Source organism: Microbacterium sp. TWP3-1-2b2 (assembly GCF_049896145.1).
In the GTDB taxonomy this organism is placed as follows: Bacteria; Actinomycetota; Actinomycetes; order Actinomycetales; family Microbacteriaceae; genus Microbacterium.
Genome location: NZ_JAFCTS010000001.1, coordinates 2,285,487 through 2,343,157 on the forward strand (window position 1 = coordinate 2,285,487; position 57,671 = coordinate 2,343,157).

Genomic DNA, 57,671 nt, shown 5'->3' on the forward strand with positions numbered 1-57,671 from the left:
TCCGTGCGTTGACTCTAACCTGCCTGTGGAGGGACTCTTTTCGCCGCTGGGGAATCGCGGACGGGAGCTCGATGAGTGGGGCTCCTCGACTTGCCCGGGCGGATACACCGGGGGGTGCGTCATCCGCCCGGGCACCCTGTTGCGCATCCTGGGATCTCGACCCGGACGCTAGACTGGGGCTGCCCGCCTTCCCGCGACTTCCGGAGCCTTCAATGCCCACCATCGTCGTCGACGTCATGCCCAAGTCCGAACTGCTCGACCCGCAGGGGAAGGCCGTCTCCGGCGCTTTCGCACGCCTCGGCGTTGCCGGCTTCAGCGATGTGCGCATCGGCAAGCGCTTCGAGCTCACGGTCGACGGCGAGGTCACCGATGAGGTGCTCGCCGAGGTCAAGAAGCTCGCCGATGACGTGCTCTCCAACGCCGTCATCGAGGACGTCGTCGGTATCGAGGTCGTCCAGTGACCGTGCGCATCGGCGTCATCACCTGGCCTGGCTCGCTCGACGACCGCGACGCACAGCGTGCGATCCGCCTCGCCGGTGCCGAGCCCGTCGCCCTCTGGCACGGTTCCCACGACCTCGAGGGCGTCGACGCCCTGGTGCTGCCCGGCGGGTTCAGTTACGGCGACTATCTGCGCGCCGGAGCGATCGCGGCGCTGTCGCCGATCATGACCGAGGTGAAGGATGCTGCGGCATCGGGCATGCCGGTACTCGGAATCTGCAACGGCTTTCAGATGCTGGTCGAAGCGCATCTGCTGCCGGGCGGACTGATCCGCAACGACCACCAGCACTTCGTCCGCCGCGATCAGAAACTCACGGTCGAGAATGTCTCCACAGCCTGGACCAGCGATTTCACCGCCGGCCAGGAGATCGTTATCCCGCTGAAGAACGCAGACGGCGGCTACATCGCTTCGGAGGAGACGCTGGATCGCATCGAGGGCGAAGGCCTGGTCGCCTTCCGCTACGCGGGCGTGAACCCCAATGGGTCGCTGCGCGACATCGCCGGACTCAGGAACGAGGCCGGGAACGTCGTCGGCCTCATGCCGCACCCGGAGCATGCGACGGAAGCGGGCTTCGGACCGAACACCGCCGACGCCATGCGCTCCGGCACCGACGGCCTCGCGTTCTTCACGAGCGCCATCGCCGCCGTCAGCCGCGTCGCCGCGTAGTCACACCGGACGACTGCACGAGCTGAACACGCCTGCACGAGCGAACGGGCGAACCGGTCGTGCCGCTGTTCCCGAGTCGTGCAAGTGTGCCGACTTCGGGCGGTCGCGCACCGCGCGATCAGACGCCGAGCTCGGTCCTGATGCCGGTGAGGTGAGCGGCGAATGCCTCGTCGTGGATGAGGTCGCCCTCTGTGAGCACCGCGTACGGACGATCGAGGATGCCGTCGCCGGGGCGGACGTCCAGATGAGCCGTCTCGAATCCCTCCGCGTGAAGCTGGTCGGCCATCAGATAGTCGCTGCGTGAATCACCGACGCTGAGCCACTTGCTCGGCACCGGCCCCTGCGCACGGAAGTGCTCCAGCGCACGCTGCGCAGCATGATCCTTGTCGAGGCGGATCGATTCGATGTCGGTGGAGATCACCGTCGGATCGATGCGGAAGGGGACGGCGCCGTCGGAGTCGGCAACCGACTGTTCTTCGTAGCGCAACCCGACGCCCTGCCCGGTCAGCACGGCGAAGGCCTGATCCTGGAAAGCGCGCTGGGAGAGGCGATAATCCTCGGATCCGACATCCTTGCGCTGCTCCACCGAGATCATCGCGCGCTTGGTCTCGTCGAAGAACATGGTGTCGGCGAAGCGCCGTTCGACCAGATCGCGGATGGCATCGACAGTATCCGTGCTGAACGCGACCGTCTGATCGATCGTGGGCTCACCCATGCCGTCCGCATCGATCGTCGACCAGGCACCGCCCTTCTCGAAGACGCCGAACATGCGCGTCCCCGGGCGGAGCAGCGCTTCGCGCAGCCCGGCCTCCTGCAGAGCGGGGATGACCACCTCAGCGATGAACTCGTGCGAGCGTCCGGTGATGAACGCGATCGGAACCCCCGCCGCGACGAGATCCACGAGGTCGCGGGCGATCGAGTCGATCGCGATGGTGCGAGTGACGGGGCTGGCGACAGGGCCGTCGACGTCGAGCAGCAGACCGAGGTCAGGAAGATTCACACCCTCAGCCTAGGGATTCGATCGGTGCCCACACGCCATGCGGTGCTCAGATCCCGGCCGGCGGCCACACGCCGATGAGCACAGCCATGACGACGAGCGTGACCAGTTCGTGTGCGATGTTCATCGTGGTCAGTGCCGTCGGGCGTCCTTCGAAGGCATCGTGCGTGATGAATCGTGCCGCCGTGAATCCGGCCCAGAGCAGTATCGAGGTCACGACAGCCGCGACGAAGAACGACCCCTCGTAGAAGTGCCAGGCGATGGCGGATGCTCCGGCCAGCACCCATGCGGTGACGAAGCTGACGATCAGGGTGGTGACGATCGGCCACACTGCGCTCTTCGTGGAGCCGGTCATGTCGACGTTCGCCAGCTTCGCCCATCGCGTGCCGAACACCTTCGGGGTATACCAGACCGACCCGACGATCATGCTCGAGATCATGGCCAGCAGCACTGCCCAGTAGTTGATCTCCGGAATCATGGCTCCTCCTCCGCGCTCGAGCGACGGGCGTCGCTGTTGCCGTTGACGCTACTCCCCGAACCGTCCGTCCTCGATAGGCTCGACGTGTGAGTCTCTTCGTCACCGTCCCCACTGCCCGCCTGGCCGAGAACATCGGCGCGTTGCCTGAGGGGGTCGAGCTCGAGGTCTGGGACTTCCAGTCCCCTGCGCCGCGCGAGAGGATCGACCTCGTGGTTCCGCCGTACATGGGCGGATCGTCGGCGCTTTCGGCACTCGACGGCATCGAGGTGGGGCTCGTGCAGAGCCAGTCGATCGGCTACGACGGCGTCGCCGACACATTGCCGTCCGGCATCCCGTTCGCGAATGCGGCGAGCGTGCATGAGACCTCGACCGCCGAGATCACACTCGCTCTGACCCTTGCCGCGCAGCGGCAGCTTCCTCGGTTCGTGCTCGCCCAGCAGCACGGTGAATGGTCTCCGGTGTTCGCCGAGAGCCTCGCCGATCGACGTGTGCTTCTGGTCGGCTTCGGCGGCGTCGGCGAGGCGATCGCCGTCCGCCTGGAGCCCTTCGAGGTCGAGCTGACCGTCGTCGCCCGCACCGCCCGCCCCGTCTGGCATGAGCGGCTCGGACGCGTGCAGGTGCACGCCATCGACGAGCTCGCCGAGCTGCTCCCGAACGCCGAGGTCGTGATACTCGCACTGCCCGGCGGCGACGAGACCCGCCATCTGTTCGACGACGAGATGCTCGCCCTCCTGCCCGATGGCGCGCTGATCGTCAACGTCGGCCGCGGCACGCTCATCGACACCGATGCCCTGGTACGTCAGAACGGCCGCATCCGTGCCGCGCTCGATGTGATGGATCCCGAGCCCCTCCCGGCGGAGCATCCGCTCTGGCAGACCGAGGGCGTGCTCATCTCGCCGCATGTCGGCGGTGCCTCGACCGCGATGAACCCGCGCATCGCCAGGCTCATCCGAAACCAGATCGAGCGGATGCTCCGCGGGGATGCTCCCGTGAACGTCGTGATCGACGGCTGACCCAGCACAGATGCAGGGCCGTTTCACGGATGCAGGTCCATCCGTCGGCGAGTCGCCCTGCATCCGTACGATCGCCCTGCATCCGTGCTGGACGACACGACTCCGCACCGCCTCCGAACCGATTCGATCGTGCCCCTCGCGGGACTGTAAGCGCTTGCAGTAGGCTCGTCGCATGACAGAGCTTGAGCAGTTCGCAGCCCCCGGAGCAGAGTGGTGGCGCAGCGCAGTCATCTACCAGATCTACCCGCGCTCGTTCGCGGACGCGTCCGGTGACGGCATCGGAGACCTTCCGGGCATCACCAGCCGTCTCGATTCGCTGAAGGAACTCGGCGTCGATGCGATCTGGCTGAGCCCGTTCATGACCAGCCCGCAGAAGGATGCCGGTTACGACGTCGCCGACTACCGCGACGTCGACCCGATCTTCGGCACCCTCGCCGACTTCGACGAGATGATCGCGCAGGCGCACGCCCGTGGCATCCGCCTCATCGTCGATCTCGTCCCCAACCACTCCTCCGATCAGCACGTCTGGTTCCAGGAAGCACTGAAGGCCGCCCCCGGCAGCCCCGAACGCGCTCGGTACGTCTTCCGTGACGGCAAGGGCGAGAACGGCGAGATCCCGCCGAACAACTGGGAGAGCGTCTTCGGCGGTGGCATGTGGGAGCGCGTCACCGAAGCCGACGGCACCCCGGGCCAGTGGTACCTGCACATCTTCGACGCGAGCCAGCCCGACTTCGACTGGACGAACGAGGAGGTCAAGGAGGAGTTCCGCTCTGTGCTGCGTTTCTGGCTCGACCGCGGAGTCGACGGCTTCCGTGTCGACGTCGCGCACGGCATGGTCAAGGAGGCGGGTCTTCCCGACTACGCGCCTGTGGCGGATGCCGACTCGATGGGCGGCGGCGAGGACAGTGTGCCGTACTGGGGCCAGGACGGCGTGCACGACATCTACCGCGACTGGCACAAAGTGCTCGCCGAGTACGACGGCGACCGCGCCCTGTGCGGCGAGGCCTGGCTGCCGACGCTGAAGCAGACCGCTCTCTGGGTGCGCCCCGATGAGATGCACCAGACGTTCAACTTCCCGTACATGATGACCGCATGGGACGCCGAGCGCATCGGCGATGTCATCCGCGATTCGCTCGAGGAATTCGGCCGGGTCGGCGCCCCCAGCACCTGGGTGCTCTCGAACCACGACGTCGTCCGCCATGCTTCGCGGCTCGCGCTCACGGCGGACAACCCGCAGGGCGAGGGCATCGGACCGAAATCGGCGGGCAAGCCCGACCCGGTGGTCGGACTCTCCCGCGCACGCGCGGCAACCACCGTGATGCTCGCGCTTCCCGGTTCGTCGTACCTCTACCAGGGCGAGGAGCTCGGCCTCCCTGAGGCCATGGATATCCCCGACGAGTTCCGCCAGGACCCGACCTGGTACCGCACGAACGGCGAACGATACGGCCGCGACGGATGCCGTGTGCCGATCCCGTGGGAGGCGACAGCGCCGGCCTTCGGCTTCAACACCACGGGCGACGCGTGGCTGCCTCAGCCGGCTGAGTGGGCGTCGTTCGCCCGCGACACGGAAGAGGCGGATGCCACGTCTACGCTCAACCTGTACAAGCAGCTGCTCCGCCTGCGCCGTGAGCGTGCGCTCGGTGTGGGCTCGCTCGTCTGGGAAGACCTGGGCGACACGACCGTCGCCTTCCGCAGGGACGACCTCCACGTCGCCGTCAACATCGGCACCGAGCCGCTCGAGCTCGGCGATGATGTCACCTTCATCGTGCAGAGCCAGCCCTTCGACGGCACCGCGCTGCCGGTCGACGCGGCTGTCTGGTACACCAAGGGCTGACGCTCCGGTGCATGCGAAATGGTGAGCATCGATGAGGTCGCGCGACTGGCCGGCGTCTCCACGGCGACGGTCTCGCGCGCCCTCAGCGGTCGCGGCCACGTATCAGCGGCCGCGCGCGACCGGGTCCAAGACGCAGCGAAGAAGCTCGGCTACGTCGTGTCATCGCGTGCATCGTCGCTCGCCTCGGGGCGCACCAGGAACATCGGCGTCGTGGTGCCGTTCCTCGACCGCTGGTTCTTCAGCACGGTGCTCTCCGGAGTCTCCAGCGCCCTGATGCGCCAGGGCTACGACATCACCCTGTACAACATCACGGCTGACAAGGACGTACGGCGCAACGTGTTCGACACCGCGCTCAGACGCCAGCGCGTGGATGCCGTGATCGCGGTGTCGATCGAACTGGACGAGGCCGAGACGACCAGGCTCCTCGAGCTCGGACTGCCCGTGATCGCGATAGGCGGACCGAATCCGCAGCTCGACACACTAACTGTCGACGACGGCGCAGTCGCGCAGTTGGCGACGGAGCACCTTCTGAGTCTCGGTCACACCGATATCGCGCACATCGGCGCGAACCCCGAGTTCGACATCGACTTCCACATCCCCACCCAGCGTCGACTCGGCTTCGAGAAGGCGCTGGCGGATGCCGGAATCACGCCGAAGGCAGCATTCCTCGAGCCGGCGGACTTCACCGTCGAGGGCGGATACCGCGCCGCCAAGCAGTTGCTCGGCAGGCCAGGGCCCCGGCCGACGGCCATCTTCGCGGCATCCGATGAGATGGCGATCGGTGCGGTGCTCGCCGCACGCGATCTCGGATTCCGCGTGCCGGAGGATCTGTCGATCATCGGGATCGACGGCCACGAGCTGGGCGAGTTCTTCCAGCTCACGACGGTCGACCAGTTCCCACTCGGGCAGGGCGAGCGGGCGGCTTCCGCCGTGCTGGCGAAGCTCGAGGAAGCTCTGCCCGCCGCAGCCCCTGGTGCACTGCCCTACGAGCTCATCGTCCGCGGGACGACCGCGCGGGTGTGATCCAGACGGAGCACGTCGCCCAGCTGCGCTGACGAGCGCCCGTCGATTACAATGGGCAGCGGAGTGTCGGGAAGCCTGGTCGACGGCCCCGTCATCGACCAGAAAGGCGCTCATGTCGCCATCGCAGCCCCGGTTCCCCCGCGTCCGCAGCATCTTCCCCTCGGCATCCCGAGAGGAATCGATCCGCGTCGCCGAGATCCTGCGCAAAGAGACAGTCGGCGGCATCCTGTTGGTCGTCTTCGCAGCCATCGCACTGATCTGGGCCAACTCACCGTGGGCTGATTCCTACTTCGCCATCCGCGACTTCGAGGTCGGGTACGAGCCGTGGCACCTCAAGCTCTCGCTGGGCGCGTGGGCCGCAGACGGCCTGCTGGCGATCTTCTTCTTCCTGGTCGGCCTCGAGCTCAAACGCGAGTTCGTCGCTGGTGACCTCCGAAAGCCCAGTACCGCCATCGTGCCGGTGGTCGCGGCGGTCGGCGGGGTCGTCGTCCCCGCGCTCGTGTATGTGGCAGTGGTGGGTACGACGACCAGTGAGGCCCGTGGCTGGGCGATTCCGACCGCGACCGACATCGCCTTCGCGGTCGCGGTCCTCGCGCTCATCGGATCGCATCTGCCCAGCGCGCTGCGGATCTTCCTGCTGACGCTGGCCGTCGTCGACGACCTCATCGCGATCGGGATCATCGCGATCTTCTACACCGAGTCCATCGAGCTCGTGCCGCTGCTGCTCGCGCTGGTGACCATCGCGCTCTACGGTGCGATCGCACAGCGCTTCCGGCAGTTCTTCCATGTCCGCCCCGGTGCTGCCTGGTTGATCCTGCTGCCCATCGGATTCGCTGCCTGGGCGCTCATGCACGCCTCAGGGATCCACGCGACGATCGCCGGCGTTCTGCTCGGTTTCACGATCCCTGTGCTGCACAAGAAGGCGGCGCGATCGGAGGATTCCGGTCCGGGTCTGGCCGAGATCTTCGAGCACCGATTCCGTCCACTGTCCGCCGGGTTCGCTGTGCCGGTGTTCGCGTTCTTCTCCGCAGGCGTCGCGATCGGCGGCCCGGAGGGATTCGTCTCTGCGCTCACGGATCCGGTGCTGATCGGTATCGTCCTCGGTCTCGTCGTCGGCAAGCCTCTCGGCATCACGGCAGCGACCTGGCTCATCACCCGGATCCGCCGCATCAACCTCGATCCGTCCCTGCGCTGGATCGACATCGCCGGCGTCGGAATCCTGGCCGGCATCGGCTTCACCGTCTCGCTGTTGGTCGCCGAGCTGAGCTTCGCGGCAGGCAGCCCGCACTATGACCACAGCAAGGTGGCGATCCTGACGGCATCCGTCGTGGCCGCCCTGCTCGCCGCCGTGGTGCTCGGGCTCCGAAACCGGCGTTACCGCAAGGCCGTGGAGCGGGGGCCGGGGGCGCACGACAGCACAGTCGAACGCTGACCGCCACGGCTGCCGTGCATCAAGGCAGCGCGATGAGCCCCTGCGTCCCCGTCCTGGCCTTCTCGAACCGCTGCTGCACGTCGTCCCAGTTCACGATCTCCCAGAACGCCTTGACATAGTCAGCGCGCACATTCCGGTAGTCGAGGTAATACGCGTGCTCCCACACGTCCAACTGCAGCAGCGGCGTGACACCGAGCGGAGCGTTGCCCTGCTGGTCGAAGAGCTGGAAGATCACGGGTCGGGCACCGAGGCTGTCCCACGCGAGGACGGACCATCCCGATCCCTGCACGCCGAGCGCGGTGGCCGTGAAGTGCGCGCGGAAGGCGTCGATCGAGCCGAAGGAGTCTTCCAGCGAGGCGGCGAGTTCGCCCTCCGGAGCCCCTCCGCCGTTCGGCGACATGTTCTGCCAGAACACCGAGTGATTGATGTGGCCGCCCAGGTTGAAGGCGAGGTCCTTCTCGAGCTTGTTCACGTTCGCGAGGTCGCCGTTCTCGCGCGCTGCGGCGAGCTGCTCGAGCGCGGTGTTCGCGCCCGTGACGTAGGCCTGGTGGTGCTTGGAGTGATGCAGTTCCATGATCGTGGCGGAGATGTGCGGTTCGAGTGCCGCGTAGTCGTACGGCAGTTCAGGGAGGGTGTAGGGAGCGGGCATGTCAGTTCCTTTCAGAGTGGGTCGGCAGGGAGTGGAAGCGTCGGTCGAGATAGACCAGGGGGCGGCCGGACGGCCCGGCGACGACATCGAGCACCTCGGCGATCACCACGGTCGACGATCCGACCGGGATGGTGTGCAGTGCCCGGCATCGCAGCGCAGCTCTGGCGCTGGGCAGGTGCGGTTCGCCGGAGTCGAGCGCGATCCACCCCTGTTCGGGGGTGAACCGGTCGGCACCGCTGGTCGCGAAGCTCTGAGCGAGATCGGTGTGGTCTTCGTCGATGAGGTGCACGACGAATGTGTCGGCGTCGAGGAGCGCCCCAGCGCTGCCCGTCGCTCTGGTGACCGAGAACATGATCGCCGCGGGATCCACCGCGACGGAGGAGACACTGGATGCCGTGAGACCGACAGGTCCTGCCTGCGTCGCCGCGGTGATGATCGCGATACCCGCCGGGTGCGTGCGGAAAGCGGCCTTCAACCTGTCGCCCACCGCTGAAGGAGTCGGCGTCGCGGTCGCGATCATGTCGTCGCGGTCGACCAGCTTGGTGCGCTCGCGGCCGCGCTGTGCGCCGGCACTGCGTTCGGCGTCGTCGATCCTCAGCCAACCCGTCCAGTCGACGGCGTCGGTGAGGTGCGCGAGCGGGTCGCTCTCGTCGCCGATCCGATCAGAGGTCGCGAGGTCATCGACCAGGTGCTGCACGGTCTGCGCAGCATCCGACTTGGTCGAACCGATGAGTCCGATCGGTCCGCGCTTGATCCACCCTGTGGCGTACAGGCGCGGGATCGGCACACCGTCCGCATCGACGACGCGGCCCTCACGATGCGGCACGACGCCTGAGGCTTCATCGAAGGGCGCGCCGGGCACGGATGACGACCGATAGCCGATCGCCCGATAGACAGCCCCCACGTCGTGGCGAACGAGGTCGCCGGTGCCGATCATGCGACCCAGCGGGTCGGATGCTGTGCGCTCCATCTCGATGCCGGTGACGTCCTGTTCGCCCTCGATCCGCACAGGCCGCTGGCGAAAGTGCAGATGGATGCGGCGCGATGCGGTCAGCGAGGAGGGCGGCCGTTCAGCCCATCCCCGCAGCGTCCGAAGGATGATGCGGCGCTGGGAGAACTGCTCCAGCATCCGCTCGCCGTGCGCGTCCAGTTCCAGCTCGGCCGGGTCGACGATGACGTCGACGTCGCGCTGCTCCCCCAGCTCGCGCAGCTCGAGCGCCGAGAAGCGGACGTCTGCCGGGCCGCGACGGACGAAGAGATGGATGTCACGAACCGGGTTCGCAGCCAGCGCCTCGAGCACGTCGTCCGGAGTGTCGGTGCGGTCGAGGTCTGTTGCATGCTTGGCGAGGATGCGGGTGACGTCCAGTGCCACGTTGCCTGCTCCGAGCACGGCGACGGTCTCGGCCGCGAGCGGCCATGTCCGTGGCACGTCGGGGTGCGCGTCGTACCAGGCGACGAAGTCCGCGGCGCCGAAGGACCCGGGAAGATCAGCACCCGGCAGGTCGAGCGCCACGTCACGATCGGCACCGGTGGCGAGGATCACGCCGTCGTAGGCGGCCCGCAGTTCAGCGATCGTGGTGTCGACGCCGACCTCGACGTTCGCACGCAACCGGATCGCGGGGTGCTGCAGCACATCGTGCAGCGCATCGATGATCTTGCGGATGCGGGGATGATCGGGCGCGACGCCATAGCGCACCAGGCCGTAAGGCGCAGGGAGTTTCTCCAGCAGGTCGATGCGAGCGTCCGGAACGCGGGAGAGGAGGATGTCTGCCGCATAGATTCCGGCTGGTCCGGCGCCGATGATGGCCACGCGAGGAGCGGCGGTCATTCGGTTCCTCCCTGCGGAGGCAGCGCCGCGACCAGCGGGTGGTCGTACGCGATCACGCCGAGCTTGGCTGCGCCGCCTGGGGAGCCGATCTCGTCGAAGAACTCGACGTTGGCCTTGTAGTAATCAGCCCACTCCTCTGGCACGTCGTCCTCGTAGTAGATCGCCTCGACAGGGCAGACGGGCTCGCACGCACCGCAGTCCACGCATTCGTCGGGGTGGATGTACAGCGATCGCTCCCCTTCGTAGATGCAATCCACGGGGCACTCGTCGATGCAGGCGCGATCCTTGACATCGACGCACGGCAGCGCGATCACATACGTCATCGGGGCATCATCCTTCGAGTCATGTCACCCACGCTAAAACCTCAAGTACACTTGAGGTCAAATCGAGCACGGCGAGAGGAGCCGAGATGGCGACCGAAGATGCTCCGCATCACGCACCCGACGAGCAGCTCACCATCGGCGAGATGAGCAGGCGAACAGGTGTGGCCGTCTCCGCCCTGCACTTCTACGAGAAGCTCAACCTCATCGCATCCACGCGCACATCCGGCAACCAGCGCCGGTACCCGCGTCACATGCTCAGGCGCGTCTCCCTCATCACGGTCTCCAAGAGACTCGGCATCCCGTTGGCGGACGTGCAGGAGGCGTTCGCCGACGTGCCCCTCACGGACACGCCGAGCCACGAGGACTGGCAGCGCGCCTCACGTCGATGGAAACGCGACCTGGAGCGGCGGCGAGAGGGGATCGAGCGCCTGGAGAGGGAGCTGACGGGGTGCATCGGCTGCGGCTGCCTTTCGATGAAGGCGTGCGGTCTGCTCAACCCGGACGACGCGCTCGGAAGCCAGGGCTCTGGCCCGCTGCGACTGCAGGATCTGGACGACTCCGACCGCTGACCACTCAGCCCTCGCTGCCGAGCCTTCCGGTCAGTCTGCCGTGGAACAGGCCGCTGGCGTCGTTCAGCCCGAGCAGTTGCACGGTCTTGCCGTGCTGAACATATTTGGTCTCGATCGCATCCAGCGCTGCGACGGTCGATGCATCCCAGACGTGCGAGCGCGACATGTCGATCACGATGCGCTCGGGATCGGCTGCGTACTCGAATTGCGTCGTGAGGTCGTTGCTGCTGGCGAAGAACAGTTCACCGTCGACGACGTAGTGCGCTGTGTCATCCGACACGGTGCGGGTGACGGTGACGAAGTGCGCGACGCGACGGACGAACAGGACGGATGCCACGATCACCCCGGCCACGACGCCGATGGCGAGGTTGTGCGTGACGACCACCGCCAGCACGGTGACGAGCATGACGAAGGTCTCACTCTTCGGCATCCGCTTCAATGTCGACGGACGGATGCTGTGCCAGTCGAACGCCCCGATCGCGATCATGATCATCACCGCGACGAGCGCGGCCATCGGGATCGTCGCCACGAAGTCGCCGAACACGACGACCAGCAGGAAGAGGAAGACGCCGGCGAAGAACGTCGAGATGCGCGTGCGCGCTCCGGACTTCACGTTGATCATCGTCTGGCCGATCACCGCACAGCCGCCCATTCCCCCGAAGATGCCGGAGAGCATGTTCGCTACGCCCTGCGCCCAGGCTTCGCGGGTCTTGCGGGAGTGCGTGTCAGTGATCTCGTCGACAAGTTTCGCGGTCATCAGGGATTCGAGCAGCCCGACGACAGCGACGCCGAGCGCGAACGGCGCGATGATCGTGAACGTCTCCCAGGTGAGCGGGACGTTCGGGATGAACAGCTCGGGAAGGCTGCGTGGCAGCTCGCCCTGATCGCCCACGGTCGGCACGTTGATCGCGAACACGATCACGACGGCGGTGACGAGGACCACCGACACCAGCGGTGCCGGGATGACCTTGGTGATCTTCGGCATGAAGATCATGACGAGGATGCCGAGGGCGACGAGCGGGTACACCAGCCACGGCACGTCCCACAGGTGCGGCACCTGCGAACTGAAGACGAAGATGGCGAGGGCGTTGACGAACCCGGTCATGACGCTGCGGGGGATGAAGCGCATGAGCTTCGCGACGCCGAGCACCGCCAGCAGCACCTGGAAGACACCGGCGAGCAGCACGGTCGCGATGAAGTAGTCGATGCCGTACAGGGGCGCGACCGGCGCGATGACGAGGGCAACGGCGCCGGTGGCCGCGGTGATCATCGCCGGTCGCCCGCCGAGGAACGCGATCGCCACCGCCATGATGAACGAAGAGAACAGACCGACCTTGGGATCGACTCCGGCGATCACCGAGAAGGCGATGGCCTCGGGGATCAGTGCGAGCCCCACCACGAGCCCGGCGAGCACCTCACGGGTGAGCATCCGCGGAGACTTCAGCGCGGTGAGCACGGAGGGATTCGCGCGGTAGCGGGCACGCTCGTCGATGGCAGTCACGAGAGTCCACCCTATTCCTGTCGCCGAGGCCCCTCGAGAGAAGGAGAGGCGTCGACATCCTGGCCGATCGGCTGATGCTCCGTCATGGGCTGACCGGCGACGGTGGAGACATGACCACCTTCCCCCGCACGACAGCACAGCGCCAGGCGACCTCGACCCGTGCTGCCCGCCGCCGCGATGTGCTCATCGCCGCCGGCCTGCTCGCCCTCGCACTCATCCCCTCGGCTGCCGGAGCCTTCCGCATCAGCGAGATCGTCGCCGACGCACCGACGACTGAGGCGAATGCGCGCTTCATGACGATGCCGCTGCCCGTGATCCTGCACATCATCGCGGCGTTGGTGTACTCCGGGATCGGCGCATTCCAGTTCCTGCCGGGGTTGCGCGCGCGTCGCCCCGGCTGGCATCGATTCGCAGGACGCGTTCTGCTCGTGCCCGCCGGCGTCATCGTCGCCCTGAGCGGACTCTGGATGACGGCGTTCTACGACGTTCCACCGATCGACGGCATCGCATTGCAGGTGTCGCGCTACATCGTCGGCATCCTCATGCTCGCGTTCCTCGTGCTCGGGGTCCGAGCGGTGCTTCGCCGTGACATCGACGCGCACCGTGGCTGGATGATCCGGGCTTATGCCCTGGCCTTGGGCGCAGGGACCCAGGTGCTCACCTCGGCGCCGTTCGCGCTGGCGTTCGGCACGCCCGATGAGTTCTGGCGTCTCGTGCAGATGGATGCCGGTTGGCTGATCAACATCGTCGTGGCGGAGATCATCATCCGCCGCGGACGCCGACCGCAGTCATCGGTCGCGTAGCATGCGTGGCGTGGACACCATCAGCGGAGGCGATCCGCGCGCTCCGGCGCCGTGATGCGGTGCTCGCGATCGTTCTCATCGCCATGGCCGTCGTCGAGGGATCGGTTCGCACCGATCTGGTCTGGCCGTACGCGACAGTCGGTGTCACGATCTTCCTGCTCGCCGGCCTGCCATGGCGACGCCGTCATCCGTTGATCCTCGTGCTGGCCATGTCGGTCGTGACGACCGGGTTCGCGATCGTACAGGCCGCGACCGACGTCCCGTCAGAGGGACTGGCGGTCATGTTCGCCCTTCTGCTCGTACCGTACGCGCTTCTTCGCTGGGGGACGCGTGTCGAACGCATCGCCGGATCGGCAGCCCTCGCGATCGGCGTACTCGCCTCAGCCGCGCTCGCGCCCGGCACGGCCCAGGACCGCATCATCGGGGCGATCGCCGGTGTGCTGTTCGTCGGTACCGCGTGCCTGCTCGGCGCGCTGCGGCGCGAGCGGGCGAAGTCCCGGGACCGCGAGATCGAGATGGCCAGGACGCAGGAGCGGACGTCCCTCGCTCGCGATCTGCACGACACCGTCGCCCATCACGTCTCGGCGATCGCGATCAGGGCTCAGGTCGCGACGGCTCAAGGAGCCCACGGGGCCGAGACCGCCGAGTCCCTCGCGGTGATCGAGAAAGAGGCGAGTGCAGCGCTGGAGGAGATGCGTGCGATCGTCCGCACCCTGCGCGGGCCGGCCGAGTACTCCCCCACGCGCGGACTCGAGGATGTAGCGGCGCTTGCCACGTCCGGTCCGCCGCGAGTCACGGTGCGCATCGACGTGCCGTCCGAGCTGGCCGATCTCGTCGCCGTGACGCTCTACCGCGCCGCGCAGGAGGCCGTGACCAACGCACGACGACACGCGATCGGCGTGCGCGGCATCGACGTCGACATCAGGACTGACGGCAGCGACGTGATCCTCACGGTCATCGACGACGGGCGTTCTTCGCCGCTGGGCGACGGCTTCGGCCTGCGTGGGATGACGGAACGTCTGGCGCTGCTCGGCGGAGAACTGGATGCGGGCCCCCGCGACGGCGCCGGGTGGATGCTGCGTGCACGCGTCCCACGGAGCGTGACATGATCCGCGTGCTGATCGCCGACGACCAGGACTCGGTCCGAACCGGACTGCGACTGCTGATCGAGACGCTACCCGGCATCGAGGTGATCGGTGAGGCGCCCGACGGCGCGACCGCCGTGAGACTGGCCAGACGGCTGCGCCCCGATGTGGCGCTTCTGGACATCCGAATGCCCGGAATGGACGGCATCCGCGCCACCGAGCAACTCGCCGGGCCGGACGTGGAGGATCCGATCGCCGTCGTGATCATCACGACCTTCGACCTCGACGAGTACGTGCACGGCGCGCTGCGTGCCGGCGCGAAGGGCTTCCTCCTGAAGGACGCAGGCGGCACGCTGATCGGGGAGGCGATCCGCGCCGCTGCCGATGGCGAATCGCTCGTCTCCCCGCGTGTGACCACTCGACTGCTGTCCGCCTTCGCGACGCGTCGCCCCGCCGCTGCCCCGTCCGAGCCGCTCACTGCTCGCGAGGAAGAGGTCCTCGCCCTGTTGAGCGCCGGCCTGACGAACGATGAGATCGGCGGCCGGCTGTTCGTGTCACTGGGAACCGTGAAGGCGCACATCGGTGCGATCCTGACCAAACTCGGTCTTCGCAACCGCGTCGAGGCGGCGATGTGGGCCTACGACACCGGGCGGGCTCGGCGATGAAGGCGGTGGTCTGCACCACTTACGGCCCGCCGGAAGTACTGGCTGTCCGCGATGTGCCGGATCCCGAACCGCGCCCTGGTGAGGTGCGAATCCGTGTGGTCGCGACGACGGCCCATGAGGCGTGCACGTGCGCGACACGGACCTGCTCCGCATCACTCACGAAGATCTGCAGTACCTCGCCGACCCTTTGCGTGATCCCGACGCCCCCGGCGTCAGCCGACGGTGAATGGGGCGGCGAGGAGTGCCTCAGACCGAGAAGAAGGCCCCACCAACAGCTCGAACTCCCCTGACTCGACGACGCGATCACCCGCCGCATCCACGATCGTGCAGTCCGCGACGGGCAGCTCGATCCGCACACGTGCACTCTCGCCGGGAACCAGAGGGACCTGGTGGAAGGCCTTGAGCTCCTTGTCCGCCCAGCTCACGCTGGTCACCTGGTCGCGCACGTACACCTGGAGCGTCTCGATGGTCGGTCGATCGCCCGTGTTCGTCACGGTCACGTCAGCGACGACCGTGTCGGATGCGGCGAGCGCCGTCTGTGCCAGCTGAAGTTCGCTGTACTCGACGGTCGTGTACGAGCGCCCCTCGCCGAATGCCCATGCGGGCGACTGCGTGAGGTCGGCGTAGCGGTCGCCGTGCTGTCCGCGGATCTGGTTGTAGTACGTCGGCTGTTGCCCGGCGTGCCGTGCGAATGAGATCGGCAGGCGGCCGGTCGGCTCGATCGCGCCGGTCAGCAGCTCGGCGATCGCACGCCCGCCCTGCATGCCCGGATTCGCGACCCACAGCACCGCGGCAGCCTTCGAGACGGATGCCGGAAGCACCAGCGGCTTCGACGCCAGCAGCACCACGACCACTGGCGTGCCTGTTCCGATCACGGCGTCGAGGAGCGTGTTCTGGCCCCCGATCAGTTCGAGCGTCGCAGTCGAGCGACCCTCCCCGTACAGTCCCTGTGCATCACCGACGACCGCGACGCACACATCCGCGGCTTCAGCCGCAGCGACGGCCTCGGCGATCTGCGTGGCATCAGGCGCGCACGGCTTCACGACCGGAGGGCGCGGCTGCCCGTCCGGCCATGTCGCGCCAGCGGGATCCGGTTCGAGCGTCAGGATCTCCGCACCGCGGGCGTGCACGACCTCCCAGGGCGCGATCGCGCGCACGCCGTCGAGCACCGTCGTGATCATCTCGCGCGGCTGACCGTCCAGCCAGCCGGCCTGACCCGAGCCGCCGGCCCAGTCGCCGAGCTGCTCCTGCGCGTCATCGGCGAGCGGCCCGACGACGGCGATCCGTGCGGTCGCCGCAGAAGGGGTGGCGCCACCAGGCGCAGCCGGCGACACAGGCCCACCAGGCGCAACCGGCCACAAAGGAAGAGTGCCGTCATTCTCCAGCAGCACGAGCGAGCGCCGGGTGATCTCGAGATTGAGTTCCGCGTGCTCCGCGGTCCCGACGATCTGTTCGAGGCCGTCGACAGGCGTCCGCGGATTCTCGAACAGTCCCAGCTCGAACTTCAGCGCGAGTATCCGCTCGACAGCGGTGTCGAAGGCGTCTTCGGCGAGAAGACCCTGCGCGACAGCATCCAGAGCACCCTCGAAGAAGGTGGGCGTCGACATGATCATGTCGTTGCCGGCTTTCACAGCGGCTGCCGCGGCGTGTGTGACGTCGGGCTGCACGTGCTGTTCCCACACCATGCGCCCGACGTTGTCCCAGTCGGTGATGAGCGTTCCGGTGTACCCCCACTCGCCGCGCAGCACGTCGCTGAGCAGCCAGTCGTTGAGGGTGATCGGCACGCCGTCCATGCTCTGATAGCCGAGCATGAACGACCGGCAGCCCTCGCGGGCCACGCGCTCGAACGGCGGAAGGAACCACGACCGGAGCTTTCGCCGGGAGATGTCGGCCTCGCTGGCGTCACGCCCACCCTGGGTCTCGGAGTATCCGGCGAAGTGCTTCGCCGTGGCGAGGATCGCCGTGGGATCGTCCAGCCCATCGCCCTGATAACCGCGCACCATGGCCGACGCGAGCTCGCCGAGCAGGAACGGATCCTCGCCGAACGTCTCGTTCACGCGGCCCCAGCGCAGGTCACGGGCGATGCAGAGCACGGGCGAGAACGTCCAGTGGATGCCGGTCGCCGCCACCTCGACGGCCGTCGCGCGGGCGACCTTCTCCAGCAGCGACGCGTCCCAGGACGCGGCCATCCCCAACTGCGTCGGGTAGATCGTCGCGCCGGGCCAGAACGAGTGACCGTGGATGCAGTCCTCGCCGACGAGCAGCGGAATCTGCAGGCGCGTCTGCAGCGTCAGCTCACGGGCAGCGACGATCCGCTCCGGCGAGGTGTGCAGGATCGACCCGACCATCCGTCGCAGAACATGGTCTTCGAGGTCGTCACGGGCGTCGAGCTGCAGCATCTGCCCGATCTTCTCTTCGAGGGTCATCCGCTCGAGGAGGTCGGCGACGCGCGCCGATACCGGCAGCGCAGGATCCAGATACGGGAGAGTCAGTGTCTCGGAGGTCATCACTTCTTGTTCTCTGTGGCCGGACCGGCCACCTCGGTGGTGCGCACGGCCGTGACCGCGTCGTTCACGTTCAGCCCCTTCTTCTTCATCGCGCGGGCCCGCTCACCGGCGGAGCGCAGGCGCGGGTTGACGTACTCGTCGATGCCGAAGTTGATCAGCGACAGGGCGACGCCGATCGCGGCGATGCACAGCCCTGGCGGCAGGTACCACCACCACTGGTTCTGCCCGAAGGCGCCTTGCGCCGAGGCCCAGTTCAGGATCGTGCCCCAGTTGTAGGTGGTCACGGGGATCACGCCGATGTACGACAGCGTCGTCAGCCCGAGGATCGCAGCTGTCACCGTGCCGACGAAGCTCGCGGCGATCAGCGCCATCAGGTTCGGCAGCATCTCCACAGTGATGATGCGTCGCAGCGGCTCACCGTTCGCGCGTGCGGCCTGCACGAAATCGCGGTTGCGCAGTGACATGGTCTGCGCGCGGAGCACGCGCGCGCCCCACGCCCATCCGGTGATGCCCAGCACCGCCGCGATCAGCACCAGCGGCGGATCCTCGAACATCGCCGCGACGATGATGATCAGCGGAAGTCCGGGGATCACGAGGAAGACATTGGTCAGCGCGGACAGCGCTTCGCTCTTCCAACCGGACAGGTAACCCGCGATCACTCCGATCGTGATCGCGATCACTGTCGCGATCAGCGCGGCCAGGAACCCGACGACGATGACGCCGCGGGTGCCGTGGATGACCTGGCTCAGCACATCCTCTCCGATGTGCGTCGTGCCCAGCCAGTGCGCCGCTGATGGTGGCTGGAGGCGGGCGGAGTTGTCGATCTTCGTCGGGGAGAACGGCGCCAGCACGTCAGCGAAGATCGCGACCAGCACGAAGAATCCCAGAATCGCGAGGCCGGCGATCGACTTGCGGTTGCGGAACATCGCGAACGCCGAGACGATCTTCGCCCAGAAGCTCTGCCGCGGCCCGCCGGTGCCCGACCCGCTGGTGCGGATGAGGAACGTATCGGGGGTGCTGGCCTGGCGCCGGCCGGCGGTTGCGGTCTTCTCTGTTGTTGACATGGCTCAGGCCTCCGTCTGGCGTGTGCGCGGGTCGAGGAATGCGTAGGCGACATCCGCGAGGATGTTGGCGACCAGCACTGAGAGGGTGATCACGAGGAACACACCCTGCATCAGGGCGTAGTCCTTGGCGTTGGTGGCGTCCAGCAGCAGTTTGCCCACACCGGGATAGCTGAACACCATCTCCATCACGATCGTGCCGCCGACGATGAAGCCGATCGACAGCGCGAAGCTCTGGATCTGCGGCAGAACGGCGTTGCGAGCGGCGTACCGCCACAGCACGCGCTGGTTCGGCATGCCCTTCGCCTGCGCCACGGTGATGTAGTCCTCGTCGAGGACGGTGAGCATCATGTTGCGCATGCCGAGCATCCAGCCGCCCAGTGATGCGATGACGATCGTGACTGCGGGGAGTGTGCCGTGGTGGATGACCTGGCCGACGAACTCGAAGTTCCACCCCGGCACCATCCCGACTCCGTATGCCTTGCCGATGGGGAACCAGCCGAGGTTGACCGAGAAGACGGCGATCGCGAGCAGACCCAGCCAGAAGTAGGGGATCGTGCTGAGGAAGGTGGTGACCGGGATGAGCGCCTCGAGACGGCTCCCCCGTCGCCACCCGATGACGGCGCCGCCGATGGTGCCGATCGCGAACGACACGATGGTCGCGAATCCGACCAGCCCCACGGTCCATGGCAGCGCCTGCCCGACCACCTCTGTGACGGGGCGAAGGCCATGGAGCAGGGAGACGCCGAGATCCCCCTGCAGCAGCAGACCCCAGTAGTCGAGGTACTGCTGGAAGAGCGACTTGTCGGTGTCCAGCCCCAGAAGCGCACGCAGAGCATCTGCCGCCTCCGGCGACACGTTGCGGTTGCGCGCGAGGTACTGGCTGACCGCGTCGCCCTTCATCATCCGTGGGAGGAAGAAGTTGATGGTGAGTGCGGCCCACAGCGTGAAGAGGTAGAACGCGGCCCGGCCGCCGAGGAAGCGCCACGGGATGCGAGAGCGACCGGAGACGGCCTTCGTCGCCGTGGTGCCGATCTCGATCGCGTCGATCTCCGGCCGATCGTCGGTGACGGGCAGTTGTGGTTCAACGGCGGTCATCATTCGCCTCCGAGGTTGCGAGTCGTCGATGCGAAGTGCCGCTCAGGATCGGGGGATGCTGCGCGGAGCTCCTGCGTGTAGGGATCCTGTGGTCTGAGGATGACGTCGTCGGCAGGACCGTGCTCGACGATCCGCCCCTGGTTGAGAACCATGATCTCGTCGCTGAAATGACGGGCAGTGGCCAGATCGTGCGTGATGTACAGCACGCCGAGTCCCTCTTCGCGCTGCAGGTCGGAGAGAAGGTTCAGCACGCCGAGCCGGATGGAGACGTCGAGCATCGAGACCGGTTCGTCCGCGACGAGGATCGCGGGTCGCGAAGCCAGCGCCCTGGCGATCGCGACGCGCTGCCGCTGTCCGCCGGACAGTTCGTGCGGTCGACGATCGATCACGGCATCCGGGATCAACCGCACCCGCTCGAGGAGCCGGCGCACTTCCGCCTCGGTCTCCCCCTTCGGCACCACGGAGTCCAGACGCAGCGGGCGCTCGAGGTGGTAGCGGATCGAGTGGTACGGGTTCAGTGAGGCGAACGGGTCCTGGAAGACCATGCGCAGTTGCTGCCGATAGGTCCGCAGCCCTCGCCCTCGGCGCGGGATGGGCCTGTCATCGAGCAGCACCTCACCGCTGGTCGGCGTCTCCAGCTGCGTCAGGATCTTCGCGATCGTCGACTTGCCGCTGCCGGACTGACCGACCAGGCCGATCGTCTGCCCCGACCGCAGGATGAAGCTCACGTCGTCGAGAGCGGTGAGCTGACCGGCTCCGCGGACGTTGTAGGTCTTGGTGACGTGGCGCATCTCGAGGACGGTCATCGCACCACCACCCCCTTCTCGCCGGTGAGGCGTGGGAACGAAGACAGGAGCGTCTTGGTGTATTCGTCCTGCGGGGAATTCCAGATCCTCTCCGCCGTGTCGAGTTCGACGATCTCCCCCTCTCGCATGATCGCGATGCGATCACTGATCTCCAGCAGCAGAGGAAGGTCGTGCGTGATGAAGATCACCGAGAAGCCGAACTCCGCTCGCAACTGCGAGATCTGGCGGAGGATCTCGCGCTGCACGAGCACGTCCAGCGCCGTCGTCGGCTCGTCCATCACCATCAGCTGCGGTCGCAGGGCCAACGCCATCGCGATCATCACGCGCTGACGCATGCCCCCTGACAGCTCGTGCGGGAACGAGCGGGCGCGCTGCGCGCCGACCTTGACGATCTCGAGAAGTTCGTCGACGGCCTCACGCCGCTGCTTCGTCCTCATGCCCGGGCGGTGCACCTCGAACACGTCCTCGAGCTGTGCACCGATGGTGGCGACGGGGTTGAGCGCGTTCATGGCGCCCTGGAAGACCATCGAGACCTTGTCCCAACGGAACCTGCGCATCTGCTCCGGTTCAAGGGTGCCCACGTCGATGTGCTCGCCGTCGGCGTCATGGAAGACGACGGAGCCGCTCGTGATCACCGCGGGGGCCTTGAGCAGACGCTGCACGCCGTACGCGAGCGTGGTCTTGCCGCAGCCGCTCTCTCCGGCAAGGCCGAGGATCTCGCCTCGCTGCAATTCGAGGGTGACGTTCTTCACCGCCGCGACGGGCGGGTCGACGTCGTACACGACCGAGAAGTCGCGCACGGACAGCAGGGGGTCTGGCATGGGTATCGCTTTCGTGCGGGGACGGATGCTGGGCAGGATGCTGCTGAGCCCGTCGAAGTGTCCGGCACCTCGACGGGCTCAGCATCCGCTTTCTTACTTGGACGTCAGCTTCGTCAGAACCTGCACGATGCCCGGCTGGGTCGGGTCACCCGAGGCGTACTGGTCCTCCTCGGACGGCCACCCGACGTAGTTGCGGGTGTTGAACTCGCCCAGCAGCGGGTGCGCGCCGAGCGGGATCGCGGGCACGTTCTCGGCGAACGCCGTCTGCAGCACTGCCGACGCCGCCGCGCGGTCTTCATCGGACGATGCGTTGGCATAGGTGTTCAGCGCCTCGGTCACAGCGGGGTCCTCGAACCGGCCGAAGTTGAACTGCGCCTTGTCATCGACGATCCACTTCGGATCCATGGTCGACGTGTAGAGACCGTAGACGTTACCGGTGTCCTCGAGCCAGTGGATGATCGCCTGGAAAGTGCCCTCCTGGCGGGCGGCGTCCCAGCCACCCCAGTCGGGCTGGTCGACCTTGACCTCGATGCCCAGAGCCTCGTCGAGCTCTTCCGCGATCAGTGCCTGCTCGGTGTTCCAGTCGCTCCACCCGGCTGGTACCGAGATAGAGAACGACACTGCTTCGCCGTCGGGGTCGATGAGCTTGTCGCTCTCCCAGGTGTAGCTGGCGTCGGTGAGGATCTCCTTGGCCTTGTCGACGTCGACCTCGTAGGCCTGGTCCTTGTACTCGGGGAGGATCTCGTCTTCGAGAAGCGTGCCAAGGCCGGTGACGTTCCAGACCGGGTCGCTCGCGCCTTCACGGGCGATGTCGACGTATGCCTCGCGGTCGATCGTCCAGGCCAGGGCTTCGCGCAGCGCGGGGTTGTTGAACGGCTTGGTCTGCAGGTTGAAGAACAGAGTTCCGGCGCCTGCAGTGGGCGAGACGAGGAACTGGTTGTCCTCATCGGCGGAGAGGTAGCTCTCCTCGATCTGCGGAATGAACGCCTGGGCCCAGTCGGCCTCGCCCGATGCGAGCGCCGTCGTGAGGGCGGCGTTGTCGCCGTAGGAGACGTAGTGCAGCTCGGGAACGGCGAGTTCGCCGCCCCAGTAGTCCTCGTTCGCCGTCAACGTGACCGATTCTGTGGTCCAGCTCGAGAGCGTGTACGGTCCTGTGCCGACGGCGAGGCCGTCTTCGGTGAGAGGGTCGGTGTTGGGGTCTTCGATGTTCTCCCAGATGTGCTTCGGCACGATCGGGGTGTGCAGCACGCGCGACTGAGCGGTGTACTTCGAGTCGGCGAACTTCAGGGTGATCTTGTCGCCGTCGACTGTCGCGCCCTCGTACTTCAGTCCAGACGAGTCGGTGAGCTTGCCGTTGAGGAACTGATCGAACGTGAACACGATGTCATCGCCGGTGAACGGCTCGCCATCGCTCCAGTTGACGCCACTGCGCGGGACGACCGTGAGCTCGGTGTAGTCGTCGTTCCATTCGACCGACTCGGCCAGCCACGGGGTGGTGGCGAGGTCACCGGTCGGGTTCACGAGCGCGAGAGGCTCGAAGATGACCTTGGCGTAGCCGTACTTCGATGCGGAGGAGTCGCCGAGGTACGGGTTGTGCGACTCTGTGGTGATCGCGCCGTCGGGCTTGGCGATCGTGAGTGCGGCGGTCGATGCGCCGGAGTCTCCGCCGCCGTCATCTGCGGCGGGCGAGCATCCGGCGAGCACGCCGATGCTGAGGGTCGCGATCGCGCCGATCGCGATCAGAGATCTGCTGAGCTTCATTGCTTCTCCTAGGACACGGGTCATTGTGCAGGTGTGGCACGCGTCGGTGTGACGCTTTAGCTTACTCATGAGAAAGTAAACTGAGGCGAGGTTACCGACAAGTAAGTAAGCTTGCAAGTACGGGATACCAGACCGTTACACTCACCTCGAAGGGGGGATGCTGTGGCCATAGATGGTTCGACACGCACGCGCCCTGCCACCAGGCAGAAGCGCACTGACATCCTGGAAGCAGCGGTCGAGATCTTCGGCAACAAGGGATCGACCAACGGCACGCTCGCGGATGTCGCCGAGCAGGTCGGGATGACGCACGCCGGCGTGCTGCATCACTTCGGCTCGAAGCAGAAGCTGCTGCTCGAGGTGCTCGCCTACCGCGATCAGGCCGACGTCGCCGAGCTGGTCGAGAAGCACATCCCTGGCGGCCCCGAACTCTTCCTCCACCTGGTGCGCACGGCGTTCGCGAATGAGCGGCGCCCTGGCATCGTGCAGGCGTACACCGTGCTCTCGAATGAATCCGTGACCGATGACCACCCGGCACGTGACTTCTTCGAGGAGCGCTACACGACCCTTCGCCGCGAGGTGTCAGAGGCGTTTCACGCGCTGTGCGCGCAGGAGGGCGTGACCGAGCCCGACACGGTCGCCGCGGCATCCGCCAGCATCCTCGCCGTCATGGACGGCCTGCAGCTGCAATGGCTGCTGCATCCGGAGATCGTCGAGCTCGGCGAGTCCAGCGAATTCGCGATCCGCGCGATCGTGGGCGCGGTGCTGCAACCGCCGCCCGAACTCGGGAGTTACGTGCGCGAGGACTGACACTAGGCTCAGCCCATGAGCATCGACCTCGAAGCGCTGTACATCGACCTCCATCAGCACCCCGAACTCTCGTTCCAGGAGACGCGCACGGCGGGCATCGCCGCCCAGCACCTGCGCGATCTCGGACTCGAGGTCGAAGAGGGAATCGGCATCACCGGCGTCATCGGGGTTCTGCGCAACGGTCAGGGCCCGACCGTATGGGCGCGCGCCGACATGGACGCACTCCCGGTCGAAGAGCAGACCGGCCTGGCGTATGCGAGCACGACGACCGGCGTCGACCCGGCCGGCCACACGGTTCCTGTGATGCACGCGTGCGGGCACGACATGCATGTCACCGCGATGATCGGTGCCGTCGAACGGCTCGTCGCCGAGCAGGCGGAATGGTCAGGAACACTCGTGGTCATCATCCAGCCGGCCGAGGAGTACGGTGCGGGCGCCAGGGCGATGCTGGATGCCGGGATCCTCGACCGCTATCCGAAGCCCGACATCGTGCTCGGCCAGCATGTCACCCCCTTCGCCGCGGGTGTCATCGGCGTGCGCAGCGGCACTCAGATGGCGGCATCCGACGGCCTCACGGTCACCCTGCACGGCCGCGGCGGGCACGGTTCGAGGCCGCACACGACCGTCGACCCTGTGGTGATGGCGGCTGCCACCGTGATGCGCCTGCAGACGATCGCCTCTCGCGAGACCGACCCGCAGGACGTCGCCGTCGTCACCGTCGGCTCGATCCACGCCGGTCTGAAGAACAACATCATCCCCGCCGAGGCGACGCTCGAACTCAGCCTGCGCTACCCGAACGACGAGGCCCGTGCGAACGTGCTCGCGAGCGTGGAGCGGATCGTCCGGGCCGAGGCCCTGGCGTCGGGCGCGGAGCGAGAACCCGAGATCCGAACCGACCACACCCTGCCGCCCACCATCAATGACGAGGATGCCGTGGCGCGGGTCACGACCGCGTTTCAGCGCGCCCTCGGAGAAGCCAGCGTCATCGATCCGGGGATGATCACCGGCAGCGAGGACGTCTCATGGTTCGCGCGTGATGCCGGCGCACCTCTGGTCTTCTGGTTCTGGGGCGGTGTAGACCCCGCGACGTTCGCGGCGGCTGTCGCAGGCGGCACGGTCGCCCACGACATCCCCACCAACCACTCGCCGCTGTTCGCGCCGGAGATCCACCCCACGATCGAGGTCGGGGTCACCGCGATGGCGACGGCGGTCCGCGAGTTCCTGGACTGACGCGACCGCTCGGCCCGCGTCGAATGCTTCGACCGACGCGGGGCGGCGTGCATCGACCAGCGCGGCGCATTGGCCCGCATAACTCCGGAGAATCTGCCGTACCGACGCCCGGCACCGCCCGGATCATGCCGAACGGCGGAAAACCTCCGGAGTTGTGCCGGTCAGACCTCGACGATGCGCGGCGGGGGCGGCGGATCCAACTGACGCTGCGGCACGCCGTGCGCCTCGCGGTGCAGCCGCTCCATACGCGAGTCGAGCTCGGCGGCCGCGTCCGCCGCATCCGACAGGCTCTCGACGAGGTGCGATGGCACCTGGTTGGAGAACTTGTAATAGATCTTGTGCTCCAGGCTCGCCCAGAAGTCCATCGCTATGGTGCGGAACTGCACCTCGACCGGCACAAGGAGGGGCCCGGTCGACAGGAACACCGGCACCTCGATGATGACGTGCAAGCTCTTGTAGCCGTTGGGCTTCGGGGTCTTGATGTAGTCCTTCACCGCGCGAACAGTGACGTCGTCCTGCTGCGTGAGTAGGTCGAACAGCTGATACACGTCAGCGACGAAGCTGCACGTCACGCGGACTCCGGCGATGTCCGTGATCTCCTCACGGATGCGCTCGAAGTCGGGCTCCTCGATCCCCTTGCGGGCGATCTTCTCGACGATGCTGTCCGGCGTCTTGATCCGGCTCTTCACGTGCTCGATCGGGTTGTACGCGTGATCATGCAGGAACTCGTCCCGCAGGATCGAGATCTTCGTCTCGACCTCACGCATCCCGAATTCGTACTCGCGCAAGAACTTCTGGAATTCGTCACGGAGTTCCCGCGTCTGGCGAATGTCGTCTTCGCTGACCTGAATGGTCGTCATGGATTCGACGTTACGGGAGCGTGATCAGAACGCGCTGTGCGTTTCGCTGTGGGCGGATGCCGTCGGCGTGAGGATTCCGTATGGGCGTCGCCGACGGCCGTAGGGATTTCGTAAGGATCCCGTGAGGATGCCGCGGATCGGCGTAGTGTCACGCCTCGTGGCAGAAGAAACCCGAGCGCTACCGGACACCCCGCCGCTCGCCAAACGCATCCTCCTCGGCGACCCGCTCACCTCGAAGCAGGTCGACGATCAGTTGCTGCCCAAGCGGATGGCGCTGCCGATCTTCGCATCGGATGCACTGAGCTCGGTGGCCTACGCGCCGCAGGAGCTCGTGATGATCCTGCTGATCGGCGGACTCACCTTCCTGTCGTTCACGCCGCTGGTCGCCGCTGCGGTCATCGTGCTGCTGATCGTCGTCGTGCTCAGCTACCGGCAACTCATCAAGGCGTACCCGTCCGGCGGAGGCGACTACGAGGTCGCGTCGAAGAACCTCGGCGAGATCCCTGGCGTGGTGGTCGCGGCAGCCTTGCTGGTCGACTACGTGCTCACGGTCGCGGTTTCGGTGGCATCCGGAGTCGACAACATCATCTCCGCCGTACCCGGCTTGAACGCCTGGCGAGTCGAGTTGGCCGTCGGGTTCGTCGTCCTGATCATCATCGTCAACCTGCGGGGCGTCCGTGAGGCGTCGACCGTGTTCGCGATCCCGACCTACGTGTTCATCGCATCCGTCGGCTTCATGATCATCACCGGTCTCATCCAGACGTTCCTCGGCAACGCACCGGTGGCCTCGAGCGCCGAGTTCGCGGTGCACTCCGAAGATCTCAGCCAGGCCGCCGTCATCCTCTTGGTGCTGCGTGCGTTCTCCAGCGGATGCTCCGCCCTCACGGGCGTCGAGGCCGTCTCCAACGGTGTGCCCGCGTTCCGCATCCCTAAGGTGCGCAACGCGCAGGCGACGCTCGTACTGATGGGTTCCATCGCCATCTGCCTCTTCGCCGGTCTCACTGCGCTCGCCCTCATCACCGGCGTGCATTACGCCGAGAACCCCTGCGATCTCGTCGGCTTCGACTGCACGAACCCGCAACCGAGTCTGATGGCGCAGATCGCGGCGGCGACGTTCGGCGGCGGCAGCATCCTGTTCTTCATCGTGCAGGCGGCCACGGCCTGTGTACTGCTGCTCGCCGCGAACACCGCCTTCAACGGGTTCCCGCTGCTCGGCTCCGTCCTGGCTCGCGACGGCTACGCACCTAAGGCCCTGAACACGCGCGGCGACCGGCTGGTCTTCTCGAACGGGATGATCCTGCTGGGGATCGCTGCGATCGCCGTTCTCGTGGTGTTCCAGGCGCGGCTGACGACGCTCATCCAGCTTTACATCATCGGGGTCTTCGTGTCGTTCTCGCTCGGCCAGATCGGGATGGTGCGCCACTGGCGGCGGATATTGCGGACCACGCAGCCAGGGGAGGGCGACGCGGCGGTCACGGTCGACGATGCGGCAGCATCTGATCGACGGTCGGCGCGGATCGGCCTGATCATCAACTCGGCCGGCGCCACCCTGACGATCCTGGTGCTCCTCATCGTGACCATCACGAAGTTCACGCACGGGGCGTATCTGGTGTTCTTCGCCATCCCGATCCTCGCCTTCCTGATGATGGGTGTGAAGCGCTACTACCGCGATGTCGAACACGAGATCGCGATCGACGACACGACCCACTTCGGTGCGAGCGGAGACGTGGCCCTCGTGCTGGTCAGCAAGCTGCAGAAGCCGGTCATCAAGGCCATTGACTACGCGATCGCGGCGAAGCACGGAAAGACGCTCGCGGTGCACATCGCGGTCTCGGAGGACGACGCCGAGCGATTGCAACAGGAATGGGCGGAGCATCGCATCCCCATCCCGCTGATCATCGTCGAGTCGCCGTTCCGCTCGTTCGCGCAGCCGGTCGCTCAGTTCATCACGCAGTACCGCGAAAAGCACGGTTCTTCGGTGGTGACGGTCTATCTGCCGCAGTACATCGTGGGCCACTGGTGGGAGAGTTTCCTGCACAACCGCCGCGCGCGCCGCATGGCGAACCAGCTCATGCTCGTGCACGGAGTGTCGATCACGCTCGTGCCGTGGTTGCTGGATTCGTCCGAGCTGATCTACGGACGCCGCTCACGACCGATTCCCGGGCAGGAGCGCGCGGGCCGTCCGGTGCTCACCGCCACCACCGGCCGCCGGGCGCACCGGCCCGCCGGACCGCCGACGGACGACTGAGCGCGGTCTCGCCCGGATCCGCCACTTTCGGCCGACTCACCTCTTCGGCAGGCTCCACCCTTTTCGGCAGGCTCCACCCTTTTCAGCCGACTCAACCGGCTCGCCCGTCAGCCGGGGACGGGTTGTCGGCGGTGGGGGCTGCGGGTGCGGTGCCACCTCTGGTGGGGGTCCCACCAGGCGGGGCCGCGGACTTCGGGGATGCCACGGTTCATGCGGATCACCCATTCGGTCAGGTGCAGGGTGCGGTGATGGAACCAGCACAACAGCACCCCGTTGTCGGTGTGGGTGGGTCCACCGTCGGCGTGCTCTTTCACGTGGTGGACTTCGCACCAGGTCGCGGGGATCGTGCACCCGGGGATCACGCACCCGCCATCCCTCGCAGTGATGGCGCGGCGCTGCAGCGCGTTGAAGATGCGGGAACTGGTGCCGATCGACACGATCCGACCCCCGTCATCGAACAGGATCCGCTGGACACCGCCGGCGCACCCGGTCTGCAACGCCGCAGCGAGCGGGACGAGATCGCCGGTGTGCCCGATCTGCGCCCACCCATGCCCCGCCGCGAGGTCAGCGGCCGTCGCGACGACCGTGAGCGTCGGCGCCGCACCGCCCAGGTGCGGGAACAGGTCTGTTCTGGCCGCGGTGTTCAGGATCGCCGCGAGCGCGTCATGCAGCCTCTGCCCGCGGGTGCGGGTATCGACGAATACCGGACCGTCCTGGGCGCCTTCATCGGTGGAGGGCTCGAACCGCACGCCGCGGGGTGAGGGCTCGGCTTTCTCGTCCGGGTCATCCGCCCCGTTGACCTTCGGGTTCAACAGACTGTCGATCAACAAGCTCAGTTGGGCGGCCACCTCGGGCAGGAGGCTCCCCCGCACCGGCGCCGCACCATCCTTCACCTTCCCGATCGAGAAGAAGCGGCCCCGCATCGCCGCCTCGTCGGCCGGCTCCGCCCCATCAGGATCCAGATACGCGACCATCACCCGGGCGAGAGTGCCCAGATCCTCCGGCAACGGGGCCGGGCGCGGAGCCCCCTCATCCACCGAGTCACCGGAGTCCATCTCTCGAGCGAAATCGGCGAGCTGACGGTCCGCCTCCACACGGTCCTCATCACTGATCCGGCGTGCGGACTGCTCGATCGGATCCGTCGCCGCCAACAACCCCGCCACACCCAGACCACCATCGACCATCACTTCACGCAACGCCTGATACCGCGCCGGCAGGAACGCACCATCGGTGATCCCGACATCCCTCCGCACCAGACGTGCCGCCCTCACCAACCGGGCCGCAGCCCTCGTGTCGGTGCCGGTCAGCATCCGCACCAGATCCGCCGGCTTCGAGCACCCGTACCGGGTCGTCATCCGCTCATCCTTGAGCCCGGCAGAGCGGTCACCGACCTGCACCGCCGCCTCGACCTGCAGACCCTCCAACCGCCGCTGAATACGACCAGACACCACCAGCAGTTCCGCCACATCCGCGTCAGACAACCCCGGAACCCGCTCCGAACCGAACACGTCGCACGCCACAGAACCGAGGGTCTCCTCCAGATCCCGAAGCCGAGCAACGATGCTGTTCATACCCCCTATTCAACAAGGGGCCACCGACATTCCGACCCCGGTTTCACCCAGGTCAGAAGACATTTCCAAAGAACATCTCACGCACCGCACGAAGCCGCAGACGCGACAGTTCTCGACATCGAATCGCGAGTTCAGCCGCCGGCCGGGCCGCCGGAAGGCTCCGGATCCTGGAACATCGACGCTGCTCCTCCTACGCTGGCCTGATGACCGACGCGCAGCCTCGCGATCCCTGGCCGATCCGCACTCCCCGCCTCGAGATCCGTCGCTGCACCCCGGAGGATCTCGACGCCGTCTGGGAGTTCCGCCGCCTCCCCGACGTCAACCGCTGGCTGGGCCTCGCGCCGGCGACCCGCGACGCGTTCCGCGAGCGCTACCTCGATCCCGATCGCCTCGCCGCGACCTTCGTCATCGAGCTGCTGCCGGATTCCGGCACCGAGCCCGTGATCATCGGAGACCTGATGCTGCGCATCGAGGACGCGTGGGCGCAGGCAGAGGTCGCGGATGACGCCAAGGGAGTTCAGGCCGAGCTCGGCTGGGCACTGGATCCCGCGTACGTCGGACGCGGATACGCCACCGAAGCCGTCAGAGCCGCGATCGACGTCTGCTTCGGCACGCTGCGCCTTCACCGCGTGCATGCCGGATGCTTCGCCGACAACGAACCGTCGTGGCGGCTGATGGAGCGGATCGGGATGCGCCGCGAGGAGTTCAGTCGCAAGACCGCCCTGCACCGCTCGGGCGAGTGGATGGACGGGATGAACTACGGACTCCTCGCGGAAGAGTGGCAGACGGGCAGGCACGCCCTGCCGATGTGAGCATCCCGCATGCATCGACCCTGCGCCCGTAGGGAAAGCGTGAGGATCATGGTCGTGGTCCCCGCACCGGAGTTGTATCGACTCTCGTGCTGGACATCATCTACCTCGCGCTGACCTTCGCGCTCTTCGCCCTCGTCGCTCTGATCGCGAAGGGGGTGGAACGACTGTGATCGTCTTCGAGATCGCTGCAGTGGCTCTTGCCGTCGCCGCGATCGTCTACCTCGTCATCGCACTCGTCGCTCCGGAGAAGTTCTGATGGATGCCACGATCTGGTTCGGCATCCTCCAGGCCGCGACGCTCATCGTCGCGCTCGTGCTCCTCTACCGCCCGCTCGGCGACGGCATCGCGCGCGTCTACACCTCGACTCGCGACCTGCGTGCCGAGCGCGGTGTCTACCGACTGATCGGCGTCGACTCCGCGTCCGAGCAGACCTGGCGCGCCTACGCGCGCAGCGTGCTCGCCTTCTCTCTTGTCGGCTTCCTCCTCGTCTACGGGCTGCAGCGCCTGCAGGCCTTCCTGCCGCAGTCGCTCGGTCTCCCCGCCGTGCCGGAGGGCCTCGCGTTCAACACCGCGGCGTCGTTCGTGGCCAACACGAACTGGCAGTCGTACTCGCCCGAGCAGACCATGGGCTACGTCGTGCAGCTCGCCGGTCTCACCGTGCAGAACTTCGTCTCGGCGGCTGTCGGCCTGACGATCGCGATCGCGCTGATCCGCGGACTCTCCCGTCGTGGCTCCGCGACGATCGGCAACTTCTGGGTCGATCTCATCCGCGGACTCGGCCGCATCCTGCTGCCCATCGCCCTGATCGGGGCCGTCGCCCTCATCGCCGGCGGCGTCGTGCAGAACTTCGCCGGCTTCACCGAGGTGCAGACGATCTCGGGCGGCACGCAGTCGATCCCCGGCGGACCGGTGGCCTCGCAGGAGGCGATCAAACTGCTCGGCACGAACGGCGGCGGCTTCTTCAACGCGAACTCCGCCCACCCGTTCGAGAACCCGACGGCGTGGACGAGTCTGCTGGAGATCATCCTCGTGCTCGCGATCCCGTTCGCACTGCCCCGCACCTTCGGTCGCATGATCGGCGACCACCGCCAGGGCTATGCGATCGCCGCCGTCATGGGCACGATCTTCCTGCTCTCGACCTTCACCCTGTCCGCCCTCGAGCTGGCAGGCCGCGGCACCGCACCCGAACTCGCCGGCGCTGCGATGGAAGGCAAGGAACAGCGTTTCGGCATCCTCGGTTCCGCGTTGTTCGGCAGCGCGACGACCCTCACCTCCACCGGCGCGGTGAACTCCATGCACGACTCGTACACGGCGCTGGGCGGCATGATGCCGATGCTCAACATGATGCTCGGCGAAGTCGCCCCAGGCGGCGTCGGCTCCGGTCTCTACGGGATGCTCGTCCTCGCGATCATCGCGGTGTTCGTCGGCGGTCTGCTCATCGGGCGCACCCCGGAGTATCTCGGCAAACGGATCGGCCCGCGGGAGATCAAGCTCGCGAGCCTCTACATCCTGATAGTTCCGGCACTCGTGCTGGGCGGAACCGCCCTGAGCTTCGCAGTCCCAGGCATCCGAGAAGACGTCGAATCGACCAGCATCCTGAACCCCGGAGTGCACGGGATGAGTGAGGTGCTCTACGCGTTCACCTCGGCGGCCAACAACAACGGCTCCGCCTTCGCCGGCCTCACCGCCGACACCCCGTGGTTCAACACCGCGCTCGGAGTCGCGATGCTGCTCGGTCGTTTCATCCCGATCGTCCTGGTGCTTGCACTTGCCGGTTCGTTCGCGGCGCAGGAGCGCATCCCCGTGACATCAGGCGCGCTCCCCACCCACCGGCCGCAGTTCGTCGGTCTCCTCGTCGCCGTGACGGTCGTCGTCACCGCACTCACGTACTTCCCGGTGCTCACTCTGGGCCCGCTCGCCGAAGGACTCGTCTGACATGACACTCATCACCTCCGTCTCCGAACAGCAGGATGCCGCGGCATCCGCACCCGCGCAGTCGTCGAAGCCCCGCTCCTTCGGATGGGCGCAGCTCACCCAGGCCCTCCCCGGCGCCGTGCGCAGACTCAATCCGGCCAGCCTCGTCCGCAACCCGGTGATGCTGCTCGTCTGGGTCGGAGCGGCATTCACGACGGTTCTCGCGATCGCCGAGCCATTCCTCGGCGGCCCCGGCGAATCCGGCGGCACCGCAGTACCCGCACTGTTCACGTGGGGCATCGCGGTGTGGCTGTGGCTGACGGTGCTCTTCGCCAACGTCGCCGAGTCGATCGCCGAAGGACGGGGAAAGGCCCAGGCCGCCAGTCTGCGCGGGACCCGCACGAGCACGATGGCGCGTCGCGTGTCCGCCTACGATCAGGCGTCGGACCCTTCGACAGGCTCAGGGATCGGGTTCGTGGAAGACGCCGCGACCGAGCAGGTGTCATCGGCCGACCTGCGACGCGGTGACATCGTGATCATCGACGCCGGCGAGCTGATCCCCGGCGACGGCGACATCGTCTCCGGAATCGCGACGGTGGACGAATCGGCGATCACCGGCGAGAGCGCCCCGGTGATCCGAGAATCGGGAGGCGACCGCAGTGCCGTCACCGGCGGTACGCGGGTACTCTCGGACCGCATCGTCGTGCGCATCACGTCGAAGCCCGGCGAGACCTTCGTCGATCGGATGATCGCGCTCGTCGAAGGCGCCAGCCGCCAGCGCACCCCGAACGAGATCGCCCTGAACATCCTGCTCGCGAGCCTGTCGATCGTGTTCCTGATCGTCGTGCTGGCGCTCAACCCGATCGCCTCCTACGCGGCTTCCCCGGTGAGCATCCCCGTGCTGATCGCCCTGCTCGTGTGCCTCATCCCGACGACGATCGGCGCACTCCTCTCCGCGATCGGCATCGCCGGGATGGACCGACTCGTGCAGCGCAACGTCCTGGCGATGTCGGGTCGCGCCGTCGAGGCCGCCGGGGACGTGACGACCCTGCTCCTCGACAAGACAGGCACCATCACGTACGGCAACCGCCGAGCACACGAGGTGGTGCGGATGCCGGAGGTCGACCCAGACGAACTGCTGCGCACCGCCGCCCTCTCATCCCTCGCTGACCCGACCTCCGAGGGCGCGTCGATCGTCGAGCTGGCCGCTGCCCGCGGCATCCGGGTCACTGAGCCTGGCGACGCAGTCATCGTGCCGTTCACCGCGCAGACCAGGATGAGCGGACTCGATCTCCCGGACGGCACGCAGATCCGCAAGGGCGCAGGATCCGCCGTGCAGGCCTGGCTCGGCGCCAAGGACGATGCCGAGCTGACCTCACGCACCGAAGCGATCGCGCAGAGCGGCGGCACTCCCCTCGTCGTCGCAGTGAAGGATGCCGCAGGCGTCGGTCGCGTGCTCGGCGTCGTGCACTTGAAGGACATCGTCAAGGACGGCCTGCGGGAGCGATTCGATGAACTGCGCAGCATGGGCATCCGCACCGTCATGATCACCGGGGACAACCCGCTCACTGCGGCCGCCATCGCGAAAGAGGCCGGCGTCGACGACTTCCTGGCCGAAGCCACGCCGGAGGACAAGCTCGAACTCATCCGCCGCGAGCAGGAGGGCGGCCGCCTGGTCGCAATGACCGGCGATGGCACGAACGATGCCCCTGCCCTTGCGCAGGCCGATGTCGGCGTGGCGATGAACACCGGCACCTCGGCCGCGAAGGAGGCCGGCAACATGGTCGACCTCGACTCCGACCCGACCAAGCTCATCGACGTCGTGCGCATCGGCAAGCAGCTGCTCATCACCCGCGGGGCGCTCACGACGTTCTCGCTGGCGAACGACATCGCGAAGTACTTCGCGATCATCCCCGCCATGTTCATGGGCGTGTTCCCCGGACTCGCGGCGTTGAACATCATGCAGCTGCACTCCCCGGCATCCGCCGTGACGAGCGCGATCATCTTCAACGCAGTCGTCATCGTCTTCCTCATCCCACTCGCGCTGCGCGGCGTGAAGTACCGCCCGGCGAGCGCCTCGCAGATCCTGCAGCGCAACCTGCTCGTCTACGGCCTCGGCGGCGTCATCGCGCCGTTCATCGGCATCAAGCTCATCGACCTCGTCGTCAGCCTCATCCCCGGTTTCTGACCGGCACCCGATAGGAATCCACAGACATGTCCTCCACACGCACCGCAGTCCGCACCACCGGCGTCGCCGTCCGCGCGATGCTCGTGCTCACGCTGATCCTCGGCGTCGGCTACACCCTCCTCGTCACCGGCATCGGCCAGCTGGTCCTGCCGTGGCAGGCGAACGGATCGCCCGTCGGCGATGGGAAGGGAAGCGCCCTGATCGGCCAGTCCTTCACCGACGCAGACGGCGAGGCTCTGCCGGAGTACTTCCAGTCGCGCCCTTCGGCGGCAGGCGACGGATACGACGGCACCCGTTCCGGCGGAAGCAACCTGGGTCCGGAGAACCCCGAGCTGATCAGGGCGATCGACGAAAGAAAGTCGCAGATCGCCGAGCGGGAGGACGTCTCGCTCTCGGAGGTCCCGCCCGACGCTGTCACGGCATCCGCTTCCGGTCTCGACCCGCACATCAGCATCGCGTACGCCCTACTCCAGGTACCGCGGGTCGCCGACGCGCGCGGACTGTCGGAGGCGGAGGTCCGCAGCGCCCTGGAGTCTAGGATTCAAGGGCGGAACCTGGGCTTCCTCGGCGAGGAGCGCGTCAACGTCGTGGAGCTCAACCTCGCACTCGATGACCGGGAGGGCTGATGCACGCTGAGCGGATGCCGCGGCGCGGTCGGCTACGCGTACTCCTCGGCGCCGCCCCCGGCGTCGGCAAGACCTTCGAGATGCTCGCCGAGGGCCGTCGACTTCAGGATGAGGGTCGCGACGTCGTCATCGCGATCGTCGAGACCCACGAACGAGCGGCCACCCTGGCCCAGACGGTGGGACTGCCCGAGGTGCCACGGCGCGTCGACCGGCACCGGGGAGTCGCGCTCACCGAGCTCGACCTCGAAGCCGTCCTGGTGCGCGCACCGGAGATCGCTCTCGTCGACGAACTCGCGCACACCAACATCCCCGGCTCAGAGCATCACAAGCGCTGGGAGGACGTCCAGGTCCTCCTCGACGCCGGCATCGATGTCATCACCACCGTGAACGTGCAGCACGTCGAATCGCTCAACGCCGTCGTCGAGAAGATCACCGGCGTCGCCCAGCAGGAGACCATTCCGGATGCCGTGGTGCGTGCGGCGGACGAGATCGAGGTCATCGACCTCGCCCCTCAGTCGTTGCGCGACCGTCTGGCCGCGGGACTCGTGTATCCCGCCGAGCGCGTCGACGCCGCCCTGTCGAACTACTTCCGGCTCGGCAATCTCACGGCACTCCGGGAACTCGCACTGCTCTGGCTCGCCGACGAGGTCGACAGCGCCCTGCGCAGCTATCGGGCGGAGCAGGGCATCGAGGGGGCCTGGCAGGCCAGGGAGCGCGTCGTCGTCGCCCTCACCGGCGGGGCGGAGGGCGAGACGCTGCTGCGACGCGGTGCACGGATCGCGGCACGCTCGGCGGGAGGCGAACTGCTCGGAGTGCACGTCTCAACGCAGGACGGCCTGCGGACAGAGGCCCCTGGTGCACTGACCGCTCAGCGCGCTCTGGTGGAGTCGCTCGGCGGCAGCTACCACCAGGTCATCGGTGATGACGTGCCCGAGACCCTGGTCGAGTTCGCGCAATCCGTCGACGCCACGCAGCTCGTGATCGGCGTGAGCCGCCGAGGGCGTCTGGCCGCGATGCTCACCGGGCCTGGAATCGGCGCCGAGGTCATCAGGCGCTCAGGCGACATCGATGTGCACATCGTCACACACGCCCATGCCGGCGGTCGCGCCGCTCTGCCGCGGATGACCGGTGGAGCGCTCGGATGGCGTCGTCAGGTGCTCGGCTTCGTCGTGGCACTCGTCGGCGGTCCGCTGCTGTCGTGGCTGCTGTTCACGCTGCGCAGCCCCGAGTCGATCACCTCGGAGGTCCTGTCGTATCAGCTGCTCGTGGTCGTGGTCGCGCTCATCGGCGGGCTGCGCCCCGCGCTCTTCGCCGCTGTACTCTCCGGAGTCACGCTGGACTTCCTCTTCGTCGCGCCGCTGTACACCGTGACCGTCGCGCATCCGCTCCACGCGATCGCCCTCGCGCTCTACGTCATCATCGCGATCCTGGTCAGCCTGATCGTCGACCAGGCCGCTCGCCGCGCACGCTCCGCTCAACGCGCGACTGCCGAGGCCGAACTGCTCGCGTCCATCGCCGGCAACGTGCTGCGCGGTGACAGCGCTGCACTCGCCCTCGTCACGCGCACCAGAGAGGCCTTCGCCCTGAGCGGCGTGCGCCTGGTCGCCCCTGACGGCGAGATCATCGCGAGAGACGGCGAACCGCTGCGCGACGGCCGCGCGACCACGATCCCTGTCGGCCGCGGGGCGGACGGCGAGCCCAGAGCCTTCCTCGAGCTGCACGGTGGTCCCCTCGACACCCCGTCGCGCAGACTGCTGGATGTGATCGTCGCGCAGCTGTCGGCTGCGATCGAGCACACCGATCTCAGCGCGACGGCTCGAGAGGCCGAGGCACTCGCCGAGACGGATCAGGTCCGCAGCGCCCTGCTGTCCGCCCTCAGTCACGATCTCCGCCGCCCGCTGGCCGCCGCCGTAGCCGCGATCGGCGGACTCCGAGGAACCCATCGCCTCTCGGCATCCGATCGCGATGAGCTGCTCGCCACAGCAGACGAGAGCCTGGCTGCTCTGTCGACGCTCGTCACCGATCTTCTGGACGTGAGCAGGGTCGAAGCCGGTGTGCTGGCCGTGTCCTCGACGCGGGTGGACGCGTCCGCCGGCATCCTGGCCGCCCTCGACGAACTCTCGCTCGGTCCCTCTGCCGTCGAGCTCGCACTCGACCCTGCACTGCCCCCGCTGCAGGCCGATCCGGTGCTGCTGCAACGCGTGCTCGTCAACCTGCTGACCAACGCGTTCCGGCATTCGCCGGCGGACCAGCGCGTGATCGTGTCGACGAGTCGACTGGGAGACCGGGCCGAGGTGCGCATCGTCGACCGGGGAGCCGGACTTCCTCCCGAACGACAGAGCAGCATCTTCCAGCCCTTCCAGCGGTACGGGGACACTGACAACACCACCGGCCTTGGGCTCGGCCTCGCCCTCTCGAAGGGGTTCACGGAAGGGATGGGCGGTAGCCTGACACCGGAGGACACCCCCGGTGGCGGCCTCACCATGGTCATCTCCCTGCCCCTGGCTGCGGGATCGTCAGATATCGAGGAGGCGGAGTGAAGCTCCTCATCGCCGACGACGACCCGCAGATGGTACGAGCCCTGCGCATCACCCTCGCCGCGCACGGTTACGAGGTCGTGGCCGCAGCGGACGGCGCCGCAGCGATCGCCGCAGCCGCGCAGACGCATCCGGACATCATCCTGCTCGACCTCGGGATGCCGCGACTCGACGGTATCGAGGTGATCCACGCCCTCCGCGGCTGGACGAGCGCACCCATCATCGTCGTTTCCGGCCGCACCGGCTCCGCGGACAAGGTCGAGGCGCTCGACGCCGGCGCCGATGATTTCGTCACGAAGCCGTTCCAGGTCGACGAGCTGCTCGCTCGGCTGCGCGCCCTGTCCCGCCGCGCGACACCGACGACGGGGGAGTCGACCGTGCGCTTCGGCGACGTCGTGATCGATCTGGCAGCGAAGGCGGTGACCCGCTCAGGTAGTCGGGTGCACCTGACGCCGACCGAGTGGCGAATGCTCGAGCACCTCGCGCGCAATCCCGGCGCCCTCGTCACCCGCCAGGATCTGCTGAAGGGGATCTGGGGCAGCGAACAGGTCTCGGACTCGGGCTACCTGCGCCTGTACATGTCGCAGCTGCGCAAGAAGCTCGAGGCATCCCCTGCAGCCCCGGAGCACCTGTTGACCGAATCAGGGATGGGCTACCGGCTGGTGCTCTGACTCAGGTGTCGCGTGAGCGCCAGAGCAGCCAGACGAAGTACGGAGCACCCAGCAGAGCGACGACGAGCCCCGCGGGCAGCTGCTCGGGGGCGATGATGGTGCGACCGATCGTGTCAGCCATCCCCACCAGCAGCGCCCCCAGCAGCACCGCGACCGGGATCACACGGCTGTGTCGAGCCCCGACCAGCGCGCGCGCCGCGTGCGGGGCGACGAGTCCGACGAAGCCGATCACTCCGACCGCCGTCACACTGAGCGCCGCGAGCACCGCCGCGGCGACGAGCATGATCATGCGGGTACGCTCCACGCCGATGCCGATGAGTCGAGGGGTGTCCTCGTCCAGGGCGAGCACGTCGGCCTCGCGGCGCACGGCGAACGCCAGTGGCAGCGCGATGACCAGCACGATGGCGACCGGGATGACCTGTTCCCAGATGCGCCCATATGTCGTGCCGGAGAGCCAGGTGTAGATCTTCGGGGTGTCCCATGGGTTGGCGCGCAGCAGCAGGAACGTTGTCAGCGCCGAGGCTCCGTACGAGATTCCGATGCCGATGAGGATGAAGCGGTCGGCGTTCAGGCCGCCGCGCCAGGCGAGCAGGTACACGAGTGCGAACGCGAGCAGCGCTCCGACGACCGCCGCCGCGATCATTCCTGCGGTGGAGGCGACCGCGCTGGTCACGACGATCACGGCACCGAGGCCGGCACCGCCGGTCACTCCGAGGATGCCTGGATCGGCGAGCGGATTGCGGCTGACTGCCTGGATCAGTGTTCCGGCGAGCGCGAGCGCTGCGCCTGCGCACAGGGCAGCGGCGACTCGCGGGGCACGCTCGGAGAGGGCGAAGGCGATCTGCGGCGGAGCCTGACCCTGCAGCCACAGCATCACGTCCCCGGTCAGCAGCGCGGTGTGCCCGAGCAGCAGCCCGACCAGGCTGACGGCGAGTACGCCCGATCCCACGATCACGATCACGACCCGGAATCGAGCAGCACTGCGCACGCCGAAGCGCACCTTCGGCGGCTCGCGTGTGGGGCCGGCGTCGCGGAGGCGACGCGCCATCAGCACGAGGACGAGCGCGCCCAGCAGCGTGGTGGCGACACCAGTCGGGATGCTGATCGCCTGCTCCGCCCCGAGGATCGCGCGCAGGACGGCATCCGAGACGATGACGACGAGAGCGCCGAGAAGACCGGATGCCGGCAGGAGGAAGACGTGTCGGCTGAGGCCGGGAACGACGCGGGTGAGCAATCGGGCGAGCGCGGGGGCGCACAGCCCGACGAAGCCGAGTGGTCCGGCGAGCGTCACGGAGACGGCGGTCAGCGCGACGGCGAAGAGGATGCCGATGGCCCGTGTCGAGCGGATCGGGATGCCGAGGGACGAGGCGGTGTCATCGCCGAGTGCGAGCACGTCGAATCGCCTGGCGAGCAGCAGCGATGCCGCCAGGACGAGCACGACGACCGGGGCCGCCTGCAGGAAGGCGTTCAGATTCAGCTGCGTCAGCGACCCGTTGCCCCACGCCAGCAGTCCCTTGGTCTCTTCTGAGAAGAGGATGAGCAGCGTGGACGACCCCGCCTGGAAGGCCATCGCCAGCGCCGAACCCGCGAGCACGAGCCGTGTGGTCGACGACGCCGCGCCGCCGGCGAGGCCCAGAACGATCACGGCACCGACCAGACCGCCGATGAAGGCCACCGTCCCCGACGCCCAGATCGGCAACGCGATGCCGAACGCGGCGATCACGGTGACGGCCAGATAAGAGCCGGCGGTCACGCCGAGCGTATCCGGCGAGGCGAGCGCGTTGCGTGACAGCGACTGCAGCAGTGTGCCGGCGACGCCGAGAGCGATGCCTACCGTGACGCCGGCGGCGAGGCGAGGAATCCTCGACCCCCACATCACCGTCTCGTCGGCGAAGATCGCGCCGCTGGTGCCCTGCGTGAGGTGCCACAGCGACGCGAGCACGAGCAGCACTGCGAGGGCGACGAGTGCCCCCACTGCGCCGAGGCGCGCGGCACGCGAAACGGAAGCGGCCGACGCCTCCGTCGGAGTGCCGCGCGTCTCGGTGAGCGTCACTGGTTCAGTGCCGCGACGTACGCATCGATGATCTGCTGCGCCGAGCGCGGACCGCCGAACGTCCAGATGCCCGCCGGGAAGCTGTAGATCCGCTCTTCCGCGACGGCAGGGACGGTCTTCCAGATGCTGTTGCCGTCTAGCGCCGCGAGGAACTCGTCAGAGTCGTCGCCCACGGTGCCGGTGTGCAGCAGAGTCGCGTCTCCTACAGCCAGCATGCCCTCGATGTCGGTCTGCCCGAGGCCGTACGCCGCGTCGACCTCACCCGTCCATGCGTTCGTGAGACCGAGCTCCTCGCCCAGCTCGCCGATCAGCGACCCCTGCCCGAATGGACGCAGCGCCACGTTGCCGCCGTCGATCCAGCCGTCGAAGAACACGAAGTCGGTGGTGGGAAGGTCGGCGTCCGCCAGCGTGCCCTTGGCGTCCGCGAGGTGGGCGTCGAACTCGGCCGTGACGAGGTCGGCGCGCTCCTCACGACCGGTGGCCTCCGCGATCAGGTCGAAGGTGGCGAGCATCTTCGCGATCGGATCTGCGGCGTCAGCGCCGATGGTGGCGATCACAGGCACGTCGTAGGCCTCGAGTTGGGAGATGATCTCGTCATCAGGGCCCGTTGCCTCGACGATCACCAGGTCGGGGTTCGTGGCGAACAGCGCGTCCAGGTTCGGCTCTTGCCTCGTGCCGACATCGACCACGCCTTCCGGCAGTGCCTCTGCAGTGTCCCAGGTCGTGTAGCCCTCGACATCGGCCACGGCGACGGGTGTGACGCACAGCGTCAGGGTGTCCTCGATCTGCTGCCACTCGAGCACGGCGACGCGTTCGGCCGGCTTGTCGAGCTCCACGGTGCGGCCGAAGTCGTCGGTGAGCGTGACGGGATCGGTGGAGGTGGCGGTCTCATCCGCGGCGCAATCCTCGCTCGCGACGGATTCGGGGGCTGCGCTGTCCTGCGGGGCGACTTCAGTGGTGCCGCACCCCGCGAGAACCAGGGCCAGGATGCCGGCGGTCGCGAGCGCGCTGATCGGGGTCTTCTTCATGCTTCCTCTGTTCACTCGTCCTGCGTTCAGGACATCGATGCGCCGACGAGTCGCCGCTGTTGGTGCCGTCCGCGCGGGAGCACGCGGACATGGCCTGTCTCATCGTCGACGACGGTGTCGATGTGCAGCCCGTAGACCCCGGAGAGGTTCTCCGAGGTGAGTACGTCGGCGGGGAGGCCGCTGGCGCGGACACGACCCTGGTGCAGCAGGATCACCTCGTCGGCGACGGATGCGGCATGGCCGAGGTCATGGAGGACGACCCCGAGGGCAGTGCCCCGATCGGCGAGATCGCGGACCAGATCGAGGGTCTCGATCTGGTATCGCAGGTCGAGGTGATTGGTCGGCTCATCCAGGAGCAGGATGCCGGTGTCCTGAGCGAGACACGTCGCCAGCCACACGCGCTGCAGTTCCCCACCGGAGAGCTCATCCACGGCGCGGTGGGACATCTCCCCAAGGCCCGTGAGCGCCAGTGCGCCGTCGATGGCCGCACGATCGGCATCACTCACACCGGAGAACCGCCCACGGTGCGGATGCCGACCGAAAGCGACGACGTCTCGGATCTCGAGACCGGACGGATGCGGCCGCGACTGCGAGAGCATCGCGACCGTGCGAGCGAACTCGCGTGCGGAGAGTGCTCGGAGCTCAGTGGCGCCGACGTGGACGGTTCCGGAATCGACCGGATGAAGCCGAGCGAGTGAGCGCAGCACGGTCGACTTACCGCTGCCGTTCGGACCGATCAGGGCAGTGACCGCACCGGGACGAAGCTGAAGGGAGACATCGTGCACGACACGATCCCTGCGGTAGCCGAGGGCGAGGTTGTCGCCGCGGAGTACGCCTTCGGACGCGATGTGGTGGTCGGAGCTCACGTTAGGAGAGCCTAACCTATATCTCCGATCTTCGTGATCTGTTACGCCGTTCAGCGCCTCGCTATCACCAGCGCCGCTTCCGTTCGTGTCGCGACCCCGAGCTTGCGCAGGATCGCCGAGACATGCACGCTCGCCGTCTTCGCACTGATGAAGAGCCGCTCACCGATCTGCTTGTTGCTGAGCCCCTCCGCCACGAGTTCCAGCACCTGACGCTCTCGAGTGGTGAGCTCGAGGTCGTCGCCCGTCTGCCCGTCTGCACTGATGCCGCTCGCCCGACCGAACTCGGCGATGCTCGTCTGAAGCCGAGCGTGTCCGATCGTCGCAGCCACTTTCGCGGCCTCCGCCAGCACGGCGTGAGCTTCTCCCCGCTCGCCGGACGCGACGAGCATCCGCGCCAGTTCCAGACGGGTGACGCCGCGCATGATCGCGGGGACGTCATGCTTCTCGGAGGCGTCGACCGCCGCGCGCAGCGCCTCACGCGAGGGGGTGAGCATCGCGTCGAGCATCGTCGCCCAATCGTCGGCGCGCGCTTCGTCCGGCAGTTCGGCCCACAGTCGGCGGATCGCAGCCACGGCCGCATCGGTGCTCTGACCGGCGGCGCGCACCTCGGCGACGAGCCAGCCCGACTCGAGCAGCAGCCGATACGCGTGCAGCAGCACGAAACCCTGGTCTTCGGTCATGGCCACGACGGCGCCCAGAGCATCAGACCATTGCCCGCGAGCGACAGCGAGTGCCACCTCGTTCTCGATGATCCGGTACCACGCCTGCCGCTCGAGTTCGCCGGTGCGGTGCAGCGAGGGCATCCACTCCTCGCGCAGGCGCTCGGCCTCGTCGACCTCGCCCTGCCACGCGAGGACGCGGATCCGGGTGAGCACGACGTACTGATCGTTGAGCACCTGAGGCTTACCGATCGGCACCACGGACAATCGCGCCTTCGCACCTTCGAGGTCGCCGAGTGTGAGCAGCGGGTCGACCATGTTCTGCACCATGAGGGTGCCCGATGCACGTTCGACGCCCAGCTCTCTCGCCTTCGCCACCCCGGCCTCAGCCACCTCGAATGCCTCATGGTGACGCCCGAGCAGCGCGAGGATGTCCGAGTAGTTGACCTGATAGCGCAGTTCGGCGCCGCCGTTGCTCAGTGCCGCGAACCGCTCTGCCTCGCGATAGTCCGCGAAGGCCTGGTCGAGCCGGCCCAGGTACGCCCAGCACGTACCGCGGAGATTGTGCGCCACGGAGATCTCATACGGATCATCGGCCTGCTGCGCGATCTCAAGCGCCCGCGTCGCTGTGATGATCGCCTCGCGCGGCATCGACGCGAGCATGTGCTTGCCGGCGATCTGGTTGAGAAGAGTCGCATGCAGACGGTCGTCGTCGACCGCCGCGTCGACGATCTCCAGGGCCTGCACGTAGAGCTCTTTCGAGCCCGGCAGTCCGAGATTGCTGCGGTACTGCGCCTTGTCGCGCAGCAGCCGTGCGTGCTCGGCCGGGTCGACGTCGGCCCCTGCGTCCACGAGGTCGAGTGCACGCTCGGCCACGGACAGCGCACGCTCCGCCTCACCCGCGTTGCGCAGGATCGAGCCGATCTGCCGCATCAGGTGCACGTGCGCCGAGCCGACGACCGTCTCCGCATCCGGCACCTGTTCCCACAGCTCAAGGGCGAGTTCTCCGAAGCGGGCTGCGCTCGCGAAGGCGAACCGGGACTTGGCCTCCTGCATCGCGGCGATCGAGGCGGTCAGTGCGCGATCCGGTACCTGGGCGAGTCTCCAATGGTGCGCGAGCGAGGACCGATCGCAGCGATCGAGAAGCGCCGCACGTGCTTCGAGCACCTCGGCGTATGCGCGATGAAGTCGTGCGCGCTCCCCTGGCAGCAGATCGTCATGCACCGCCTCGCGCAGCAGAGCGTGCCGGAAGGCGTACTGATCGTCATCGACCGAGAGCATGCCGCCCTGCACCGCCGCTCGGATGGCGTCGTCGAAGCGGTCGTCGGGGAGCCGAGCGAGTTCGGCGAGCAGTGTGTGCGACAGCATCCCCTCGGCACCTGACGCGACGCGGACGACGTGCCGCGCATCGTCGTCGAGCTGATCGAACCGCACGAGCAGCATGTCGCGCAGCGAGTCGGGAAGCGGCCCGGCCGCGCAGCATGCGACCTCTTCGATGAAGAACGGCACGCCCTCGACCCGTTCCATCAGTCGCTCCAGAGCGGACTCGGTGAGCGCGTCGCCGGCGATCTGTCGGACCAGTTGCCGCGTGGCGTTCGCATCCAGGCGATGCAGGGGGAGTCGCTCGATGAGGCGCGCGCGCGACGTCTCGGCGATGAATCGGCTCACGGCGTCGCCGCGCCGCACGTCATCGCTGCGGCAGGTGATGACCACGAGCACGCGACCGGACTGCAGGGTGCGCAGCAGGAACGAGAGCATGCCCAAGGTGGAGTCGTCGGTCCAGTGCACGTCTTCGATCACGATGACCTGCGGCGCACGCTCTGCAGCTGCCTCGATCAAGGTGATGACCGCGCCGCGCAGCGCGTCGGGGCTCGTGAGCTCTCGCTGCGGCGCGCCGTCGCCGAGTTCGGGGACGAGCATGCGCAGCGCCTCCGCACCGACGCCGACCGCGGCCCGCGCTTCGGCCACGCCTGTCCGTCCGACGATCGAGCGAAGGATGCTGATGAGCGGGCCGTATGCGGAGCGAGCGGTTCCGAGGTCGAGGCAGCGGCCGACGTGGACGTCGGCACTGGCCGCCACATCGCCCAAGAACTCCCGCAGCAGACGCGTCTTGCCGATGCCGGCCTCACCCTCGATGAGTACCGCAGAAGGTTCGCCGCCTGATGCCCGCTCGAAGGCTCGCCGCAACTCGTCGAGGTCGGCGTCGCGACCCACCATCGCCGTGCTGTCCGTGGGAACCGTCACCACATCATGGTGCCACGCGCGACGGACATCAGGGGCGGCGATCGCGGTCGCACGCGCGCTCACCGCGATCAAGTTCATCGCGCGTGCGCCGGCCGTGCAGGCTGTTCGCTGATGACGCGTTGGCTGTCGGCGGGCGTGCTCGATGCCGCGACATCCGCTCGTCGAGCCCCGAACCACTTGCGTATCCAGGAAACGAGGGGACGCTCGCGCATCACCACCCTCGATGGGTTCTCGGCGATGATGCGCCGCAGCTCATTGGCGCGATCCACTCGCTCCCGCTCGGCGACGATGGCGTCGTATGTGATGGCCGGGTGCTCGAACATGCTGCTGACTCCTCTGCTGCGCTTCGACCTGATGCGCTGAGTCAACACTTCGCTCTAAGGCACCCCGCTCACATCGGGCAGATGCCCTATTTCCGACGGGCGCCGACCTCAGACGGTCGCGGCGATGAGAACCTCCGCCGCCCCGCGTGCCTGCACCGCGACGAGAGGATCGGCGGAGATCGCGGCCGTGCTCTGAGCACCCTCGGCGAGAATCGACAACTGCGCCGCAAGGACAGCAGGTGCTCCGGTCTCGGCGACGAGCTGCGCCATGTACTCCTGGAACGACTCTTTGTGCTCACGCACGATCTGGGCGACCTCTGGCACGGTGCCGCCGAGTTCACCGAACGCATTGATGAATGCGCAACCGCGGAAGTCGTCGGTACTGAACCAGCTCTGAAGGAAGTCGTAAACGGCGAGCAATCTCGCTCTTGGGTCGTCACCTGCGGCCGTCACCGCGCCGGTGAGCATGCTCTCCCACTCGTCGTGCTTGCGCTCGAGAACCGCCTTGATGATGTCGTTCTTCGAAGGGAACAGTGCGTAGACGCGCTTCAGCGACACACCGGCCGCCGCGCGCAGCTCGTCCATGCCGACAGCCGCGTACCCCTTGGCGTAGTAGAGCTCCTCGGCCGCGTCGAGGATGCGCTCTCGTGAATTCTCCGAATACATAAGTCCATGGTACTTGACAAGAGAACGATCGTTCTCTACATTTGTGATCAACGGCGGAGAACGACCGTTCTCCACTCCCTTCCAGAAAGGCAGAACCATGGGGTACATCAACGTCGGCACCGAGAACTCCGCTCCTGTAGAGCTCTACTACGAAGACCAGGGCGCCGGCCAGCCGGTCGTCCTCATCCACGGCTACCCGCTCGACGGACACAGCTGGGAACGGCAGACGCGCGAGCTGCTCGCGAACGGCTACCGCGTCATCACATACGACCGCCGTGGTTTCGGCCAGTCATCTAAGGTCGCCACCGGGTACGACTACGACACCTTCGCCGCCGACCTGAACACCGTGCTCGAGACGCTCGACCTGCGTGACGTCGTGCTGGTCGGCTTCTCTATGGGCACGGGCGAACTCGCCCGCTACGTGTCTCGCTACGGGCACGAGCGGGTCGCGAAGCTCGCCTTCCTCGCATCGCTCGAGCCGTTCCTCGTGCAGCGCGATGACAACCCGGAGGGTGTGCCGCAGGAGGTCTTCGACGGGATCGAGGCCGCAGCGAAGGGCGACCGGTTCGCCTGGTACACGGACTTCTACAAGAACTTCTACAACCTCGATGAGAACCTCGGCTCGCGCATCAGCCAGCAGGCGGTCGACGGTAGCTGGAACGTCGCGATCAGCAGCGCGCCGGTCGCGGCCTACGCCGTGGTCTCGTCATGGATCGAGGACTTCCGCGGCGACGTCGAAGCGGTCCGCGCGGCCGGCAAGCCGACGCTGATCCTGCACGGCACCGCGGACAACATCCTTCCGATCGACGCCACCGCACGCCGCTTCCACCAGGCCGTGCCCGACGCCGAGTACGTCGAGGTCGAAGGCGCACCGCACGGACTGCTCTGGACGCACGCCGACGAGGTCAACGCCGCACTGAAGGAGTTCCTGGGCAAGTAGGGACGCAGACAGGAGCGGGGACGGGTGCCACGGCATCCGTCCCCGCTCCTGTCTGGTCACCTCACGGCGTCATGCGGTCGGTGCGCGCTCCGCGCCCGACACCGTTCACCGTCAGCAGCGTTCCCGTGTCGGTGAACTCCTGCAGGATCTCGTTCTGCCGCTCGGATCCGTCGCGGTGGGTGAGCAGGCTCACGACGACCGCCACGAGCATCGCGCAGATGAAGGCAGGCAGCAATTCGTACATCTGCGGCCATACGGCCTTCCAGACGAAGACCCCGGCGGCGCCGACGAACATTCCGGCCAGCGCACCCCAGTTGGTGAGCTTGCGCCAGAACAGGCTGAGCAGGATCAACGGGCCGAACGCCGCACCGAACCCCGCCCATGCGAAGGACACGAGTCCGAGAATCGTGTCGTTCGGGACGAGCGCCAGCAGCGCGGCGATGATCCCGACGCCGAGCACCGTGAGTCGTCCGAGAAGCACAAGCAACTTGGGCGACGGCTCCTTCTTCACGACCCGGAAGAGGTCTTCGACGAGCGCCGACGATGCCACGATCAACTGGCTCGATATCGTGCTCATGATCGCGGCCAGCACCGCTGCGAGGACGAGACCGGCGACGAACGGATGCAGCAGTGTCTGAGCCATCACCAGCACGACGGTCTCGGGGTTGGCGAGGTCGATGCCATTGGCTGCCATGTACGCCACTCCGACGAAACCGGAGAACACCGCGCCGACCAAGGAGATGATCATCCACGTCATGCCGATTCGGCGAGCGGACTTCGCCTCGCCCGGGTTGCGCAGTGCCATGAACCGCACGATGATGTGCGGCTGGCCGAAGTAGCCCAGACCCCAGGCGAGCGATGAGACTATCGCGAGGATCGCGCCACCGGTCAGTGCGGTTCCGCCGATGAGCGACAGGTGGTTCGGCGCGAGGTCGTCGACGTATGCGCCGAGCTCTCCGAAGCCGCCGACGGCGATGACGGCCGCGACCGGAATGACCACCAGCGCGATCACCATCATCAGACCCTGCACGACATCGGTGAACGATGCGCCGAGGAATCCGCCGAAGAGCGTATAGAGCAGGGTCACGCCTCCGACCAGAGCGACGCCGAGCAGATAGTCGGAGTTGAAGGAGGTCTCGAAGAAGAAGCCACCGGCGACCATGCCGCTGGAGATGTACAGCGTGAAGAAGACAAGGATCACGACGCCGGCGAGAGTGCGCAGCAGACGGGACGGGTCACGCAGTCTGTTCTCGAAGAAGCTCGGCACCGTGATCGAGTTGCGCGACACCTGCGTGTACGCGCGCAGGCGCGGCGCGACGAGAAGCCAGTTCAGGTACGCCCCGATCGTGAGGCCGACGGCGATCCATGCTTCGATGAGTCCGGACAGGTAGATCGCGCCGGGCAGCCCCATCACCAACCACCCGGACATGTCTGATGCTCCGGCGCTGAGCGCCGCCACCCAGGCCGGAAGATCGCGGCCGCCGAGCATGTAGTCCTCGTGGTCGGTCGTCCGGCGGAACGCCAGATAGCCGATGACGAGCATGGCTGCGAAGTACAGCCCCAGCGCGATGAAGATGAATATCTGGTCGGACATCGTCGTCCCTTCCCTGCAGATCAGTGCAGTGGTCGTACCTCGATCCTCTCAGGGACGGATGCCGGTGACCAGGCCTTGGCGCGTCCTACCACTCGACGCGTGACAAGGTAGAGGCTCGGCACGGTCGTCAGGGGAACGCATGATGGGCAAGAGATCGCGGGACGAAGAGCTCATTCCCCGTACATTCTGGTGGGTGTTGCTCGGACTGGGGCTCATCGCATCAGTGACGGGATTGTCCTTGGCTGTCATCTACGGCGCTGTCGTCATCGAGGATGCGCCGGGGGGTGTTGCCCTTCCTTTCGTCGATGAATACCCGACGGTCGTCGAGATGCTGCTGCCCTCGATGGCAGCATTCTTCATTGGGGGATGCCTGACGTTCGTGGGTGAGCTGCTGCGACGAGGAACGATTTTCAAGGGGAAGAACACGAATGTCGCGATCTTCCGACCGCTGAAGCTTCCGATCCATCTCGCGTGGGTTCTCGGCGCTGCGGCCGCGTGGGCGACGGTGATGTTCGCAGTATTGCCCTGGGCTGTGAAAAGCGCACCCCAGGGCCCGGGCTGGTCAAGTCTCGACGCCGACTCGGACGCGACTTTCGTGATCGGCGTCTACGGTGGGCTGGCCGCTCTTCTCACCGGCGCCCTCCTCGGGTCGCTGTTCAAGAAAGCCTGGTATCTGGCAGCTGTCCGCCGCCTCGGCACCCCGGCGACGACATCCCTCTTCTGGTGGAACTTCTCCGCCTTCTGGCGTGCGGACGTCTGGCTGGTCGCACTCGGAGGCATGTTTCTCGGACTATCGCCGCTCGCGATGACCTTCGGCAGTGCTGTCAGTATCACCGCGACGGTCGGCGGGGGCAGCGTCCTCATCGCACTCGGTCTGTGCACCTGCACGCAGTACCGCAGGTCTGGCATGCCGCTGGGAACGGGTTCCTCTCTGAGCGGCGAGTACAAGACTCTGCTCTCCTCATGATCCTGTCGACCCAGCGCGATCATGCGGTCTCGGCCCCGCGCTCAGCCGTGCAGCAGTGAGCCGCGCGCGGACGGACGGGCGATCTCCGGTGTCAGCACCGCGAGCACGCGCACCAGCGTCGTGAGCCAGAGCAGTCCGAGACCGATCACGATCGCCTCGAGCACCGTGAGCGAGTACAGGTCGAAGACATCGGCCAGTACGAAGGCGATGATGAGCAGCAGCGCGACGCCCACCGTCGTCATCAACAGAGGTTGTGGCGGCCCAGGCATCACTGTCGTCGTGAGCACTCCGGCCGCGACGAACAGCACGAGAGTCGAGACGGCGGCGATGTTGTGCACCACCACGATGTTCTCCTGCGGGAACAGCCCGACTCCAGCGAGCGCTGCGCCGGTCGCCACCCAGAGCACCACCACCCACGCGATCCGACCCAGCGCACCATCGCCGAGGATTCGGTGCAGATCACGACCGATGTACGTGCCGACGGTGCCGGTGAGGATGCCCGCGACGACGAGCGTGCCGTTGAACGCCCATGCCCCGCTTCCGATGCCCAGTTGTGAGAAGTTCGTCTCCCACCACTGCGGGTCTGCGGCGGTGAGCATCGCGAACAGTGTGCCGATCACGAGATAGGTGAACAGAAGGGTCGCGAGATCCGCCGTACGCAGCCCGATGCCGGCGCCGAACGCGAGCCTGCCGGAGACCGCGCTCGCGACCCCGGTGACGATACCGCCGCCCAGTGCCGGCAGCTCTACCCCTTGCAGTCCGACGCCGAGCACTTCGCTCGCCAGCAGCACGCCCAGTGCAGACACTCCCGCGAACGCGATGGTCAGTGCCACCGCCGATGATGCGGAGATGATCCGCTGCCAGTGCGGCATCGCCGCGTGCTCGCCGCGGCGGTGCAGGAAGGTGCTGACGACGAAGGAGGCGGCGGCGATCACACCAGCGACCATCGCCGCCGGGATCCCGACGGAGCCGTCACCGGCGATCGGCCGCGGATTGCCCCACAGCACCGCTGTGCCGGCACCGGCACCGAGGAGGAAGCAGCTGACCGTGGCCCAGATCGCTCGCGTTTCGCGCCTCATCTGCAGCTCCTGGTCCATGTCCCCCATCGAACCATGACCCGCCGACGCAGAGAGCTCAGCCGCGCATGGCGACGCCGCGTCGCCAGTAGCCCATGAAGGCGACCTGCGAGCGGTCGATGCCGAGGTCCTTCACCAGGTGCCGGCGCAACGTCGTGACGACTCCGCTCTCGCCCGCGATCCAGAAGTACCGGTCTGCTCCGTCCGGCGAAGAGGCGACCTCCTCGCCGCTGCCCGAGTAGTCCGGGGTCTCCCAGACCATCTCCTCACCGTCGGCATCCTGCACGACGATCTCGGTGTGGCCCGTGTCGCCGAGGCAGTCGAGCACCGTGGGGATGAGGCGCAGCCCGTGTGCGGCATCGCCGCGCGGCAGCCAGTGCACCTCGACGCCTTCCGGAGCGTCGATCGGCAGGATGTCTTCAGCCGTCGGAACCTCGATGAAAGCGAGACCGCGCAGGTCACGCGGAGCGTCTTCCAGGATGCGGGCGATCGCCGGTGCTGCGGTCTCATCGCCGACCAGCATCACAGAAGAGGCGGAACCGGGCGCGTACTCGATGCCGCTGCGGTCCTCTCGGCCGCGGCGCGGCCCGACCATCCAGAGCTCGTCGCCCACGGTCGCCGCGCTCGCCCACAGGGAGGCGGGTCCGGTGAGACCCGGTGCGAGATGCAGCACGAAGTCCACGACGACTTCGGTCGAGGACGCGTCGACCGACTCAGCGGCCGGGAGCACGCGAAGCTCGCGCACCGAATAGGTGCGCATCGACCCGCGTTCCTCCTCGGGAACGGCGAGATAGGCGCCCCACCAGTCGTCGTTGTCACGGTCGAGATCGGGGAGGATGCCGGATGCCGGCGGGAAGACCAGTTTGATGCGTGCGTCGTAGACATCTCCTGGGGTGCCGAACTCTTCGAAGTCGATGCCACCGAATGTGACGCGCACGAAGTTCGGCGACACGCGGTCGACGGCGCGCACCTCGGCGCGGGCAAGGACGTACGCGGGACGGACGCGGGTGGTGGTGTCAGCGGACATGATGCCTTCCGATCGGTGTCACCATCGGCTTCCCGGAAACCGGGTCGGTGGTGATCTGGTTCGCCATGCCGAAGACCTCTTCGACCAGCGTGTGAGTGAGGATGTCGTCCGGTGCACCGAGGGCGTGCACCTTTCCGCTGCGCATCGCGACGAGTTCGTCGGAGTAGCGGGCGGCGAGATTGAGGTCGTGCAGCACCATGACGATCGTCGTGCCGCGCGAGACGCTGAGGTCGGTGAGCAGATCGAGCACCTCGACCTGATGGGCGACATCGAGGAATGTGGTCGGCTCGTCGAGCAGCAGGATGTCGGTCTCCTGCGCGAGCGCCATCGCGATCCACACGCGCTGACGCTGCCCGCCGGAGAGTTCGTCGACGCTGCGGTCGGCGAGGTCCGTGATCCCTGTCGCGGCGAGCGCATCGGCGACGACCTCGTAATCGTGTGAAGTCCAGCGAGCGAGCACCTTCTGATGCGGATGCCGCCCCCGCCCGACCAGGTCGGCCACGGCGATACCCTCCGGAGCGATCGGCGACTGCGGCAGCAGGCCGAGAACGCGGGCGACCTCCTTGGTGGGCCTGGAGTGCACCGACTGACCGTCGAGGACGATCTGACCGGATGCCGGTGACAGCAACCGCGCGAGGGAGCGCAGCAGCGTCGACTTGCCGCATCCGTTCGCTCCGACGATCGACGTGATCTTCCCCGGTGCGACCACGAGGTCGAGCCCCTCGATGACGGTGCGGTCACCGTAGGAGAGGGTGACCGCCTCCGCTGTCAGTGTGTGTGCCTCAGTCACAGAGAGCCTCCGGAGCGGTTGGTGCGGATGAGCAGGTAGATCAGGTACGGGGCGCCGAGCACGCCGGTGATGACGCCGACCGGGTAGCGCGCATCGAACGCGAACTGACCGATCAGGTCGCCGCCGAGCACGAGAACGGCCCCGACGAAGGCGGATGGCAGCAGCAGGTTCGCGCCGGGGCCGGTGATGCGGGCGGCGATGGGCCCGGCCATGAACGCCACGAACGCGATCGGGCCGGTGCCGGCCGTCGCGAACGCGAGCAGCGCGACCGCGCCGATGATGAACATCAGCCGCGTCACCGTCACGCGCACACCGAGGCCGGAGGCCGAGTCGTCGCCGAGTTGCAGCATCCCGAGCGCCTTCGCCTGGCTGAACAGGAAGGGCACAATGGCGACACTGGCGATCGCGAGGGGGATGACGTCATCCCACGCGGCATTGTTCAGGCTTCCGGTGATCCAGCGCATCGCCATCTGGATGTCCCAGTCCGCCGCGCGCGAGAGCACATAGGACACGACGCTCTGCAGCATCGCGGCGACTCCGATGCCGATCAGGATCAGGCGGATGCCGGAGAAGCCGCCCTTGTTCGAGAGCAGGTAGATCGCGATCGCGGTGATCAGCGCTCCGCCGAGTGCCATCGCCGAGACGGCGGGCCCGCTCAGCCCGAGCGCGACGATGCCGACGACAGCAGCGGCACTCGCGCCCTCTGTGATGCCGATGATGTCCGGCGAGGCCAGCGGATTGCGCAGCAACGTCTGGAACGTGACTCCGGCGATCCCGAACGCGAAGCCGGCGAGGATCGCGAGTGCGGTGCGCGGAAGGCGCAGTTCGCCGACGGTGAAGGATGCCCCCGGTACGGTCTCACCCAGCATCACGCGGATGATCTCACCCGGCGTGTAGAACGAGTTGCCGAACATCAGGGCGACCGCGGCGAGCGCGAACAGCAGCACGCCGAGCACGATCGTGGCCACGGCGTGACGACGGTGGCGTGCGCGACGGCCGGCCATGATCGCCGCCGGACCCTTCGTCTGCAGAATCGTCACAGTTCACGCACCTTCTGGCGGCGGACGATCCAGATGAAGAACGGGGCGCCGATGACGGCGGTGATGATGCCGACCTGGATCTCCTCCGAAGACGGCGCGATCACGCGGCCGATGATGTCGCTCGCGAGCAGCAGTGCCGCCCCTCCGAGTGCGGAGAAGGGCAGCAGCCAGCGGTGGTCAGTGCCGATCAGCATCCGGCACATGTGAGGGATGACGAGACCGACGAAGCCGATCGGGCCGGCGATCGCCGTCGCCGCACCCGCAAGGATCACGGCGCCGAGCGCCGAGATCAGTCGTGTGCGGAACACGCGCTCACCGAGACCGGCCGCCATGTCATCGCCGAGGGCGAGGGAGTTCATGCCCCGCGCGCACATGAAGCAGATGAGCGCACCGAGTGCGAGCACGGGAGCGGTGATCGCGATGCGCGGCCACTCCGCACCTCCGACGCCGCCGACCTGCCAGGACTGGTACGTCTGCAGCAGGTCGACGCGGGGCAGCATGATCGCGCTGATCAGTGAGCCGAGAGCGGCCGAGGTGGCGGCTCCGGCGAGCGCGAGTTTGAGCGGGGTCGCGCCGCCGCGGCCGAGGGAGCCGACCGTGTACACGAAGACGGCAGCGATCGCCGCGCCGAGGATGGCGAGCAGCATGTACCCGTACGCGCTCGAGATGCCGAAGAACGCGATCCCGAAGACGACGGCGAGCGATGCGCCGTTCGTGACTCCGAGGATGCCGGGGTCGGCGATGGGGTTTCGGGTCACAGCCTGCATGGCCGCGCCGGAGAGTGCGAGCGCGGCGCCGACGAGGATGGCGAGCACCGTGCGCGGGATCCTCTTGATGATCGCCGCCTGGGCGACGGTGTCATCGTGGCCGCTGAGCGCGGCGAGGATGTCGTCGAGCGACACGGTGCGCACGCCGAACGAGACGGACAGGATGCCGAGGACGAGGATCACTCCGACGCCGATCAGCAGCCAGAGCACACGCACCGACGCCGGACGCCGCATGTTCGCGGCGCCCGACGTCGAGGTCGTGGCGGCTGAAGTCACTCGTCGAGCAGCGGGGCCTCGAGGATCGCGAAGTAGTCGTCGATGCCCCACGGGATCGACAACGGCGACGGGTTCGCGGAGTTCGCCATCGGCGACGCGTCAGGCAGGACTGCGATGTTCCCGGCGGCGACCGCGGGGATCTTGCTCAGCAGCGGATCGGCCTGGAGCAGGGGGATGATCGACTCGTCGCCGTAGGTGATGAACACGTCGACGTCGTCGAACTTCTCGACCTCCTCGGCACTGACCATCAGATAGAAGTCGGTGCTGTCGGCGTTGTCCGCGACGATCTGCGCCTCGGGCAAGCCGAGGTCGAGGAGGAACCCTGGGCGGGTGTCGATGCGCGTGTAGTAGCCGACCTGGCTGAGATCGGTCGGGTCGATATAGGTGAAGAGAAGCTTCGACTCCTTCAGCGCCGGGTGAGCGTCGAGCGCAGCCTGCGTCTGGGCGTCGAGGTCTTCGATGAGAGCCTCACCTTCGTCGGCGAGTCCGATCGCCTCGGAGTTCAGGGTGATCATGTCCTGCACTGATGTGCCCCACGCGACCTCGGGGAAGGCCACGACAGGTGCGATCTTCGAGAGGGTGTCGTAGTCCTCCTGCGTGAGACCGGAGTACGAGGCGAGGATGACGTCCGGAGCGGTGTCAGCGACGGCCTCGAAGTCGATGCCGTCGGCCTCGTCGAACAGCACCGGCACCTCGCCGGCCTTCTCGGCATCCTTGTCGCCCATCAGCGACACGTCGATCCCGAGCTCGTCGAGCGTGTCCTCGACCCACGGCAGCACGCCGTTGTCGTCATCGTCACCCCAGGCGACCTTGCTCATTCCGACCGGCACGACGCCGAGTGCGAGCGGAACCTCGTGGTTGGCCCAGTTGACGGTCGCGATGCGGTCGGGCTTCTCGCTGATCGTGGTCTCGCCGTAGACGTGCTCGATGGTGACCGGGAACGCGTCGGCGGATGCCGGGTTCGTGCCGATAAGCGAGTCGGAGTCCGAACCGTCGGTGGCCGCGGGGGTGGAGCAGGCCGCGAGGCCGACGGTCAGGGCAGCGACTGCGCCGAGGCCCAGGAGACGAGAGATGCGCACGGGTTTCCCTTTCGGGTAGATGGGGGCTGGCACGAAGAGCGCCGGATGCTTTGGTAAGCCTGCCCTAATTTATCAGAGAGTTAGGGTCACCTCATACGGGTCGGCCGATATCGCCGGGGCTAACGTGGGTGCATGCGGATGACATCGGCGGTGCGCAGCGCGAAACGCGCTCCCCTGCTGCAGGTCGTGAAGTCGGCGGTCGCGACGATCGGCGCCTGGCTGATCGCGGGCTGGCTCATTCCAGGCCCCCTGCCGGTGTTCGCCGCGATCGCCGCCCTGCTCGTGGTGCTGCCGAGCGTGAATCAGTCGTTCGCCAAGGCGATCGAGCGCAGCCTCGGCGTGATCGTCGGCGTCGTGATCGCCACAGGGCTCAGCCTTCTGCTGGGTCCGCAGAGCTGGGTGGTCCTGCTCGCGATCGTGGTCGCGATGCTGGTGGCGTGGGCGTTCCGTGCGACACCGGGCATGGGGAACCAGGTCGCGATCTCCGCGATGCTCGTGCTCGCGCTCGGATCGTCCAGCCCCCAATACGCGCTTGATCGCATCATCGAAACACTGATCGGCGTCGCGATCGGAATCATCGTCAACGCCCTGATCGTGCCGCCCGTGCTCACCGCACCCGCGCGGCGCGACCTTGGGCTGCTGGGTGCCGAGATCGCCGCCAGCCTCGACCGCCTTGCGGCGGCGCTGCTCACCTCGCAGACACCGGCGCAGCTGCAGGGGCTGATGCTCGAGGCGCGGCTGCTGCGCCCGATGCAGGCGGCGGCCGAAGCATCCATCACGGCAGGTGAGGAATCGCTGACCCTCAACCCACGCCGATCCCAGCGCGGTGACCTTCGTGAGATGCGAGCACTCCTGGAGAAGTTGTCTCCGATCGTGACCCAGGTGATCGGCATGACCCGTGCGTATTTCGACCACTACGACGATTCCCTCGCCGATGAGCCGACAGTGCACGCCATCGCCGAACAGCTGCGCCGCGCCGGCCACGACGTGCGCCTCGCGGTGCAGGTCGCCGATGTCGCGCCGGAGCCTTCCTCTGAGACCTCCGCCATCCCGGCGCTGACCGCGCCGCTGCGGGTGAAGCCGCCGGCATCCGGTCATTGGATCCTCATCGGCTCGCTCATGGAAGACCTGCGCCGCATCCGTGGCGAGCTCGTCGGAGAAGAGTGACGGCTCGGCGACGCGGGCGGGTCGTACGCTGGAGGCATGGCCGACACGATGACCGTCCCCGATGTTCTGGCGGAGCTCGCCGCGCTCGAGGATCCGAAGATGCGGGCGGCGAACGAGAAGCGCGGCGACGACCACGGCATCAACCTGTCGAAGATGCGCGGGCTCGCGAAGCAGGTCAAGGCGAATCACGCCCTGGCGAAAGAGCTGTGGTCGACGGGTGAGACTG

General features: G+C 67.2%; 51 protein-coding genes (1 of these 51 only partly in view). 25 read left to right on the plus strand and 26 right to left on the minus strand.

Features of this window, described 5'->3' with window-relative positions:
• Positions 1–212 precede the first annotated feature (212 nt).
• Positions 213–461 (plus strand): phosphoribosylformylglycinamidine synthase subunit PurS, encoded by a 249-nt coding sequence (gene purS, locus ACP7AR_RS11250; protein WP_426185719.1) that lies wholly within the window; start codon positions 213–215, stop codon positions 459–461.
• 2 nt (positions 462–463) lie between these two features.
• Complete coding sequence (gene purQ / locus ACP7AR_RS11255) at positions 464–1,165, plus strand: phosphoribosylformylglycinamidine synthase subunit PurQ (RefSeq protein WP_426187731.1); 702 nt, start codon at positions 464–466, stop codon at positions 1,163–1,165.
• Positions 1,166–1,283: 118 nt separating this feature from the next.
• Here the strand turns inward: purQ and ACP7AR_RS11260 are convergent, their stop codons facing one another.
• Positions 1,284–2,165, minus strand: coding sequence for a hypothetical protein (locus ACP7AR_RS11260; RefSeq protein ID WP_426185721.1), 882 nt, complete (start codon positions 2,163–2,165; stop codon positions 1,284–1,286).
• Between the two features lie 46 nt (positions 2,166–2,211).
• Complete coding sequence (locus ACP7AR_RS11265) at positions 2,212–2,640, minus strand: DUF1761 domain-containing protein (protein ID WP_426185723.1); 429 nt, start codon at positions 2,638–2,640, stop codon at positions 2,212–2,214.
• 86 nt (positions 2,641–2,726) lie between these two features.
• Here ACP7AR_RS11265 and ACP7AR_RS11270 point away from each other — a divergent pair, with 86 nt between their 5' ends.
• The 4 genes from ACP7AR_RS11270 (at position 2,727) to nhaA (ending at position 7,942) form a co-directional block, all read left to right on the plus strand.
• The gene (locus ACP7AR_RS11270; RefSeq protein WP_426185725.1) at positions 2,727–3,653 is read left to right on the plus strand and encodes a 2-hydroxyacid dehydrogenase; all 927 of its coding nucleotides are present in this window, start codon (positions 2,727–2,729) and stop codon (positions 3,651–3,653) included.
• Between the two features lie 172 nt (positions 3,654–3,825).
• Entirely contained in the window at positions 3,826–5,487 is a 1,662-nt protein-coding gene (locus ACP7AR_RS11275) for a glycoside hydrolase family 13 protein (RefSeq protein WP_426185727.1), read from the plus strand.
• Positions 5,488–5,505: 18 nt separating this feature from the next.
• Entirely contained in the window at positions 5,506–6,510 is a 1,005-nt protein-coding gene (locus ACP7AR_RS11280) for a LacI family DNA-binding transcriptional regulator (protein WP_426185729.1), read from the plus strand.
• Between the two features lie 112 nt (positions 6,511–6,622).
• Positions 6,623–7,942, plus strand: coding sequence for a Na+/H+ antiporter NhaA (gene nhaA / locus ACP7AR_RS11285; RefSeq protein ID WP_426185731.1), 1,320 nt, complete (start codon positions 6,623–6,625; stop codon positions 7,940–7,942).
• 19 nt (positions 7,943–7,961) lie between these two features.
• Here nhaA and ACP7AR_RS11290 read toward each other — a convergent pair whose 3' ends face one another.
• From ACP7AR_RS11290 to fdxA, 3 genes are read right to left on the minus strand one after another with little or no spacing between them, the layout of a single operon-like run.
• Positions 7,962–8,591, minus strand: coding sequence for a superoxide dismutase (locus ACP7AR_RS11290; protein ID WP_426185733.1), 630 nt, complete (start codon positions 8,589–8,591; stop codon positions 7,962–7,964).
• 1 nt (position 8,592) lies between these two features.
• Positions 8,593–10,419, minus strand: coding sequence for a flavin reductase (locus ACP7AR_RS11295; protein WP_426185735.1), 1,827 nt, complete (start codon positions 10,417–10,419; stop codon positions 8,593–8,595).
• Positions 10,416–10,742 (minus strand): ferredoxin, encoded by a 327-nt coding sequence (gene fdxA, locus ACP7AR_RS11300; protein ID WP_426185737.1) that lies wholly within the window; start codon positions 10,740–10,742, stop codon positions 10,416–10,418. Before fdxA ends, ACP7AR_RS11295 begins: the two co-directional genes overlap by 4 nt.
• 86 nt (positions 10,743–10,828) lie before the next feature.
• On the opposite strand from fdxA, the gene soxR reads away from it, so the two are divergent.
• The gene (gene soxR / locus ACP7AR_RS11305) at positions 10,829–11,311 is read left to right on the plus strand and encodes a redox-sensitive transcriptional activator SoxR (protein ID WP_426185739.1); all 483 of its coding nucleotides are present in this window, start codon (positions 10,829–10,831) and stop codon (positions 11,309–11,311) included.
• Positions 11,312–11,315: 4 nt separating this feature from the next.
• Here soxR and ACP7AR_RS11310 read toward each other — a convergent pair whose 3' ends face one another.
• Complete coding sequence (locus ACP7AR_RS11310) at positions 11,316–12,812, minus strand: SulP family inorganic anion transporter (protein WP_426185741.1); 1,497 nt, start codon at positions 12,810–12,812, stop codon at positions 11,316–11,318.
• A 110-nt stretch (positions 12,813–12,922) separates the two neighbouring features.
• Between ACP7AR_RS11310 and ACP7AR_RS11315 the strand changes: the two genes are divergently transcribed.
• From ACP7AR_RS11315 to ACP7AR_RS11325, 3 genes are read left to right on the plus strand one after another with little or no spacing between them, the layout of a single operon-like run.
• Complete coding sequence (locus ACP7AR_RS11315; RefSeq protein WP_426185743.1) at positions 12,923–13,615, plus strand: DUF2306 domain-containing protein; 693 nt, start codon at positions 12,923–12,925, stop codon at positions 13,613–13,615.
• A gap of 5 nt (positions 13,616–13,620) precedes the next feature.
• On the plus strand, positions 13,621–14,724 hold the full coding sequence (locus tag ACP7AR_RS11320; RefSeq protein WP_426185745.1) for a sensor histidine kinase: 1,104 nt from the start codon (positions 13,621–13,623) through the stop codon (positions 14,722–14,724).
• On the plus strand, positions 14,721–15,365 hold the full coding sequence (locus tag ACP7AR_RS11325) for a response regulator (protein ID WP_426185747.1): 645 nt from the start codon (positions 14,721–14,723) through the stop codon (positions 15,363–15,365). The genes ACP7AR_RS11320 and ACP7AR_RS11325 overlap by 4 nt, the downstream gene beginning before the upstream one ends.
• A 212-nt stretch (positions 15,366–15,577) precedes the next feature.
• Here the strand turns inward: ACP7AR_RS11325 and ACP7AR_RS11330 are convergent, their stop codons facing one another.
• From ACP7AR_RS11330 to ACP7AR_RS11355, 6 genes are all read right to left on the minus strand, one after another.
• A complete protein-coding gene (locus ACP7AR_RS11330) occupies positions 15,578–17,872 on the minus strand; it encodes a glycoside hydrolase family 3 N-terminal domain-containing protein (protein WP_426185749.1) in 2,295 nt (764 codons plus the stop codon).
• On the minus strand, positions 17,872–18,936 hold the full coding sequence (locus tag ACP7AR_RS11335; RefSeq protein ID WP_426185751.1) for an ABC transporter permease: 1,065 nt from the start codon (positions 18,934–18,936) through the stop codon (positions 17,872–17,874). The genes ACP7AR_RS11330 and ACP7AR_RS11335 overlap by 1 nt, the downstream gene beginning before the upstream one ends.
• A gap of 3 nt (positions 18,937–18,939) precedes the next feature.
• Positions 18,940–20,031 carry an ABC transporter permease gene (locus ACP7AR_RS11340; RefSeq protein ID WP_426185753.1) on the minus strand — a complete coding sequence of 364 codons (1,092 nt, stop codon included), beginning with the start codon at positions 20,029–20,031 and terminating at the stop codon, positions 18,940–18,942.
• Entirely contained in the window at positions 20,031–20,837 is an 807-nt protein-coding gene (locus ACP7AR_RS11345) for an ABC transporter ATP-binding protein (protein ID WP_426185755.1), read from the minus strand. Before ACP7AR_RS11345 ends, ACP7AR_RS11340 begins: the two co-directional genes overlap by 1 nt.
• A complete protein-coding gene (locus ACP7AR_RS11350; protein ID WP_426185757.1) occupies positions 20,834–21,658 on the minus strand; it encodes an ABC transporter ATP-binding protein in 825 nt (274 codons plus the stop codon). Before ACP7AR_RS11350 ends, ACP7AR_RS11345 begins: the two co-directional genes overlap by 4 nt.
• 93 nt (positions 21,659–21,751) lie before the next feature.
• Positions 21,752–23,419: an ABC transporter substrate-binding protein gene (locus ACP7AR_RS11355; protein WP_426185759.1), complete on the minus strand. Its 1,668-nt coding sequence runs from the start codon at positions 23,417–23,419 to the stop codon at positions 21,752–21,754.
• Between the two features lie 162 nt (positions 23,420–23,581).
• Here ACP7AR_RS11355 and ACP7AR_RS11360 point away from each other — a divergent pair, with 162 nt between their 5' ends.
• Both ACP7AR_RS11360 and ACP7AR_RS11365 read left to right on the plus strand, forming a co-directional pair.
• Positions 23,582–24,226 (plus strand): TetR/AcrR family transcriptional regulator, encoded by a 645-nt coding sequence (locus ACP7AR_RS11360; protein ID WP_426185761.1) that lies wholly within the window; start codon positions 23,582–23,584, stop codon positions 24,224–24,226.
• A 15-nt stretch (positions 24,227–24,241) separates the two neighbouring features.
• Entirely contained in the window at positions 24,242–25,456 is a 1,215-nt protein-coding gene (locus tag ACP7AR_RS11365; protein WP_426185763.1) for an amidohydrolase, read from the plus strand.
• Between the two features lie 161 nt (positions 25,457–25,617).
• On the opposite strand, the gene ACP7AR_RS11370 is transcribed toward ACP7AR_RS11365, so the two are convergent.
• Positions 25,618–26,316, minus strand: a complete 699-nt coding sequence (locus ACP7AR_RS11370; protein WP_426185765.1) for a GTP pyrophosphokinase — start codon at positions 26,314–26,316, stop codon at positions 25,618–25,620.
• Between the two features lie 157 nt (positions 26,317–26,473).
• On the opposite strand from ACP7AR_RS11370, the gene ACP7AR_RS11375 reads away from it, so the two are divergent.
• Positions 26,474–28,564: an APC family permease gene (locus ACP7AR_RS11375; protein WP_426185767.1), complete on the plus strand. Its 2,091-nt coding sequence runs from the start codon at positions 26,474–26,476 to the stop codon at positions 28,562–28,564.
• Between the two features lie 107 nt (positions 28,565–28,671).
• On the opposite strand, the gene ACP7AR_RS11380 is transcribed toward ACP7AR_RS11375, so the two are convergent.
• Positions 28,672–30,135 (minus strand): DUF222 domain-containing protein, encoded by a 1,464-nt coding sequence (locus ACP7AR_RS11380; RefSeq protein WP_426185769.1) that lies wholly within the window; start codon positions 30,133–30,135, stop codon positions 28,672–28,674.
• Between the two features lie 203 nt (positions 30,136–30,338).
• On the opposite strand from ACP7AR_RS11380, the gene ACP7AR_RS11385 reads away from it, so the two are divergent.
• The 7 genes from ACP7AR_RS11385 to ACP7AR_RS11415 all read left to right on the plus strand — a co-directional run bounded on the left by ACP7AR_RS11385 (position 30,339) and on the right by ACP7AR_RS11415 (position 38,883).
• Positions 30,339–30,947 carry a GNAT family N-acetyltransferase gene (locus ACP7AR_RS11385; protein ID WP_426185771.1) on the plus strand — a complete coding sequence of 203 codons (609 nt, stop codon included), beginning with the start codon at positions 30,339–30,341 and terminating at the stop codon, positions 30,945–30,947.
• A gap of 166 nt (positions 30,948–31,113) precedes the next feature.
• On the plus strand, positions 31,114–31,203 hold the full coding sequence (locus ACP7AR_RS11390; RefSeq protein WP_426185773.1) for a potassium-transporting ATPase subunit F: 90 nt from the start codon (positions 31,114–31,116) through the stop codon (positions 31,201–31,203).
• Complete coding sequence (gene kdpA, locus ACP7AR_RS11395) at positions 31,203–32,882, plus strand: potassium-transporting ATPase subunit KdpA (protein ID WP_426185775.1); 1,680 nt, start codon at positions 31,203–31,205, stop codon at positions 32,880–32,882. Before ACP7AR_RS11390 ends, kdpA begins: the two co-directional genes overlap by 1 nt.
• A gap of 1 nt (position 32,883) precedes the next feature.
• Positions 32,884–35,049, plus strand: a complete 2,166-nt coding sequence (gene kdpB / locus ACP7AR_RS11400; RefSeq protein WP_426185777.1) for a potassium-transporting ATPase subunit KdpB — start codon at positions 32,884–32,886, stop codon at positions 35,047–35,049.
• Between the two features lie 26 nt (positions 35,050–35,075).
• Positions 35,076–35,675: a potassium-transporting ATPase subunit KdpC gene (gene kdpC, locus ACP7AR_RS11405; RefSeq protein ID WP_426185779.1), complete on the plus strand. Its 600-nt coding sequence runs from the start codon at positions 35,076–35,078 to the stop codon at positions 35,673–35,675.
• Between the two features lie 14 nt (positions 35,676–35,689).
• Complete coding sequence (locus tag ACP7AR_RS11410) at positions 35,690–38,215, plus strand: ATP-binding protein (RefSeq protein ID WP_426185781.1); 2,526 nt, start codon at positions 35,690–35,692, stop codon at positions 38,213–38,215.
• Positions 38,212–38,883 (plus strand): response regulator, encoded by a 672-nt coding sequence (locus ACP7AR_RS11415; protein ID WP_426185783.1) that lies wholly within the window; start codon positions 38,212–38,214, stop codon positions 38,881–38,883. Before ACP7AR_RS11410 ends, ACP7AR_RS11415 begins: the two co-directional genes overlap by 4 nt.
• Position 38,884: 1 nt before the next feature.
• Here ACP7AR_RS11415 and ACP7AR_RS11420 read toward each other — a convergent pair whose 3' ends face one another.
• The 4 genes from ACP7AR_RS11420 to ACP7AR_RS11435 are packed head-to-tail and all read right to left on the minus strand — an operon-like array spanning position 38,885 to position 45,733.
• The gene (locus ACP7AR_RS11420; RefSeq protein WP_426185785.1) at positions 38,885–40,936 is read right to left on the minus strand and encodes an iron ABC transporter permease; all 2,052 of its coding nucleotides are present in this window, start codon (positions 40,934–40,936) and stop codon (positions 38,885–38,887) included.
• A complete protein-coding gene (locus ACP7AR_RS11425) occupies positions 40,933–41,964 on the minus strand; it encodes an ABC transporter substrate-binding protein (protein WP_426185787.1) in 1,032 nt (343 codons plus the stop codon). The genes ACP7AR_RS11420 and ACP7AR_RS11425 overlap by 4 nt, the downstream gene beginning before the upstream one ends.
• Positions 41,965–41,990: 26 nt before the next feature.
• Entirely contained in the window at positions 41,991–42,830 is an 840-nt protein-coding gene (locus ACP7AR_RS11430; protein ID WP_426185789.1) for an ABC transporter ATP-binding protein, read from the minus strand.
• A 50-nt stretch (positions 42,831–42,880) separates the two neighbouring features.
• Positions 42,881–45,733: an ATP-binding protein gene (locus tag ACP7AR_RS11435; RefSeq protein WP_426185791.1), complete on the minus strand. Its 2,853-nt coding sequence runs from the start codon at positions 45,731–45,733 to the stop codon at positions 42,881–42,883.
• Positions 45,734–45,844: 111 nt separating this feature from the next.
• Between ACP7AR_RS11435 and ACP7AR_RS11440 the strand changes: the two genes are divergently transcribed.
• Entirely contained in the window at positions 45,845–46,096 is a 252-nt protein-coding gene (locus ACP7AR_RS11440; protein ID WP_426185793.1) for a hypothetical protein, read from the plus strand.
• Between the two features lie 68 nt (positions 46,097–46,164).
• Here ACP7AR_RS11440 and ACP7AR_RS11445 read toward each other — a convergent pair whose 3' ends face one another.
• Positions 46,165–46,722, minus strand: a complete 558-nt coding sequence (locus tag ACP7AR_RS11445; protein ID WP_426185795.1) for a TetR/AcrR family transcriptional regulator — start codon at positions 46,720–46,722, stop codon at positions 46,165–46,167.
• 97 nt (positions 46,723–46,819) lie between these two features.
• Between ACP7AR_RS11445 and ACP7AR_RS11450 the strand changes: the two genes are divergently transcribed.
• Positions 46,820–47,662 carry an alpha/beta fold hydrolase gene (locus ACP7AR_RS11450; RefSeq protein ID WP_426185797.1) on the plus strand — a complete coding sequence of 281 codons (843 nt, stop codon included), beginning with the start codon at positions 46,820–46,822 and terminating at the stop codon, positions 47,660–47,662.
• 61 nt (positions 47,663–47,723) lie between these two features.
• On the opposite strand, the gene putP is transcribed toward ACP7AR_RS11450, so the two are convergent.
• A complete protein-coding gene (gene putP, locus ACP7AR_RS11455) occupies positions 47,724–49,256 on the minus strand; it encodes a sodium/proline symporter PutP (RefSeq protein WP_426185799.1) in 1,533 nt (510 codons plus the stop codon).
• Between the two features lie 139 nt (positions 49,257–49,395).
• On the opposite strand from putP, the gene ACP7AR_RS11460 reads away from it, so the two are divergent.
• Positions 49,396–50,223, plus strand: a complete 828-nt coding sequence (locus tag ACP7AR_RS11460) for a hypothetical protein (protein ID WP_426185801.1) — start codon at positions 49,396–49,398, stop codon at positions 50,221–50,223.
• Between the two features lie 41 nt (positions 50,224–50,264).
• On the opposite strand, the gene ACP7AR_RS11465 is transcribed toward ACP7AR_RS11460, so the two are convergent.
• Genes ACP7AR_RS11465 through ACP7AR_RS11490 form a run of 6 tightly spaced genes read right to left on the minus strand, consistent with a single transcriptional unit; the run spans position 50,265 to position 56,278 of the window.
• On the minus strand, positions 50,265–51,302 hold the full coding sequence (locus ACP7AR_RS11465; protein WP_426185803.1) for a DUF998 domain-containing protein: 1,038 nt from the start codon (positions 51,300–51,302) through the stop codon (positions 50,265–50,267).
• Positions 51,303–51,357: 55 nt separating this feature from the next.
• On the minus strand, positions 51,358–52,326 hold the full coding sequence (locus tag ACP7AR_RS11470) for a siderophore-interacting protein (RefSeq protein WP_426185805.1): 969 nt from the start codon (positions 52,324–52,326) through the stop codon (positions 51,358–51,360).
• On the minus strand, positions 52,316–53,116 hold the full coding sequence (locus tag ACP7AR_RS11475) for an ABC transporter ATP-binding protein (RefSeq protein ID WP_426185807.1): 801 nt from the start codon (positions 53,114–53,116) through the stop codon (positions 52,316–52,318). The genes ACP7AR_RS11470 and ACP7AR_RS11475 overlap by 11 nt, the downstream gene beginning before the upstream one ends.
• Complete coding sequence (locus ACP7AR_RS11480; protein ID WP_426187732.1) at positions 53,113–54,120, minus strand: FecCD family ABC transporter permease; 1,008 nt, start codon at positions 54,118–54,120, stop codon at positions 53,113–53,115. Before ACP7AR_RS11480 ends, ACP7AR_RS11475 begins: the two co-directional genes overlap by 4 nt.
• 32 nt (positions 54,121–54,152) lie before the next feature.
• Positions 54,153–55,199: a FecCD family ABC transporter permease gene (locus ACP7AR_RS11485; protein WP_426185809.1), complete on the minus strand. Its 1,047-nt coding sequence runs from the start codon at positions 55,197–55,199 to the stop codon at positions 54,153–54,155.
• Positions 55,196–56,278 carry an iron-siderophore ABC transporter substrate-binding protein gene (locus tag ACP7AR_RS11490; protein WP_426185811.1) on the minus strand — a complete coding sequence of 361 codons (1,083 nt, stop codon included), beginning with the start codon at positions 56,276–56,278 and terminating at the stop codon, positions 55,196–55,198. The genes ACP7AR_RS11485 and ACP7AR_RS11490 overlap by 4 nt, the downstream gene beginning before the upstream one ends.
• 132 nt (positions 56,279–56,410) lie before the next feature.
• Here ACP7AR_RS11490 and ACP7AR_RS11495 point away from each other — a divergent pair, with 132 nt between their 5' ends.
• Both ACP7AR_RS11495 and ACP7AR_RS11500 read left to right on the plus strand, forming a co-directional pair.
• Positions 56,411–57,445, plus strand: a complete 1,035-nt coding sequence (locus ACP7AR_RS11495; RefSeq protein ID WP_426185813.1) for an FUSC family protein — start codon at positions 56,411–56,413, stop codon at positions 57,443–57,445.
• A gap of 36 nt (positions 57,446–57,481) precedes the next feature.
• A protein-coding gene (locus tag ACP7AR_RS11500) for a DNA alkylation repair protein (RefSeq protein WP_426185815.1) crosses the window boundary here: on the plus strand, positions 57,482–57,671 show its 5' portion. The gene runs 482 nt beyond the window's last position; 190 of the gene's 672 nt are visible here — the first part of the coding sequence; the start codon lies at positions 57,482–57,484; its stop codon lies off the right edge, out of view.

Bases quoted from the DNA above. Each gene is read 5' to 3' on its own strand.
- ACP7AR_RS11380 (WP_426185769.1), bottom strand. From the start codon at position 30,135: ATGAACAGCATCGTTGCTCGGCTTCGGGATCTGGAGGAGACCCTCGGT.
- ACP7AR_RS11445 (WP_426185795.1), bottom strand. From the start codon at position 46,722: ATGTATTCGGAGAATTCACGAGAGCGCATCCTCGACGCGGCCGAGGAG.
- ACP7AR_RS11425 (WP_426185787.1), bottom strand. From the start codon at position 41,964: ATGAAGAAGACCCCGATCAGCGCGCTCGCGACCGCCGGCATCCTGGCC.
- kdpB (WP_426185777.1), top strand. From the start codon at position 32,884: ATGACACTCATCACCTCCGTCTCCGAACAGCAGGATGCCGCGGCATCC.
- fdxA (WP_426185737.1), bottom strand. From the start codon at position 10,742: ATGACGTATGTGATCGCGCTGCCGTGCGTCGATGTCAAGGATCGCGCC.
- ACP7AR_RS11385 (WP_426185771.1), top strand. From the start codon at position 30,339: ATGACCGACGCGCAGCCTCGCGATCCCTGGCCGATCCGCACTCCCCGC.
- soxR (WP_426185739.1), top strand. From the start codon at position 10,829: ATGGCGACCGAAGATGCTCCGCATCACGCACCCGACGAGCAGCTCACC.
- nhaA (WP_426185731.1), top strand. From the start codon at position 6,623: ATGTCGCCATCGCAGCCCCGGTTCCCCCGCGTCCGCAGCATCTTCCCC.
- ACP7AR_RS11370 (WP_426185765.1), bottom strand. From the start codon at position 26,316: ATGACGACCATTCAGGTCAGCGAAGACGACATTCGCCAGACGCGGGAA.
- ACP7AR_RS11265 (WP_426185723.1), bottom strand. From the start codon at position 2,640: ATGATTCCGGAGATCAACTACTGGGCAGTGCTGCTGGCCATGATCTCG.
- ACP7AR_RS11290 (WP_426185733.1), bottom strand. From the start codon at position 8,591: ATGCCCGCTCCCTACACCCTCCCTGAACTGCCGTACGACTACGCGGCA.
- kdpA (WP_426185775.1), top strand. From the start codon at position 31,203: ATGGATGCCACGATCTGGTTCGGCATCCTCCAGGCCGCGACGCTCATC.
- ACP7AR_RS11335 (WP_426185751.1), bottom strand. From the start codon at position 18,936: ATGTCAACAACAGAGAAGACCGCAACCGCCGGCCGGCGCCAGGCCAGC.
- ACP7AR_RS11410 (WP_426185781.1), top strand. From the start codon at position 35,690: ATGCCGCGGCGCGGTCGGCTACGCGTACTCCTCGGCGCCGCCCCCGGC.
- ACP7AR_RS11315 (WP_426185743.1), top strand. From the start codon at position 12,923: ATGACCACCTTCCCCCGCACGACAGCACAGCGCCAGGCGACCTCGACC.
- ACP7AR_RS11365 (WP_426185763.1), top strand. From the start codon at position 24,242: ATGAGCATCGACCTCGAAGCGCTGTACATCGACCTCCATCAGCACCCC.
- ACP7AR_RS11355 (WP_426185759.1), bottom strand. From the start codon at position 23,419: ATGAAGCTCAGCAGATCTCTGATCGCGATCGGCGCGATCGCGACCCTC.
- ACP7AR_RS11440 (WP_426185793.1), top strand. From the start codon at position 45,845: ATGACGCGTTGGCTGTCGGCGGGCGTGCTCGATGCCGCGACATCCGCT.
- kdpC (WP_426185779.1), top strand. From the start codon at position 35,076: ATGTCCTCCACACGCACCGCAGTCCGCACCACCGGCGTCGCCGTCCGC.
- ACP7AR_RS11470 (WP_426185805.1), bottom strand. From the start codon at position 52,326: ATGTCCGCTGACACCACCACCCGCGTCCGTCCCGCGTACGTCCTTGCC.
- ACP7AR_RS11465 (WP_426185803.1), bottom strand. From the start codon at position 51,302: ATGAGGCGCGAAACGCGAGCGATCTGGGCCACGGTCAGCTGCTTCCTC.
- ACP7AR_RS11460 (WP_426185801.1), top strand. From the start codon at position 49,396: ATGATGGGCAAGAGATCGCGGGACGAAGAGCTCATTCCCCGTACATTC.
- putP (WP_426185799.1), bottom strand. From the start codon at position 49,256: ATGTCCGACCAGATATTCATCTTCATCGCGCTGGGGCTGTACTTCGCA.
- ACP7AR_RS11325 (WP_426185747.1), top strand. From the start codon at position 14,721: ATGATCCGCGTGCTGATCGCCGACGACCAGGACTCGGTCCGAACCGGA.
- ACP7AR_RS11275 (WP_426185727.1), top strand. From the start codon at position 3,826: ATGACAGAGCTTGAGCAGTTCGCAGCCCCCGGAGCAGAGTGGTGGCGC.
- ACP7AR_RS11330 (WP_426185749.1), bottom strand. From the start codon at position 17,872: ATGACCTCCGAGACACTGACTCTCCCGTATCTGGATCCTGCGCTGCCG.
- ACP7AR_RS11280 (WP_426185729.1), top strand. From the start codon at position 5,506: ATGGTGAGCATCGATGAGGTCGCGCGACTGGCCGGCGTCTCCACGGCG.
- ACP7AR_RS11480 (WP_426187732.1), bottom strand. From the start codon at position 54,120: ATGGCCGGCCGTCGCGCACGCCACCGTCGTCACGCCGTGGCCACGATC.
- ACP7AR_RS11495 (WP_426185813.1), top strand. From the start codon at position 56,411: ATGCGGATGACATCGGCGGTGCGCAGCGCGAAACGCGCTCCCCTGCTG.
- ACP7AR_RS11345 (WP_426185755.1), bottom strand. From the start codon at position 20,837: ATGACCGTCCTCGAGATGCGCCACGTCACCAAGACCTACAACGTCCGC.
- ACP7AR_RS11450 (WP_426185797.1), top strand. From the start codon at position 46,820: ATGGGGTACATCAACGTCGGCACCGAGAACTCCGCTCCTGTAGAGCTC.
- ACP7AR_RS11295 (WP_426185735.1), bottom strand. From the start codon at position 10,419: ATGACCGCCGCTCCTCGCGTGGCCATCATCGGCGCCGGACCAGCCGGA.
- ACP7AR_RS11340 (WP_426185753.1), bottom strand. From the start codon at position 20,031: ATGACCGCCGTTGAACCACAACTGCCCGTCACCGACGATCGGCCGGAG.
- ACP7AR_RS11350 (WP_426185757.1), bottom strand. From the start codon at position 21,658: ATGCCAGACCCCCTGCTGTCCGTGCGCGACTTCTCGGTCGTGTACGAC.
- purS (WP_426185719.1), top strand. From the start codon at position 213: ATGCCCACCATCGTCGTCGACGTCATGCCCAAGTCCGAACTGCTCGAC.